Annotated in this window: 53 protein-coding genes and 1 pseudogene (2 of these 54 running past the window's edge); 28 read left to right on the top strand and 26 right to left on the bottom strand. The window is 69.3% G+C overall.

All coding sequences use genetic code 11. The features are described from left to right. A protein-coding gene (locus G7043_RS18670) for an amidase family protein (RefSeq protein ID WP_166046916.1) crosses the window boundary here: on the top strand, positions 1 to 548 show its 3' end. It extends 703 nt beyond the left edge of the window; 548 of the gene's 1251 nt are visible here — the last part of the coding sequence; its start codon lies off the left edge, out of view; it ends in the stop codon at positions 546 to 548. Here the strand turns inward: G7043_RS18670 and G7043_RS18665 are convergent. Next, positions 523 to 849: a DUF6204 family protein gene (locus tag G7043_RS18665; protein WP_166046915.1), complete on the bottom strand. Its 327-nt coding sequence runs from the start codon at positions 847 to 849 to the stop codon at positions 523 to 525. The two genes, G7043_RS18670 and G7043_RS18665, sit on opposite strands and share 26 nt — an antisense overlap. A 70-nt stretch (positions 850 to 919) precedes the next feature. Between G7043_RS18665 and G7043_RS18660 the strand changes: the two genes are divergently transcribed. Next, a complete protein-coding gene (locus G7043_RS18660) occupies positions 920 to 1561 on the top strand; it encodes a thiaminase II/PqqC family protein (protein WP_207311297.1) in 642 nt (213 codons plus the stop codon). Between the two features lie 57 nt (positions 1562 to 1618). Here the strand turns inward: G7043_RS18660 and G7043_RS18655 are convergent, their stop codons facing one another. Further along, the gene (locus G7043_RS18655; RefSeq protein WP_242642374.1) at positions 1619 to 3088 is read right to left on the bottom strand and encodes a chitinase; all 1470 of its coding nucleotides are present in this window, start codon (positions 3086 to 3088) and stop codon (positions 1619 to 1621) included. A 92-nt stretch (positions 3089 to 3180) separates the two neighbouring features. Between G7043_RS18655 and G7043_RS18650 the strand changes: the two genes are divergently transcribed. Beyond that, positions 3181 to 3945 carry an alpha/beta fold hydrolase gene (locus G7043_RS18650; RefSeq protein WP_166046913.1) on the top strand — a complete coding sequence of 255 codons (765 nt, stop codon included), beginning with the start codon at positions 3181 to 3183 and terminating at the stop codon, positions 3943 to 3945. A gap of 19 nt (positions 3946 to 3964) precedes the next feature. Continuing rightward, positions 3965 to 4984: a hypothetical protein gene (locus G7043_RS18645; RefSeq protein WP_166046912.1), complete on the top strand. Its 1020-nt coding sequence runs from the start codon at positions 3965 to 3967 to the stop codon at positions 4982 to 4984. A gap of 3 nt (positions 4985 to 4987) precedes the next feature. On the opposite strand, the gene G7043_RS18640 is transcribed toward G7043_RS18645, so the two are convergent. The 3 genes from G7043_RS18640 to G7043_RS18630 are packed head-to-tail and all read right to left on the bottom strand — an operon-like array spanning position 4988 to position 9592. Next, entirely contained in the window at positions 4988 to 5818 is an 831-nt protein-coding gene (locus G7043_RS18640; protein WP_166046911.1) for an oxygenase MpaB family protein, read from the bottom strand. 7 nt (positions 5819 to 5825) lie between these two features. Next, positions 5826 to 6665 (bottom strand): ankyrin repeat domain-containing protein, encoded by an 840-nt coding sequence (locus tag G7043_RS18635; RefSeq protein WP_242642373.1) that lies wholly within the window; start codon positions 6663 to 6665, stop codon positions 5826 to 5828. 44 nt (positions 6666 to 6709) lie between these two features. Continuing rightward, complete coding sequence (locus tag G7043_RS18630; protein WP_166046910.1) at positions 6710 to 9592, bottom strand: alpha-L-fucosidase; 2883 nt, start codon at positions 9590 to 9592, stop codon at positions 6710 to 6712. A gap of 246 nt (positions 9593 to 9838) precedes the next feature. Between G7043_RS18630 and G7043_RS18625 the strand changes: the two genes are divergently transcribed. Both G7043_RS18625 and G7043_RS18620 read left to right on the top strand, forming a co-directional pair. Continuing rightward, complete coding sequence (locus G7043_RS18625) at positions 9839 to 10705, top strand: DUF4231 domain-containing protein (protein WP_166046909.1); 867 nt, start codon at positions 9839 to 9841, stop codon at positions 10703 to 10705. 17 nt (positions 10706 to 10722) lie between these two features. Further along, the gene (locus G7043_RS18620) at positions 10723 to 12084 is read left to right on the top strand and encodes a tetratricopeptide repeat-containing protein (protein ID WP_166046908.1); all 1362 of its coding nucleotides are present in this window, start codon (positions 10723 to 10725) and stop codon (positions 12082 to 12084) included. A gap of 8 nt (positions 12085 to 12092) precedes the next feature. On the opposite strand, the gene G7043_RS18615 is transcribed toward G7043_RS18620, so the two are convergent. The 3 genes from G7043_RS18615 to G7043_RS18605 form a co-directional block, all read right to left on the bottom strand. Next, positions 12093 to 12722: a DsbA family oxidoreductase gene (locus G7043_RS18615; protein WP_166046907.1), complete on the bottom strand. Its 630-nt coding sequence runs from the start codon at positions 12720 to 12722 to the stop codon at positions 12093 to 12095. 28 nt (positions 12723 to 12750) lie between these two features. Continuing rightward, positions 12751 to 13113: an antibiotic biosynthesis monooxygenase gene (locus G7043_RS18610; RefSeq protein WP_166046906.1), complete on the bottom strand. Its 363-nt coding sequence runs from the start codon at positions 13111 to 13113 to the stop codon at positions 12751 to 12753. 129 nt (positions 13114 to 13242) lie between these two features. Then, positions 13243 to 13629 carry a hypothetical protein gene (locus G7043_RS18605; RefSeq protein WP_166046905.1) on the bottom strand — a complete coding sequence of 129 codons (387 nt, stop codon included), beginning with the start codon at positions 13627 to 13629 and terminating at the stop codon, positions 13243 to 13245. A gap of 30 nt (positions 13630 to 13659) precedes the next feature. Here G7043_RS18605 and G7043_RS18600 point away from each other — a divergent pair, with 30 nt between their 5' ends. The 11 genes and pseudogenes from G7043_RS18600 (at position 13660) to G7043_RS18550 (ending at position 23892) form a co-directional block, all read left to right on the top strand. After that, entirely contained in the window at positions 13660 to 14205 is a 546-nt protein-coding gene (locus tag G7043_RS18600) for a helix-turn-helix domain-containing protein (protein WP_166046904.1), read from the top strand. Between the two features lie 27 nt (positions 14206 to 14232). Continuing rightward, positions 14233 to 15312, top strand: a complete 1080-nt coding sequence (locus G7043_RS18595; protein ID WP_166046903.1) for an NAD(P)/FAD-dependent oxidoreductase — start codon at positions 14233 to 14235, stop codon at positions 15310 to 15312. Then, the gene (locus G7043_RS18590; protein WP_166046902.1) at positions 15309 to 15491 is read left to right on the top strand and encodes a 2Fe-2S iron-sulfur cluster-binding protein; all 183 of its coding nucleotides are present in this window, start codon (positions 15309 to 15311) and stop codon (positions 15489 to 15491) included. Before G7043_RS18595 ends, G7043_RS18590 begins: the two co-directional genes overlap by 4 nt. Further along, positions 15488 to 16693 carry an FAD/NAD(P)-binding oxidoreductase gene (locus tag G7043_RS18585; RefSeq protein WP_313887952.1) on the top strand — a complete coding sequence of 402 codons (1206 nt, stop codon included), beginning with the start codon at positions 15488 to 15490 and terminating at the stop codon, positions 16691 to 16693. Before G7043_RS18590 ends, G7043_RS18585 begins: the two co-directional genes overlap by 4 nt. Further along, positions 16690 to 17583 (top strand): dihydrodipicolinate synthase family protein, encoded by an 894-nt coding sequence (locus G7043_RS18580; protein WP_166046901.1) that lies wholly within the window; start codon positions 16690 to 16692, stop codon positions 17581 to 17583. The genes G7043_RS18585 and G7043_RS18580 overlap by 4 nt, the downstream gene beginning before the upstream one ends. Then, positions 17580 to 18572: a proline racemase family protein gene (locus tag G7043_RS18575; protein WP_166046900.1), complete on the top strand. Its 993-nt coding sequence runs from the start codon at positions 17580 to 17582 to the stop codon at positions 18570 to 18572. Before G7043_RS18580 ends, G7043_RS18575 begins: the two co-directional genes overlap by 4 nt. Positions 18573 to 18589: 17 nt before the next feature. Continuing rightward, the gene (locus tag G7043_RS18570; protein WP_166046899.1) at positions 18590 to 19453 is read left to right on the top strand and encodes a hypothetical protein; all 864 of its coding nucleotides are present in this window, start codon (positions 18590 to 18592) and stop codon (positions 19451 to 19453) included. A gap of 9 nt (positions 19454 to 19462) precedes the next feature. Further along, positions 19463 to 20215 carry a VOC family protein gene (locus G7043_RS18565; protein WP_166046898.1) on the top strand — a complete coding sequence of 251 codons (753 nt, stop codon included), beginning with the start codon at positions 19463 to 19465 and terminating at the stop codon, positions 20213 to 20215. Between the two features lie 40 nt (positions 20216 to 20255). After that, positions 20256 to 22700 (top strand): ABC transporter permease, encoded by a 2445-nt coding sequence (locus G7043_RS18560; RefSeq protein ID WP_166046897.1) that lies wholly within the window; start codon positions 20256 to 20258, stop codon positions 22698 to 22700. Between the two features lie 56 nt (positions 22701 to 22756). After that, positions 22757 to 23296: pseudogene (locus tag G7043_RS18555) on the top strand (ATP-binding cassette domain-containing protein); the annotation flags it as partial. Next, positions 23293 to 23892, top strand: a complete 600-nt coding sequence (locus tag G7043_RS18550) for an ABC transporter ATP-binding protein (RefSeq protein ID WP_166046896.1) — start codon at positions 23293 to 23295, stop codon at positions 23890 to 23892. The pseudogene G7043_RS18555 and the gene G7043_RS18550, both read left to right, overlap by 4 nt. A gap of 314 nt (positions 23893 to 24206) precedes the next feature. On the opposite strand, the gene G7043_RS18545 is transcribed toward G7043_RS18550, so the two are convergent. Together G7043_RS18545 and G7043_RS18540 are read right to left on the bottom strand one after the other, a co-directional pair. Further along, positions 24207 to 24653 carry an Lrp/AsnC family transcriptional regulator gene (locus G7043_RS18545; protein ID WP_045313945.1) on the bottom strand — a complete coding sequence of 149 codons (447 nt, stop codon included), beginning with the start codon at positions 24651 to 24653 and terminating at the stop codon, positions 24207 to 24209. Further along, entirely contained in the window at positions 24650 to 25771 is a 1122-nt protein-coding gene (locus G7043_RS18540; RefSeq protein ID WP_166046895.1) for a M24 family metallopeptidase, read from the bottom strand. Before G7043_RS18540 ends, G7043_RS18545 begins: the two co-directional genes overlap by 4 nt. A gap of 28 nt (positions 25772 to 25799) precedes the next feature. On the opposite strand from G7043_RS18540, the gene G7043_RS18535 reads away from it, so the two are divergent. After that, complete coding sequence (locus G7043_RS18535; RefSeq protein ID WP_166046894.1) at positions 25800 to 26744, top strand: 5'-3' exonuclease; 945 nt, start codon at positions 25800 to 25802, stop codon at positions 26742 to 26744. Between the two features lie 69 nt (positions 26745 to 26813). On the opposite strand, the gene G7043_RS18530 is transcribed toward G7043_RS18535, so the two are convergent. The 12 genes from G7043_RS18530 to G7043_RS18475 form a co-directional block, all read right to left on the bottom strand. After that, entirely contained in the window at positions 26814 to 27983 is a 1170-nt protein-coding gene (locus G7043_RS18530; protein ID WP_166046893.1) for a GNAT family N-acetyltransferase, read from the bottom strand. Positions 27984 to 28042: 59 nt separating this feature from the next. Further along, positions 28043 to 28729: a DUF4333 domain-containing protein gene (locus G7043_RS18525; RefSeq protein ID WP_166046892.1), complete on the bottom strand. Its 687-nt coding sequence runs from the start codon at positions 28727 to 28729 to the stop codon at positions 28043 to 28045. 96 nt (positions 28730 to 28825) lie between these two features. Continuing rightward, on the bottom strand, positions 28826 to 31564 hold the full coding sequence (locus tag G7043_RS18520; protein ID WP_166046891.1) for a DEAD/DEAH box helicase: 2739 nt from the start codon (positions 31562 to 31564) through the stop codon (positions 28826 to 28828). A 115-nt stretch (positions 31565 to 31679) separates the two neighbouring features. Beyond that, positions 31680 to 33521 carry a molecular chaperone HtpG gene (htpG, locus tag G7043_RS18515; RefSeq protein WP_166046890.1) on the bottom strand — a complete coding sequence of 614 codons (1842 nt, stop codon included), beginning with the start codon at positions 33519 to 33521 and terminating at the stop codon, positions 31680 to 31682. Between the two features lie 44 nt (positions 33522 to 33565). Beyond that, on the bottom strand, positions 33566 to 34426 hold the full coding sequence (locus tag G7043_RS18510) for a diacylglycerol/lipid kinase family protein (RefSeq protein WP_166046889.1): 861 nt from the start codon (positions 34424 to 34426) through the stop codon (positions 33566 to 33568). Further along, a complete protein-coding gene (gene tatC, locus G7043_RS18505; RefSeq protein ID WP_166047104.1) occupies positions 34423 to 35331 on the bottom strand; it encodes a twin-arginine translocase subunit TatC in 909 nt (302 codons plus the stop codon). The genes G7043_RS18510 and tatC overlap by 4 nt, the downstream gene beginning before the upstream one ends. A 112-nt stretch (positions 35332 to 35443) precedes the next feature. Continuing rightward, positions 35444 to 35731 carry a Sec-independent protein translocase subunit TatA gene (tatA, locus tag G7043_RS18500; RefSeq protein WP_166046888.1) on the bottom strand — a complete coding sequence of 96 codons (288 nt, stop codon included), beginning with the start codon at positions 35729 to 35731 and terminating at the stop codon, positions 35444 to 35446. After that, entirely contained in the window at positions 35724 to 35996 is a 273-nt protein-coding gene (locus tag G7043_RS18495) for a bacteriophage holin (RefSeq protein WP_313887950.1), read from the bottom strand. The genes tatA and G7043_RS18495 overlap by 8 nt, the downstream gene beginning before the upstream one ends. A 9-nt stretch (positions 35997 to 36005) precedes the next feature. Further along, the gene (locus tag G7043_RS18490; protein WP_166046887.1) at positions 36006 to 36986 is read right to left on the bottom strand and encodes a helix-turn-helix transcriptional regulator; all 981 of its coding nucleotides are present in this window, start codon (positions 36984 to 36986) and stop codon (positions 36006 to 36008) included. After that, the gene (locus tag G7043_RS18485) at positions 36983 to 37948 is read right to left on the bottom strand and encodes a helix-turn-helix transcriptional regulator (RefSeq protein ID WP_166046886.1); all 966 of its coding nucleotides are present in this window, start codon (positions 37946 to 37948) and stop codon (positions 36983 to 36985) included. The genes G7043_RS18490 and G7043_RS18485 overlap by 4 nt, the downstream gene beginning before the upstream one ends. Before the next feature lie 60 nt (positions 37949 to 38008). Beyond that, positions 38009 to 38836 carry an alpha/beta fold hydrolase gene (locus G7043_RS18480; RefSeq protein WP_207311294.1) on the bottom strand — a complete coding sequence of 276 codons (828 nt, stop codon included), beginning with the start codon at positions 38834 to 38836 and terminating at the stop codon, positions 38009 to 38011. Between the two features lie 36 nt (positions 38837 to 38872). After that, positions 38873 to 39880: an oxidoreductase gene (locus G7043_RS18475; RefSeq protein WP_166046884.1), complete on the bottom strand. Its 1008-nt coding sequence runs from the start codon at positions 39878 to 39880 to the stop codon at positions 38873 to 38875. 86 nt (positions 39881 to 39966) lie between these two features. Between G7043_RS18475 and G7043_RS18470 the strand changes: the two genes are divergently transcribed. Beyond that, complete coding sequence (locus G7043_RS18470; protein ID WP_166046883.1) at positions 39967 to 44199, top strand: wHTH domain-containing protein; 4233 nt, start codon at positions 39967 to 39969, stop codon at positions 44197 to 44199. Here G7043_RS18470 and pafA read toward each other — a convergent pair. Beyond that, positions 44196 to 45554, bottom strand: coding sequence for a Pup--protein ligase (gene pafA, locus G7043_RS18465; RefSeq protein WP_166046882.1), 1359 nt, complete (start codon positions 45552 to 45554; stop codon positions 44196 to 44198). The two genes, G7043_RS18470 and pafA, sit on opposite strands and share 4 nt — an antisense overlap. Before the next feature lie 116 nt (positions 45555 to 45670). On the opposite strand from pafA, the gene G7043_RS18460 reads away from it, so the two are divergent. The 5 genes from G7043_RS18460 (at position 45671) to G7043_RS18440 (ending at position 51356) form a co-directional block, all read left to right on the top strand. Beyond that, entirely contained in the window at positions 45671 to 47035 is a 1365-nt protein-coding gene (locus G7043_RS18460; RefSeq protein WP_166047102.1) for a bifunctional phosphatase PAP2/diacylglycerol kinase family protein, read from the top strand. 103 nt (positions 47036 to 47138) lie between these two features. Further along, entirely contained in the window at positions 47139 to 47894 is a 756-nt protein-coding gene (locus tag G7043_RS49900) for an IclR family transcriptional regulator (RefSeq protein WP_166046881.1), read from the top strand. Positions 47895 to 47914: 20 nt separating this feature from the next. Further along, positions 47915 to 49414 (top strand): glycerol kinase GlpK, encoded by a 1500-nt coding sequence (gene glpK, locus G7043_RS18450; protein WP_166046880.1) that lies wholly within the window; start codon positions 47915 to 47917, stop codon positions 49412 to 49414. Next, on the top strand, positions 49407 to 50939 hold the full coding sequence (locus G7043_RS18445; protein ID WP_166046879.1) for a glycerol-3-phosphate dehydrogenase/oxidase: 1533 nt from the start codon (positions 49407 to 49409) through the stop codon (positions 50937 to 50939). The genes glpK and G7043_RS18445 overlap by 8 nt, the downstream gene beginning before the upstream one ends. 45 nt (positions 50940 to 50984) lie before the next feature. Continuing rightward, positions 50985 to 51356: a VOC family protein gene (locus G7043_RS18440; protein ID WP_166046878.1), complete on the top strand. Its 372-nt coding sequence runs from the start codon at positions 50985 to 50987 to the stop codon at positions 51354 to 51356. Here G7043_RS18440 and G7043_RS18435 read toward each other — a convergent pair. Next, complete coding sequence (locus G7043_RS18435) at positions 51353 to 52171, bottom strand: hypothetical protein (RefSeq protein ID WP_207311293.1); 819 nt, start codon at positions 52169 to 52171, stop codon at positions 51353 to 51355. The genes G7043_RS18440 and G7043_RS18435 overlap by 4 nt on opposite strands. Positions 52172 to 52182: 11 nt before the next feature. Next, positions 52183 to 52602 (bottom strand): MarR family winged helix-turn-helix transcriptional regulator, encoded by a 420-nt coding sequence (locus G7043_RS18430; protein WP_166046877.1) that lies wholly within the window; start codon positions 52600 to 52602, stop codon positions 52183 to 52185. 79 nt (positions 52603 to 52681) lie between these two features. On the opposite strand from G7043_RS18430, the gene G7043_RS18425 reads away from it, so the two are divergent. Then, the gene (locus G7043_RS18425) at positions 52682 to 53293 is read left to right on the top strand and encodes a maleylpyruvate isomerase family mycothiol-dependent enzyme (RefSeq protein WP_166046876.1); all 612 of its coding nucleotides are present in this window, start codon (positions 52682 to 52684) and stop codon (positions 53291 to 53293) included. Here G7043_RS18425 and G7043_RS18420 read toward each other — a convergent pair. After that, the gene (locus G7043_RS18420; protein ID WP_207311292.1) at positions 53290 to 53901 is read right to left on the bottom strand and encodes a GNAT family N-acetyltransferase; all 612 of its coding nucleotides are present in this window, start codon (positions 53899 to 53901) and stop codon (positions 53290 to 53292) included. The two genes, G7043_RS18425 and G7043_RS18420, sit on opposite strands and share 4 nt — an antisense overlap. Before the next feature lie 164 nt (positions 53902 to 54065). Here G7043_RS18420 and G7043_RS18415 point away from each other — a divergent pair, with 164 nt between their 5' ends. The 3 genes in view from G7043_RS18415 to G7043_RS18405 are tightly spaced (each overlapping or abutting the next) and all read left to right on the top strand, a layout consistent with a single transcriptional unit that may run on beyond the window. Next, a complete protein-coding gene (locus tag G7043_RS18415) occupies positions 54066 to 54611 on the top strand; it encodes a PadR family transcriptional regulator (RefSeq protein ID WP_166046874.1) in 546 nt (181 codons plus the stop codon). After that, positions 54608 to 55312 (top strand): ABC transporter ATP-binding protein, encoded by a 705-nt coding sequence (locus tag G7043_RS18410; protein ID WP_166046873.1) that lies wholly within the window; start codon positions 54608 to 54610, stop codon positions 55310 to 55312. Before G7043_RS18415 ends, G7043_RS18410 begins: the two co-directional genes overlap by 4 nt. Next, on the top strand, positions 55309 to 57671 hold the 5' portion of the coding sequence (locus G7043_RS18405) for an ABC transporter permease (protein WP_166046872.1). Its footprint extends 274 nt past the window's final position; 2363 of the gene's 2637 nt are visible here — the first part of the coding sequence; the start codon lies at positions 55309 to 55311; the stop codon falls past the right edge of the window. Before G7043_RS18410 ends, G7043_RS18405 begins: the two co-directional genes overlap by 4 nt.

Below are 57671 nucleotides of genomic sequence, written 5' to 3'. Positions count from 1 at the left end.
AGGAGGCGGCGAAACGGCTGGTGGACGCGGGTTACGAGGTCGAACCGGTCACTGCGCCGCGCGTGGAGGAGGCGTCGGAACTGGCCATGCGGATGATCTCCACACCGATCGCGCTCCAGTTCGACGAGTACGTCGCGTTCGCCGGCGAGGATCTCGCCGGGTACGCCCGCAACCTGCTGGAAGTGCGGCCGGGCCTGGACATCGGCGAGTTCCTGACGCTGACCGGCACCCGCCTGGCGATCCAGCGCGAGTGGGCACGGCTGCTCGACCGGTACCCGGTGCTGATCGGGCCTGTGTCGACGATCCCGTCGTTCGAACCGGACCAGGACCGTCGCGGTCCCGAGGCCCTGGCCGAGTACTTCGAGGCGATGAAGCTGTGCGAGGCGACGTCGTTCGCCGGACTGCCCTCGGTCGCGGTGCCGACCGGGTTGCGGGACGGGCTGCCGACCGGCGTCCAGGTGATCTCGCGGAGGTACCGCGAAGACCTGGCCCTGGACGCGGCGGCCGTGCTGGAAACCCCGCTCAGCCCAGCCGTTTCGGCCGGTTGATCTTCATCTCGTCCATGTCGGTGACGGTGGCGCGCAACCCCTTGAAGTCGACGCCCAGCGCGTCGAGAGCGGTGGTCGCGCGCCGCAGTCCCGCGTCGTCCGGTTTCTCGGCCGCGGTCAGGATCACGCGGTAGCTGAAGAAGTCGAGCTTCTCGTCGAACGTGAGCGCGCCTTCCTCGCTGAACCCGCCGCTGCGCAGGAAGTCGAAGCCCTTCAGCCGCTCCCGCAGCGTTGAGCGCTGGTCCTCGGTCAGGTCGGCGAAGCGGCCGCGGACGGTTACTCGGTAGGTGTGTTCAGCCACGAGCGAAGATGCTCCCCGAACGCCCGGCGGTCTGGCGAACGATTTCTCAGGTGCGGAAGAATCTTGCTCCATGAACGCAAAAGAGCTGGTCACGCGCATTCGGACGGAGCTGCACCCCGGTGAGCACGACAACTTCGTGGTCAAGCTGATCGAAACGGGCGAAGCGCCGCGGGCCGTGATCGCGACGTTCGCCGCGGAAGAGAACCACATCGTGTCGTCGGACTGGCGAACATTCCTCGCGCTGGCGGCGAAGGCGGAGGAGCCGAACGCGCGGGCGTTCTTCACGTTGCTCGCGGGCGGCGAGGAACTGGTGCTGCCGATGCTGGAGCCGTTGGCGAACGCGGCCGGCATGTCCTCCAAGGACTTCCACGGCTACGAGCCGTTCCCCGGCTGCCAGGCCTACCCGGCCTACCAGGCCTGGATGGCGCTGAACGGCGAGCCGACCGACGTGATCCTCGCGATCCTGGCGAACTTCACCGCGTGGGGCGGTTACTGCGCCCGCATGGCGAAGGGGCTGCGCGAGCACTACGGGTTCAACGACGACGCGTGCGCGTTCGTCGACTTCTTCGCCACGCCCGCGCCGCAGCTCGAAGAACGCGCGATCGCCGCCATCCAGGCCGCCCTGGACGCGGGCTGGCAGCCGAAGCACGCGTGGCGCTACGGCCGCCTCCTGCAGGCCTACGAACTGCAGTTCTGGTCCACCCTCGCCTGAGGTGCCATGGGGGGCACATTCATGGACCTCACGTCCATGAATGTGCCCCCCATGGTTTCAGCGGGGGAGGTAGGCGCGGTGGGACTTGGAGAACTCGTAGTTGTTGAACTTGTCCCAGTTGATCGACCACGTCATGAGGCCGCGCAGGTTCGGATAGACGCCCTTAGGCTGGTAACTGCCGCAACGCGTGCCCTTGGTGAGGCAGTCCAGCGCGGTGTGGACGTCCGCGACGGACGTGAACCCGTTGCCCGCAGGGACGGCGGCGGGCAGGCCGATCGCGACCTGTTCCTGCCGCAGCCCGGCGAACACCTTGGACGCGTCACCGCGCACCGGGAACCCGGCGAGCACCATGTCGGTCATCGCGACGTGGAAGTCCGCGCCGCCCATGAAGTGCCACTGGTTGTCCAGGCCCATCACCGGCCCGGAGTTGTAGTCCTGCACGTGCAACAACGTCAGGTCGTTGCGCATCGCCTCGATCACCGGCAGGTACGCGCCGGTGCGCGCGTCACCACCGCCCGCGCCACCGTAGAACTGGTAACCGACCTGCACGAAGAACGTCTCCGGCGCCATCGTGAGCACGAAGTTGGCTCCGTAGCGGGACTTCAGCGACCTCAGCGCGGAGATCAGGTTCACGATCACCGGCGTCGTCGGGTTCCGGAAGTCGACGTCACCGGGGTTCAGCGACAGCGAGTGGCCCTCGAAGTCCACGTCGAGACCGTTCAGGCCGTACTTGTCGATGATCGCCCCGACCGACCGCACGAACGCGTCGCGCGCGGCCGTGGTCTCCAGCCGCACCTGACCGTTCTGGCCGCCGATGGAGATCAGCACCTTCTTGCCCTTCTGCTGCTGGGCGCGGATGCCGGCGATGAACTCGGCCTCGGACTCGACGTTCGGGCACTCGGCGACCGGGCACTGCGCGAACCGCAGGTCACCGCTGGCCGGGCTGGTCGGCTCGGCGAACGAGAGGTTGATGACGTCCCACTCGTCCGGCACGTCCTTCATCCGGACGTACCCGGAACCGTTGGCGAAGCTGGCGTGCAGGTAACCGACGAGCACCTTGCGCGGCAGGCTGCCCGTGGGCGGCGGGCCAGTCGTGGTGGTGGTGGTGGTGGTGGTCGTGGTGGTGGTAGTCGGCGGGGTGCCACCCGTGCACGCCGCGCCGTTGATCGTGCAGTTCGCCGGGTCGTCGGTGCCGGCCGCGTTGAAGCCGAACGTCACGCTGGCGCCGGGCGCGACGGAGCCGTTGTACTCGCGGTTGACGAACGTGTGGTGGTTGCCGCTCTTGGTGAGCAACGAGTCCCAGTAGGCACCGACGGTGGTGGAGGCCGGGTAGTCGAACTCGACCTTCCAGGAGCCGATGGCCGCGCTGGTCTCGTTCTTGATCGTCACCGTCGCGGTGTACCCGGTGGCCCAGGACTGCTTGGCGAACGTCGCCGTGACGCCGGCGGCGCTGGCAGGGGCGAAACTCACGATCACGGTGCCGAGCACCAGTGCGGCCACCGCGGATATTCGGGCGAACAACAGCATGGTTGCTCCGTTCCTGACGTGGCGGCCGGCAGGGGTCATCCGAATTGGACTAGACCATCAACCCGTGCGTCAAGGTTCTAGACTGACCAGTCGTGCCTCTCGCTCGTGCCGCCGACGGAACCAAGCTCTTCTACTCGGTCGAGGGCTCCGGGCCTCCCCTGCTGCTGATCGCGGGCCAGTCCAACTCGTCCCGCTGGTGGTCACAGGTGCGTGCGGGCTTCTCCGCGGCGTTCACGACGATCGTCACGGACCACCGCGGCACCGGTTCCAGCGACAAGCCCGACGCCCCGTACAGCACCCGGCTCTTCGCGTCGGACTGCGTCGCGATCCTCGACGACGCCGGCATCGACCGAGCCCACGTCTACGGCACCTCGATGGGCGGCCGGATCGCGCAGTGGATCGCGGCCTCGCACGGCGCACGGGTCGACCGGCTCGTGCTCGGCTGCACCTCCCCCGGCGGGCCGCACGCGATCGAGCGCAGCGCCGAGGTGCGCAGGTCGCTGGCGCAGGTCGACCCGATGAAGGCGCGCCGGGCGTTGGAAGAGCTGATGTACACGCCGGCCTACCGCGGGCCGTTCAACACGCTCGGCGACCCGGCCATGCCGCCCTACGCGCGCAAGCGGCACCTGTTCGCGAGCGCCGAGCACGACGCGTGGGACGTCCTGCCGTCGATCACCGCGCCGACGCTCGTGGTGCACGGCACCGAGGACGTCTTCAACCCCGCGGCCAACGCTCCCCTGATCACGGAGCGTATCCCCGGCGCGCGGATGCACCTGATCGAGGGAGCGCGACACGGCTATTTCGAGGAGTTCGCTGGCGAGGCGACGCCGCTCGTGGTCGACTTCCTGCAGGGGTAGCGCTACCACTGGGGGATCCATGCGCAAGACGCCTGTCGTTCTGCTCGTCCTGTCGCTGTTCACCCTCCTGCCCACCCCGGCCCACGCCGTCGACCTGCCGGGCGGCAAGGCGAACTTCGTCGTCTCGCGCGGCTCGTTCAAGGCGGGCAAGACCAACTGGGTCCGCCTCAGCGACTACACCTTCTCGACCGACGGCAAGGTGCGCGCGAGGACCTACCTGTGGCAGCAGAGCACACCTGCCGCTCGTGCCGGAACCGGGGTGAAACCCGACCCGTCCTGCTCCACCTCGGTGGTGAGTCCCGGCGCCACCGAGGTGCGCGACTGCGAAGTGCGGACGGCAGGCGGTTTCGCCGGTGCTCCCAACGAGGAGCCGAGGACCGGCAACTACCGGGTCACCGACGGCGTTCTGCACATCACCTGGCCCGTCCCGGGGTGGAACGAGGAGTGGGCGATCGTCGTGAGCCCGGACACCAAGCTCGTCCGGCTCGACTTCCGGTCCAACGCCCTGGCCACGGCCGGGTACGGCTACGGCAGCAACACCCCGCTGACCACCCGCCGCCAGATGTCGAGCGTGGAGGCGTTCCCCGGCACCCTGCGGCTGACCTACAAGGGCTGGGACCACGGCAAACTGACCGACGACAGCGGTGGGTTCGACATCGCGAAGTACGGCGCCTGCACGACCACGACCTGGTGCCTCACCTACCTCCAGCCCGAGTCGGGGACCTCCTGCAAGGGCGGCTGCAACCCCGGGACCACCGACACCTCGATCCAGAACTACATCGTGCGCGTCTCGAACAACGACCGCCGCGACACGCACTGGCAGTGGTGCAGCTGCCTGACCATCAGCAAGCAGGGCGTGCAGAGCAAGTGCTACCAGGGCAACTCGCACGTGAAGCCGATGCTGCAGATCCTCGACGACGACGGCCAGTTCCACGGCTGGGTGGGCGTGGAAGCCTCGTTCAACAACGTCAAACCGGAGGTTGGCGATCTCCGCGACGGCGACATGCTCTCCGCCTTCCGGGTCAGCGACTTCCGCTGACCCTCAGCCGGTGACCCAGCGCAGGCCGCGCATCAACACGTGGCCCGCGAACCGCACGCCGGTCGCCTCGGCGATCGGCAGGTAGGGCAGCCGCAACGGAATCCGCGCCCACACCGGCAGACTGGCGACGGCCGTGGCCGCCAGGATCGCGTACGGGCCCCGCGCCAGCAGCGGCAACGGAGCCTTGAACAGCAGGAACCGAGCGGCCTCGCGGGCGTCGTGGGTGCTCTTCAGCTCGGCCCGGTAGGAGTTCAGCCGCATTTCGAGCTCGGCGGTCGTGCGCGGCGGGTCCACCACGCCCAGCGCCTCACCGATGACGGCCATGTCCGCGACGTACCCGTCGTAGTCGTCGAGGGGCTTCTCGCCGTACTTCTGGTGGCAGCGCAGGAAACTGTCGACCTCGGCCACGTGCACCCAGGCCAGCAGGTGCGGGTCGTCGGCACGGTACTGGCGGCCGTCCGGCGCGGTGCCGTGGATGTGCTCGTGCACGCGGCCGAGCCGGTCGATCGCCTTGTGCGCGTGCTCGACCGTGCCGTAGGTGGTGACGCCGATGAACAGGCTCGTGCGCTGCAACCGTCCCCACGGATCGGTGCGGTAGTCGGAGTGCTGGGCGACGGCGGCCATCGCCAGCGGGTGCAACGACTGCAGCAGCAACGCCCGCAGCCCGCCGATGAACATGGCGTGGTCGGCGTGGACGTGCCGGATCGGCCGGTCGTCCGCGAACATGCGCGGGCCGGGCGTCTCGTGGATCCGCCGCGCGTGCTTCTCGCGCTCCGGACCCGCGACCCGCTCGAACAACGACTCGCTCAGCTGACGCCGCAGTGCCTCCAGCATCCACCCATCATGCGCGCCAGTAGTCCCGATCGGGAAGGAGCAGCCACTGGTCCGGCTCGGTGAACGCCTTGGTGTTCTCGGGACGCAGGCCCACGTAGGCGCAGCAGTACGCGACCGCCTTGCCGGCGTAGAGGTGCGCGAGCAACACCTCCAGCGTGGTGTCGTCCGCGTTGGCCGAACCACCGGGGTGCGGGTCCCAGGCGACGACCTGGCCGTCGCGGGCGATCCTGCCCTGGTTGCCGCTCTTGGGGTTCGCGTACATGGCGTACACCACCGTGCCGGCGGACAACAGGTTCGCCACCACCGGCGTGGCGGCGTTGTAGTACCACGGCTGCATCAGCACACATCCGCCCGGAACGTCGGTGACGCCGACGGCGAGCTCGGAGTCGTCGCCGAACGGCTCGTCGTCCCAAGTCCAGTTCGTGACGTCCGGACGCTCGTCGTCCGGCACGACATAGGCCTTCAGCCTGCGCGCCGCCTCGTGCGCGTCGATGCCCGCGACGCAGGCGATGCTGAACCCGTCCCCCGCCGGAAATCTCCCGACCGCCGCGACGAGCCTGTCCCGTTCCTCGACGGCCGCCAGTTCCCGCGGCGTGAGAACCTCGTCGGTGGCGAGCGGTCGCTCCGTGGCCAGGCTGAGGCGGGCGGGTGACCAGCCGGACATCATGGGCAGCGCCGGATCCGCGCCCGCGGCCAGCAACACCTCGACGCTGTCGAAGTTCCTCACGTACACCGCGCGCCACAACGCGGTGCTGCCGTCGTACAGCGCGTCGACGTCCTCGCCCTGTGCGACGAGCGCCGCGACCTCTTGCGCGGAGCCGAAAGCCGCCGCCATGTTCAGCCTCATGGGAACGGCACCCTACCGAGGCGGGGTGCCGTTCCGCCGAGACCTCAGGCGATCGCGATCTGGTCCAGATCAGGAGCACCGGCGTTGTCGTTGCCGAACTTGATGGTGTTCGCGCCCGCGTTGAGCGTCACCGGAAGCTCTGCCACGTAAGGGGTGTTGTTGCCGACCCCGTTGAGCTTGACCTCGACCGGCGCACCGCCGTTGACGGAAACGAAGTACGAGCGCGGCCCGTTCACCGTGAACTGGATGAACATCTTGTACGCGCCCGCGACCGGCACGGTGACGTTCGGGAACGTCACCGAGGCGTCCGGGCTGCCGCCGATGTTGCGCACCTTCTCCCCACCCGAACACGACCCGCAGCTGGTCAGACCCGTGCTGCCGAAAGAGTTCGCCGAGTCCTCCGCCTCGCGCACGAACACGCGGTCCGCGGGCCTGGTGCGCACCGGCACCGTCCCGGACACCTTGCGGCCGGAGCTCAGCAGCTGGAACGACGCGGTCACCGGGATGCTGACCGAACCCACGTCCTGCCCGGCGGGCGAAGTCGCGGTCCAGGTGCCTTCCAGCAGTCCGGCGAGGCGCATCGACGCGCGCGTGGCCGGTGCACCGGTCAGCGTCCAGCCTGCCGGCAACACGGGTGCCAGCGACACGTTGTCGATCTGGTCGTCGGCGTCGAGCCGCAGCCGTGCGGTGATCTTCACGGCCTGCTGGCCCGGCGCGACCCATTGCACGCCATGGGGTGTGACGGTCAGCGTCGTCTTGGGCGTGTAGTTCGCCGGCGGCAGGCCGCCGACCGAGATCCGGTCCAGGCCGAGCGGTTTGCCCGTGCCGAAGAGCTTCACCGTGTTGCGGCCCGCGTTCAACGGCACCGCGACCGACGTCGGGTCCGGCACGTCGGCGCGATCAGCAGGCACCGCAACGGAAACCGGCGCACCACCGTTCACCGACACGGACACCGAGGAAGCCGCGGCGGACGTCAAATCCAGCTGCAGACTGTAAGTACCCGCCGTGGCAACGGAAACATCGTGATAGGTCACGGCGTTGCGCTCACCGCCGCCGAGCCCGGTCACCTGCCGTGTGCCGGAACAGGCCGCGCAGAACTCGCTGCGCGCCGAACCCGACCGCGACGCGTCCTCCGCCTCCAGCGCGTTGCCCTGGGTCCCTCGCGGAGAGCTGTGCCCGACCCGGATCTCGTCGATCTTCAGTTCCTTGAAGTAGACCGGCGCCTGCGGGCCGCCCCACGTGTTGAGCACGGTGAGCTTCAGGAATCGGGCCTGCTGCGACCCGATGTCGATGAACTGCGTGCCGCGCGCGGACGGCAGTGCCCCGGTCCGCACGTGCCACCAGTCGCGGCCGTCGTCGGACGCGGTCAGCTGGTAGTCCTTGATGCGGCTCGAATCCTCCGGCCGGCCGAACGACACGCGGGCGTGCGTCGGCGACGACTCGCGCTGGTTGATCGCGAGGAACGCGGCTTGCTTGCGCCGGCCGAGGTCCAGCGAGATCGAGACGGGCTGGGCGGCGTTGGCGTCCCAGTACGTCTCGTAGCTGCCGTCGGTCAGGTTCGAGGCGGGGAAACCGTCCTCGGAGGACGTCGCCGAGGCCTTGACGCCGGTGTAGAAGCCTTGCTGCCCAGCGGTTTCCACCGCGAACACGGTGTCGTACTCGTCCCACTTCGTGATGCCCTGGATCGTCAGGTGGCCCGCGGACTGCGAGAACCGCATCCGTTCGCCGGTCCGCAGGTCCTTCACCCCGGTGACCCGATATCCGTTGTCCCGCAACCGTACGAAGTCAGCGCGAGGCTTGGTCACGACGTGCACGTACTGCTTGCCGGTCGACGGGTTGATGGTGATCACGCCGTGCGCGCCGTCGTTCCAGAACCCGGGCTGCATGCCGCCGTACAGGTACCCGGCGCCCTCGACGCCCTGGATCGACTCCTGGATCGGCGGCACCCAGGTGGACATGAAGTTGTTGTAGGCCTCTTGCTGCGCGGGCATTTTGCCGTTGACCATCGGCGTCTCGGCCATCAGCGACTTGATCGAGGAACCCGCGTTGGTGATGTACCGGCCGGTGTTCAGCCGCGTGTCGACGGCGTGGTTCCCGCCGTCGTACCACCAGTCGCCGGTGTTCGGGAGCTTGTAGCAGGCCTCGGACAGGCGCGGCATCGGCGTGAACGTGGCCGCCGGGTAGTCGTAGGACGGGAACATGCCGGTCTTCTGCTCGTTCGAGACCGTGTCCATGATCGGCGTGTCCTCGTTGTTGTTGCTCAACAACCAGGTGGGCTGCAGCTGGCGGATCTGTTCGTAGAGCTTGTTGCGCTCCCAGTACTCGTTGTCGTTGTCGATCCAGAACCCGGCGAGGTCGTGGTAGTTCTTCATGACCTCGAAGAAGAGGTCGTAGCTGTACTTGCCGAAGCCCTCGCGCGTGGTGAGGTCGACCTGTTCGCCCTTGTAGGCCGAGTAGGCGGCCGAGTCGAGCATCTGCACGCCCTGCTCGCTGTGCCACTGCGGGTCGTCGGTCATGTAGAGGATGACCTTGACGCCCTTGGCCTTGCCCGCCTTGGTCAGCTCGCCGAGCAGGTCGCGCTGTGTCGCGCAGCTGCCGGGGATCTTCGACGGCCACGGCCGCGCGTAGCCCAGCCGCGAGTGGAACGTCGCCAGCACGACGTAAGAGGCGCCGAGCTTGCGCGCCTCGTCGATCCAGTAGTCGGGGGTCCACCCTCCGCCGGTGACGTCGCGTTCCCACTCGGCGCAGTCCAGGTGCTTCGGGGCGGTGAACATGCCCCAGTGCAGGAAGAGGCCCGCGGTGGACTTGCGCAGCCACTCCTGTCTCGGGTGCTGCACCTCGGCCTGCACCGGTGCCGACGCGGCCACGGTGATGAGGCCGGCGAGCAACGCGGCCACGACGGCCGCGCACAATCGTCGTAGAGCCATGATCCACGCATTCTCGTCGGGGCGGCGGCGAGAGATCCGATGATTACAACCGAAACAACGGGGGTCAAGCCCTTGTTACGCGTGAGTTGATCAGACTCATCCGATCTGTCAAGCCCGCGCCTTCTGGGCCGTACGGGTGAACGCCACTACATCGCCGCTGAAGGGGTCACCACTGGGGCCGTGGCGTGGTAACACACGTTTGGTCGCTCACGATCAGCGTTGTCGGAAGAGGAGAGAAGGAACCGGATGAACGACGAGCACCTACCCGGCTTCTACCACGACGCGGAGGCGGCCTCCCGCAACGGCCAGCGCAGCACGCTGCTGCTCAGCCGCATCCGCCTCCTCGGCGCGGTGGCCGCCGCGGTGGGTGGTGCGTTCAAGTGGCAGATCGGTGGTGGCGTCGACTTCTGGGCCTGGGTGGCCCTGTTCGGCTTCCTCGTCGCGCTGTTCGCCGAGTTCCTGCTGTGGGTGATGCATCCCGAGCTCAAGTGGAACGCGGGCCGCGCCGTGGCCGAACGCGTGAAGTCGCTGGCGTGGCGCTACGCCGTCGCGGGCGACCCGTTCCCCGACACCGCCCAGAACGCCCGCAAGGACCTCGAGGCGAGCATCTCCGAAGCCGCCGCCGAGCACCGCAGGACGTTGCTGCTCACCAGCGTCAACCCCACCGGCGACCAGGTCATGACCGAGCTGCGCGCCAAGCCGTTCGCCGAACGCCTGGCCGTCTACCGCGACGACCGGGTGCTCGGCCAGCTGAAGTGGTACCGCGACAAGGCCGCCGGCAACGAAAGGCGCGCGAACATCGCCCGCGTCCTGCTGTTCGCCGGCGAGTTCGTCGCGATCCTGTTCGCGATCCTGCGCATCAACGGCGCGTGGGACGTCGACCTGTCCGGCGTGATGGCCGCGGCGGTGGCGGGCGGCGCGGCCTGGATCGGGCTCAGGCAGTTCGAGAACCTCAAGGTCTCCTACACCGCGGCCGCCGGCGAGCTCGCCGACATCTACCAGCGCCTCCCCTCCACGGCTGAGAGCGACTGGCCGACCGTGGTCGCCGACGCCGAAGCCGTGATCAGCAAGGAACACACCGCGTGGCTCGCGTCGCGCCCCAGCACCGCGTGATCTTGGAGGACCGAACCGTGGCCACCGACGAGCCGATGACGATCTTCGTCGCGATGCCGGGCACGACGCTCGGCGCCAACGCGAAGTGGACCGACATCGAGGAGATCAAGAGAGACCTGTACCAGCCGATCGCCGACGCGGTCGGGGCCAAGCTGGGCACCAAGGTCGTGGTGCAGATCGAGAAGGACCGCGAGGCGGCCGGTCCCATCCACCACACGATGTTCAAGGAGGCCATCGAGGCCCCGATCTACATCGCGGACCTCACCGGCGCCAACCCCAACGTCTACCTCGAACTCGGTGTCCGCTGGGCGGTGCGCGACAACGTCACGGTGCTGGTCAGCCAGGACGTCGAGCACGACGTGCGGTTCAACGTCGCCGCCAACCGCGTGGTGCAGTACAGCAATCTGTACGGCCAGCTCAACGCGGCCCGGCAGACGATCGTGAACATGATCATGCACGGCCTCACCGCGAAGAACACGGACAGCCCGGTGCGACAGGGCAGCGACCTCGTCACCCGGCCCAAGGCCGAGGTCGACGCCCTGCACGGCGAGATCGCCGCGCTGAAGACCGAGATCACCCAGCTCATGCACGCCCGAGGCGACGACCTCTTCAAGGAGGCGATGGCCGCCCCGCACGACGAACGCGTCCGGAAACTGCGTCGCGTGCTGGAGGTGAACGACACGAGGGCGGACGTGCACGCCGCGCTCGGCCGGGCGCTGCGCGACGCGGGCGACCTCTCCGGTGCCGCCCACCACCTCGGTCTCGCGACGAGGATGGAGTCCGGCGACGCCCTCGCGGACTACTGGCGCGAGCTCGGCATCACCCAGAGCCGCAAGGAAGACCTGCAGGACGCGGTCCACTCCCTGGGCCAGGCGGTGAAGCTGAACCCCAAGGACGGCGAGGCGTACTCCGGACTGGGCGGCGCTCACCGGCGCATCGCGAGGTCCACCGGCGACCGCACCGAACTGCGCAAGGCGCGGGACGCTTACCGCGAGGCGAGCGAGATCGGCCAGGACGACCTCTACGCCCGGGCCAACGCCGCCCGCCTGGACGTCCAGCTGGCCGAGAACGACGACGAACGCGACGCGGCCGTGAACACCTTCCGCGACCTCAACCCGCTCGCCGGCTGGAAGACCAAGAACCCCAAGGCCGACTGGGCGTGGCTGGACCTGGCGGAGACGTTCGCCTTCTCCGGCCACACCGCGGACGCGCTCGACGCGCTGCGCGAGGGCATGCGGCGGTTCCAGCCCGAACACCGCGCCACCACCGCGCAGACCGCGATGCAGCCGGTGCACGACATGCTGACCGCGGGCACGTTGCCGGCCGAGATCGCCGACGCACTGCGCAGGATGCTCGACGAGTACCAGACCTACCTCTGACCCCGACATCAGCTCCGGGCGGTCAGGGCGCGCTCGATCAGACGGTGCAGTTCCGCGGGTGGCTGGACCCCCGTGACCGGCGGCCTGCCGTCGATCACCACCGAGGGGACGCTGCTGACGCCCACCTCGGCGGCGCGACGCTCGTCGGCCCGCACGCTGTCGGCATGGTCATCGCCGACCAGGAGCGCGCGCACCTCGGTGAGGTCCAGCCCCGCCTCGACGCCCAGCCGTGCCAGGACCTCCTGGTCGGCCACGTTGAGCCCCTCTGTGTGGTAGCCGCGCAGCAGACGCTCCACCATCGCGTCGGCCAGCCCGCGCTCAGCAGCCAGGTGGATCAGCCGGTGGGCGTCGAAGGTGCTCACCGGCCGAGCGGCGTGCAGATCGAGTTCCAGTCCGTCCGCGGAGCCCACGGCCTGGATGTGGGCGACCCTGGCCGGTGCCCGTTCTCCCCACCACTGCGCCATCGCCTCGGCCGCCGTCGGGCCGGGAACCCGTCCCTGCTCCGGAGCCAGTTCCCAGCTGCGCCACACCACCTCCACCTGGTCCCGGTCGGCGACCTGTGCCAGGGCGGCGGCGAGGCGTCGCTTGCCGATGAAGCACCACGGACACAGCACGTCCGCGAAGATTTCGACTCTCATGGACGTCTCCCGCACGAACGACCGGCTGTCAGGACTCGCTCGGCCGCGGCCCTGGACCGATCTCGCGGACGACCGTGTACGTCGGGTTCGCGCTGACACGGGCCTCGACCTTGCCGGGGAGACCGGCCATCGCCGACTGGATGGCGGCCATCCGGCCGTCGGTGTCGGAGTTGGCCACGAAGTTCCGGTAATCAGCCTCGCCGGCCCAGTGCACGATGTTGTAGACCCTCGTCCCGTCGGTGCTCACGTGGAACCTCGCCGACACGTAGCCGGGGTAGAACCGGACCCACCGCTCCTGGATCTCCGCGAACGCGTCCACCAACGCACGCTGCACATCGGGACCGTCGACAGCGTGCTCGATGATCGAGTAGAAACCGGTGTCCGCGCTCAATTCTCGCTCCTTGGGCAGCAGCACGAGATGTGGTTCATCGTCGTCTGATGCCGAGCCTCCAACCTCCAGCTTGATCGAGGTCAACGGACCGTGCCCCAGCTCACAGGCGGACGGGGCCTGGCCTGCCGTTCAGGCGAGCGCCTCCACGACCCTCGTCACCATCTCCCTCTCGGTCGCGGCCACCTCGCCGTCCGCACCGGCCACCGAGCGGCACATCTCCGTCACGGCGGCGCGGAAGATCGCCACGTCGTGCGGTTCGTGGGCGTTGATGATCTCGACGGCCGAGCGCAGGGCGGCCAGGACGCCTGCCTCCACATCGGACGCCGACCCCTGGGGCAGCGCGGGCGGTGCGGCGGCGACGACGGCGCGCAGGTCGTCCGAGAGCAGGGACATCGCGCGGATGCCGGCGTAGCTCTCCTCGTCCACCGAGCCCGGGTCCGCCGTGGACACCAGCACCATCGCACCGAAAACGGCCGTGCGGAGGGTCTGCCCCTCCGCCTCCGTGTACGCAGTCATGGGCGCAAGCCTATGCAACGATCAGTGGCTATGAGTGCGGGTCAGGTGCTTGGCGCCAACATCAGGGCGTTCCGGGAGCAACGCGGGCTGTCCCTTTCGGAGCTCGCGCGGCGGTCGTCCATCGCCAAGGGCACGCTGTCCCAGCTGGAGAGCGGGTCAGGCAACCCCACGATCGAGACAGTGTTCAGTTTGTCGAACGCTCTGGACGTGCCGGTGTCCGAGCTGGTGACCGAGCGGACGGCGCCGGACGTGGTGCTGGTCCGGGCCCGCGACGTCGAGGTGCTCAGCAGCAACGCCGTCGACCTGCGGCTGATGCGCCGGATGGACATCGGGGACACCGTCATCGAGATCTACGACCAGCGCGTGCGGCCGGGAGCCACCCAGACCAGCGAAGGTCATCCCGGCAGGGAGCACGTGCTGGTCACCAGCGGTCAGCTCAAGGTCGGGCCGGCCGAGCAGCCCTACGAGCTCGGGCCGGGCGACTACGTGTGCTTCCCCGGCTCCGTCCCACACCTGTACGAGACCCTCGAAGGTGAGGTCAGCTCGGTACTGGTGCTGGAGTATCCGAAGCACTAACGTTCATTCTATTGAACGGAGGTGGCGATGCACCCGGACGTCGTGGTCATGGGCGCGGGCATCATCGGGGCCGCGTGCGCCCAGGCGCTGAAGGCACGCGGGCTCGACGTTCTCGTCGTCGACCGCCACGGACCGGCGTCGGGCACCAGCGCGGCCGGTGAGGGCAACGTCCTGGTCAGCGACAAGGAACCGGGCCCGGAGCTGGAGCTCGCCGTGGTCAGCAGGACCCTCTGGCCGGAGCTGGCCGAAGACGCCGAATGGGAGGAGAAGGGCGGGCTGGTCGTCGCCACGACACCGGACGCGGCCGAGCCCCTCAACGCCTTCGCCGCGAAGCAACGAGCGGCGGGCGTCGACGCCTGCGAGCTGACCGCCGCGGAGGCCCTCCAGCAGGAACCGCACCTCAACCCGGAGATCACCGCCGCCGTCCACTACCTGCAGGACGCGCAGCTCAACCCGGTCAAAGCCACCAGAACCCTGCTGCGCGGCATCAGGATCACCCGGGCCGAGGTGTCCACAACGGACGGCCGTTCAGTCACCACGAAGGACGGCGTGATCAGCTGCGGCGCGGTCGTCAACGCCACCGGACCGTGGGCCAGGAGCTTCGGTGTCAACGTCCTGCCGAGGCGCGGCGTGGTCCTGGTGACGACGCCGATCCCCGGCACGATCCGGCACAAGGTCTACGACGCGGACTACGTCGGCGCGGTCGCGAGCGGTGACGCGGACCTGCAGACGTCCGGCGTCGTCGAGTCGACCCAGGCCGGCACCGTGCTGATCGGGTCGAGCCGCCAGCGCAAGGGCTTCGACGACACGATCGAGAGCAAGGTGCTGAAAGCCTTGGCACGCAAAGCGATCACACTGTTCCCGATGCTCAGCGGCGTCCCGGTCATGCGCGCGTACGGCGGCTTCCGCCCGTACGCCCCGGATCACCTGCCGATCATCGGCGAGGACCCCCGCACACCCGGTCTGTGGCACGCCACCGGTCACGAGGGCGCGGGCGTCGGTCTCGCCCCGGCCACCGGAGCACTGCTCGCCGACCTGCTCACCGGCGCGGCTCCGCTGCTCGATCCCCACCCGTTCCGCGTCGACCGCCCGGAGGTGTTGGTGTGAAGGTGACCTTCAACGGCCTGCAGCGCGAGGTCGCCCACGCGGCGGAACTGTTGCCCGGCAGGTTCTTCTGCGGCATCGGCGTGTGCTTCGGCTGCGTCGCCGAGATCAACGGCGTGCCCGAGGTCCGCGCGTGCCGCCACCAGCTGCGCGACGGCGACGTGATCAGGACCAAGCCGTGAAGAACGGTGCCGGAAAGATCGTGGTCGTGGGCGCGGGACCGGCCGGGATGGCCGCCGCCAGAACCGCCGCCGACGCGGGCGCCGAGGTCACGATGGTCGACTCGGAACCGGAGGCGGGCGGCCAGTACCTGCGCGGCCGAGCCAGGTTCGACCACCCCGGTGTCACCCACCTCAAGAACACCGAGGCGTGGCTCGTCGAGGACAACACACTGCACCTGCGTGGTCCGGCACAACTGCGCTTCGACGCGCTGATCATCGCCACCGGCGCCTACGACCGGCCGCTGCCGTTCCCCGGCTGGGACGGCCCCGGCGTGATCACCGCGGGCGCCGCCCAGGCGCTCGCCAAGCAGGGCGTCACCCTCGCCGAACGCGTGATCGTCACGGGCACCGGCCCGTTCCTGCTGCCCGTCGCCACCGCACTGCGGGACCTCGGCGCCACGCTCGTCGGCGTCTACGAGGCGTCCTCCCCCACCAGGTGGCTGCGCGAGGCCAAGGCGATCACCGCCAACCGGCACAAGATCGCCGAGCTTGCGAGCTACCGCAAGGTGCTGCCACACCTGGAAACCCGCACCGCGGTGATCGCCAAGCACGGCGACCGCATCACCGTCGCCAAGCTCGACCGCCACTGGCGCCCGGTCAGCCACCGCACCGAGCACGCCGACCTGGTGTGCGTCGGCTACGGCTTCCTCCCCCGCACCGATCTGGTGCCGGACGCCCAGCGCACCAACGACTTCCTCGACGTCGACGAGCACCAGCGGACGTCGGTCGAGAACGTCTACGCGGCCGGCGAGGTGACCGGCATCGGCGGCGCGGACCTGGCCGAGGCCGAGGGCGTCATCGCCGGAGCAGCCGCGGCACACCAGGAACCGCCCCGCGAAGCCGTCGAGGCCGTGCGCAGGGGCCGCCTGTTCGCCGGAGCGCTGGCCAGGGCGCACGAGGTCCAGCCCGGCTGGCAGACGTGGCTCAACCAGGACACCACGGTGTGCCGCTGCGAGAAGGTCACCCTCGGGAACCTCACCGGGGCGACGAGCATGCGCGAGCTGAAACTCACCAGCCGGGTCGCGATGGGCCGCTGTCAGGGCCGCATCTGCGCCCGCAACGCCGCTGAGCTCACCGGCGTCCCGTTCGACGGCCAGCGCCGCGTGATCGCGGTCCCGATCCCCCTTGGCGAACTCGCCGCACTCCCGGAGGAAAAGTCATGACCGAACGCCTCGACGGCGTCATCGTCGCCACCGCACTCCCCTACGCCGAGGACGCCAGCGCGCCCGCGGGCCTGCGGCCGGACCTGGAGAAGTTCGCGGAGCACTGCCAGTGGGTCGTCGAGAACGGCTGCCGCGGCGTGGGCCCCAACGGTTCGCTGGGCGAGTACTCGTCGCTGACCGACGCGGAACGCCGCCAGGTCGCCCAGACCGCCATCGCCGCCGTGAAGAACAAGGGCATCGCGGTCATCGGCGCGCACGGCGTCGGCGCGCACCAGGCCCGGCACTGGGCCGAGCTCGCGGCCGAGGACGGCGCGGACGGCGTGCTGTGCCTGCCGCCCACCATGTACCGGGCCAACCGGACCGAGGTCGTGCACCACTTCCGCGAGGTCGCGAAGGCCGGGCTGCCGATCATGGTCTACAACAACCCGATCGACACCAAGGTCGACCTCACGCCGGACCTGATCGCCGAGCTGGGCCAGATCGAGCACGTGGTGGCCGTGAAGGAGTTCTCCGGCGACGTCCGGCGCGTCCTGGAGATCAAGGCCGCCGCCCCGCACCTCACCGTCGTGGCGGGTGCGGACGACGTCGTGCTGGAGAGCCTGCTGATGGGCGCGACGGGCTGGTTCGCGGGCTACCCCAACGTGTTCCCCGCCGAGTGCACCGAGCTGTTCAACCTGGCACTGGCGGGCAAGCTGGAGGAGGCGCGGTCGTTGTACGAACGGCTCGTGCCCGCCTTCCGCTGGGACTCGCGCACCGAGTTCGTGCAGGCGATCAAGCTCTCGATGGACTTCGTCGGCCGCTACGGCGGTCCGTGCCGTCCCCCACGCGGCCCCTTGTCGCAGGCCCAGATCGACCAGGTCAACGCCGACATGAAGCTGGCCACCTCATGAGGTTCGCCAAGTACTTCAGCGCCGTCGACTCGCACACCGAGGGCATGCCGACCCGCGTGATCACCGGCGGTGTCGGCGTGATCCCCGGCGAGACCATGGCCGAGAAGCGCCTCAACTTCATCAAGAACCACGACCACGTCCGCAGGTTCCTGGTCAACGAACCACGCGGGCACGCGGCGATGAGCGGCGCGATCCTGCAGCCGCCGACCCGCCAGGACGCCGACTGGGGCGTGCTCTACATCGAGGTCTCCGGCTGCCTGCCGATGTGCGGGCACGGCACCATCGGCGTCGCGACGGTGCTGGTGGAGACCGGCATGGTCGAGGTGACCGAACCCGTCACGACCGTGCGCCTCGACACCCCCGCCGGCCTGGTGCTCGCCGACTACGACACCCGCACGAAGCTCGTGACGATCCGCAACGTCCCGTCCTACGCCCACGAGCTGGACGCCGTCGTGGACGTGCCGGGCCTCGGCGAGGTGCGCTACGACATGGCGTACGGCGGCAACTTCTACGCGATCCTGCCGCTCGCGGACCTGGGCATCCCGTTCGACCGGGCGGAGAAGGACCGGATCCTGGCCGCCGGTCTGTCCATCATGGACCGGATCAACGCGACGAACCGCCCGGTGCACCCCGTGGACCCCGCGATCGGCGGCTGCAAGCACGTCCAGTTCACCGCGCCCGGCGAGGACGGCGCTCATTCGCGCAACGCGATGGCGATCCACCCCGGCTGGTTCGACCGTTCCCCGTGCGGCACCGGCACTTCCGCCCGGATGGCCCAGCTGCACGCCCGCGGCGAGCTCGGCATCGGTGCGGACTTCGTCAACGAGTCGTTCATCGGCACCAGGTTCGTCGGCCGGTTGCTGGAGGAGGTCCCGCTCGGCGACCGGACCGCCGTCGTGCCCACAGTGGCCGGTCGCGCGTGGATCACCGGGATGGGCCAGTACCTCCTCGACCCCACCGATCCGTTCCCGGAGGGGTTCTCGCTGTAGTCGCTACGCTCCATCGCGTGACTACGCCCAGCCTGGAAGCGTTGCTGCAAGTCGGACCGTTCCACTCGGCTCTGCGCGCGGCCATCCGCCGCCGCGGGCTGACGCTGGAACGGCTCCGGCTACGCCTCGCGCAGCAGGACGTGGCGGTGGCGCTGTCGACGTTGAGCGACTGGCAGCAGGGCCGGGTGCGGCCGGTCTCCCCGAAGTCGCTCAAGGCCGTCGCGGTGCTGGAGGAGCTCCTCGAGGTGCCGTCCCGCTCGCTGCTCAGCCTGCTGGAGCACACGGGCCCGAGCGGCTGGCCGGACGTCGTCCCCGGCATGATGCCCGGCTTCAACACCTACGACCTGGAGATCGTCTCCCGGCACGACAGGGTGTTCGTGGACGCCGAACGGCACGCGTCGCGCGTCCACGTGCGCATGGTCGTGCGCGCTCGCCAGGACGGCGTCGACCGCTTCTACGCGCACTACTTCTGCGACGACTCGGAGGAGACGTCGCAGGTGTGGCACGAACCCGTCCGCAACTGCCGTGTCGGCCGGTCCACACGTGACGAGGCCGAACGCCTGACGGTCGACGAGCTGCTGTTCGACAAACCGTTGGTGTCGGGTGAGACGTGGGTGTTCGAGTTCGTCGTCCACGACCCGAGCCGGGTGGACAGCATCGAATACGCGCACGGCGTGCGGTGCTTCATCGCGCAGAGCCTGATCGAGGTGCACTTCGACCCGGCGGCGCTGCCCGCCGACCCGCACGTCTACCTGCAGGACTGGCAGGAACCGGAGCCGCACCGCACGATCGACCTGACGCTCGACCACACGAACTCGGTGCACCACTTCGAGGCGAACGTGTCCGTGAACTGGGTCGGCATCCGCTGGAAATGGTCCTGAGGAGGCGTCTTGCTCACCACCGACTTCGTGCCAGGAGCTCCGAACTGGATCGATCTGGGCAGCCCGGACGTCGTTGCCACCGCGGACTTCTACGGCCGTGTGCTCGGCTGGACCCACGTTCCGCTCGGCCCGGAGGCCGGCGGGTACGGCTTCTTCAGCCACGAGGGACGCACGGTCGCCGCCGTCGGGCCGCTGTCCGAACCCGGTGCGGCGTCGGCGTGGACGATCTACTTCGCCACGCCGGACGCCGACGCCGCGACCCGCGCGGTGGCCGCGGCCGGTGGCGTGGTGCGGCTGGCACCGTTCGACGTCTTCACGAGCGGGCGGATGGCCCAGCTGACCGATCCCAGCGGCGCGGAGTTCGCCGTGTGGCAGGCCGGTGATCTGCTCGGAGTCGACGCGGTGTCGTCCGTGGGAGCGCTGACGTGGACCGAGCTGCACTCCCCCGACGCCGAGGTGTCGTCGTTCTACCGCACGGTGTTCTCGTGGGACGTCGTCACGATCGAGGGCGCTCCCGGCGCGTTCTACCGGCCGGCGGGCACCGGTGAAGGACGGCTGTGCGGCGCGGTGGTACCGGACTCGGCAACCTTGGATTCGGCTGCCTACTGGTTGCCGTACTTCGAGGTGGCCGATCCGGATCAAGCCGCTGCGGCAGCCGACGTGGTGGTGGAGCCCTACGAGCTGGAGGGAATCGGCCGGATCGCCGTGCTCGCTGATCCGTTCGGAGCCAGGTTCGGCGTCATGCGTTCTGTTACCTCCTGAAGGCTCCCCAAATCGGGGTACCTCCAGCTAGCGTGCGCTGGTGCAGTTGCCGTGGAGAGCCGCGCCCAGGGCAGCGCTGTCGAGTCCGCTCACGTTGCTGGTGAGCGTCGTGACGACGTTGCTGCTGGGCTTCGTGGTGGCCGCGGCCGTGCTGCACTCGTCCTCCGCGGGCAGCGCCGCTCTCGCCTATCAGCAGAGCCGGATCTGCCCGGACTCCGTGCACCCCTCGCTCTACGGCGACGGACTGCCGCTGGCCACCGCCGCCACGATGTCCGCGCGCAGCCCGGTGGGCACGGTCTACACGCGGATCGGTCGCCCCGATTTCAACGGTCTCGCGACCTACGGCCGGTTCGGGTACCGACCGGATGCCCTGTCGCACCTCACCGTGGTCGAGGGCGGCGGCACCGGGCTGTGGGTGCCGCAGACGATCGCCACGGCCGCACGGGTGCGCGTCGGCGATCGGCTGACCGGGTCGCCGTTGACGGTCACCGCGATCTACGCCGATCTCGCGTATCCCGTGTCCGGCTTCTGGTGTTCCGAGGCGAAGACGGTGGTGCCGAACCCGCTGGGCGGTGACGGCGCCAGCACGTCGGTGATCTGGGTGCCGCAGGTCTCCGACCTCTCGTCGCTGCCGCCGGAGTTCTCGTCCGGTGCCTCGGTCTCGCTGCGATACCCGACGTCGCCGCTGTCGACCCTCGACGAAGCGGAGGCGTTGCGGGACAAGGGGAACGCCTTCATCTCGGCACTCGGGCTGCCGCTGACCCGGACGGACGTGCTGTCGTCCGCGATCACCGCCGCCCGCACGTCCGAACGCAACGTGTCGTCCGCGCTGCTGCCGTTGGTGATCATCAGCGTGCTGGTCGGGCTCGCCGGGGTCGGCACGGTGACCGTGCAATGGGCTCAGCGCCGGCATTCCGAGCTGCGGCTGCTGTGGGTGCGCGGCGCGGGCCCGCTCGCGCTGGGGTTCCGCGGTGTTCTCGAACTGGGGCTGCCGCTGGTGCTGGGCGGCCTGCTGGGGTTGGTGGCCGCCCGGTTGCTGTTGCCGCTGTACGCGCCGGGGGTTTCCTTGGCCCCTGGGACGCTCTGGGTCGCGTTGGGCTTCGTGCTGGCCGTGGTGCTCGCGTCGTTGGCCGTGACCGTCCTGGTGGCATCGTGGCGGACGCACCGGACGTTCCAGCGGCGCGCACGTTCGTGGCGGCTCTCTCTCGTGCCGTGGGAACTGGGCGTCGCGCTGCTCGCGGTGCTGGCGTGGGTTCGCCTGTCCCGCAACGGGTTGGGCACCGTCGTGAAGTCCAGCGAACTGCCGAAGATCGACGTCGCCGCGCTGACCTTCCCACTGCTCGTGGTGCTCGCCACGGCGTTGTTCGCGACCCGGCTGCTGCGGTGGTCTCTCGGCTGGTCGCACCGGGTGCAGTGGTGGCAGGTGCCCGCCGCCCAACTGGCGCTGCGCCGGTTGGCGGCCGCGGTCGGGCCTGCGACCGGCGTGCTGCTGGTGGGGGTGCTGGCGGTCGGCACCATCGCGGTGGGCAGTGCGGTGGCGGGCGCCCAACGGTCGGCACTGGACTCGAAGTCGGGCGTGTTCGTCGGTGCCAACAGCACGGTGCAGGTGTCGCAGGACATCGCGCTGGGCCGGGTGGCGCTGCCTTCGTCGTTGCAGGGCAACACAACTCTCGTCGGGGTGAGCACCGGCGCGCTGGTGGTGGATCCGGCGACGTTCACCGACGCGGCCGTGGTGGACGACGTCGCTTCGGTCCGCACACTGCTTTCTTCGCTTCACCGGACCGGTGAGATCGCGCCCGCGGTGCGCATCGGACGGTCGGCGAACCAGGAGATCCAGATCACCGGACTGCCGCTGCTGAAGCCGGTGGCCCAGCTGCCGGCGTTCCCGAAGCTGGGCACGCGCGGTTACGTGGTGGCGCGGGAGTCCGTGCCGGCCGTCGAGCAGGTGGGATCGTGGCACCTCTGGTCGTCGTTGCCGTTGTCCACCTTGACTTCGTCCCTGCAGGCCGCAGGCATCCACTACACGAACGTCGCCGACCGCGGCCGGGTGCTCGACGGCCTGCCGTTCCTGACCGTGGAGTGGACCTTCGCCTTCGTGACCGCGATCGGCGTCGTGCTCGCCGTGGTCGCCGCGGTCGCCCTGTTGCTGGCCGTCGAGGTGCGACGCCGCCAGAACGCCGTCTCCGGCGCGCTGTCGACCCGGATGGGCCTGCGGCCGTCCGTGCTCTGGTCCAGTCACCTGCTGGAGGTCGGCGCGCTGGCGTTGCCGGCGCTCGCGATCGGTGCGCTGGCGTCGTTCGTGAGCGCCGGTTTCGCCGTGTCGCGCCTGGATCCCGCGCCGTGGCTGAACCCGGCCCCGATGCTGCCGGACCTCACGGGCCTGCTGGGTTCGATGGTGCTGGGCGGCCTGGTGGTGGTCGTCGTGGCGGCGTGGCTTGCGTTGCGCGGTGTCCGCACCGCGCGGATGGGAGAGCTGCTCAGGTGATCCGCGCTTGTGGCGTCGGGGTGTCCTACGGTTCCGTGCACGCCGTCTCGGACATGTCGCTGACCCTCGCCCCCGGCCTCACCGTGCTGTCCGGGCCCTCCGGCGCGGGCAAGTCGACGCTGCTGCGGGTGCTGTCGCTGGTCGAACGCCCCTCCGTAGGTGAGGTGTTCGTGCGGGAGGTGGCGACGTCGTCGTTGTCCTGGGCGGCCCTGCGATCGTTGCGGCGCAAGGAGATCGCGGTGGTGTTCCAGAACCCTCCGGACAACCTGATCTCGCACCTGACCGTGGGCGAGAACCTGCGCGCGGCCGGGGCCCGCGACCTTTCGTTGCTGGACCGGCTCGGCCTGGCCGGATCCGGCACCTGGAGGATCGGCGCGTTGTCCGGCGGCCAGCAGCAGCGGCTGGCGTTCGGGTGCGCGTTGGCGCGCGGGGCTTCCGTCGTGGTGGCCGACGAGCCGACGTCACAACTGGACGCCCGCTCGGCCGATCTGGTGCTGGAAACCCTGTCGTCCCTGCCCGTGCCGGCACTGGTCGCATCGCACGACCCGCGGCTGGTGGCGTTGGCGGACCTGTGCATCCCGATGGCCGCGTCATGATCCAGGCTTGCGGTGTGCACCGGGCCTTCGGCGGGGTGTCGGTGTTGCGGGGCGTGGACCTGGCGGTGGCCGCCGGGGAGCTCGTGACGCTGAGCGGGCCTTCTGGATCGGGGAAGACCGCGTTGCTGTCGTTGTTGTGCGGCTTCGACTTCCCGGACAGCGGGTCGGTGCGGCCCGGACTGGCTTCGTGGTCGGCCTGTGCGGTGTTGCCGCAGTCTCTTGGGCTGGCCTCGGAGTTGACGTTGGAGGAGAACGTCGCGTTGCCGCTGCGGTTGGCTGGGCGCGAGGTTTCCGGCGTTGGTGCGTTGCTGGCCGAGTTGGGGATCGGGGAGCTGGGGTCGCGTTATCCGGCGCAGGTGTCGTTCGGGCAGCAGCAACGGGCAGCGCTGGCCCGGGCCGTGGTGACTCGGCCCGCCGTGTTGCTCGCCGACGAGCCCACGGCGCACTTGGACGCCGCCAGCGCGGTCGCGGCCGTGGGAGTGCTGCGGCGGGTCGCGGACGAGGGCGCCGCAGTGCTGATCGCCACGCACCACGACGCCGTGCACGCCGTTGCCGACCGCGTGCTCGTGCTGTCCGACGGCCAGGTTCGCGGCTGACCGACCGGCTGGTCACGTTCCAAGCGAGTGATCACCTTGCGTGGGTGGTCCCCAGGGCCCCGGCAAAGTCGTTTCTGCTGGTGGCGTGTGCAAGTACTACCAACTCTTGATCAAATCGCCGCTAACTGCACCCAACATGTTCGACAGTTGCCGAATGCGGCTGGGCCGGGCGCGGGATCGACAAGGCCAGTTGGTAGTAGCAAAGTGCTTGTTGATGTTGGGTTGGTGGTACTTGCACACGCCATCGGCAGCCGGCCGGATGGCCTGACGGGACTTTGCCGGGGCACCGAGGGTGGTCCCACGGGCATTGGCGCTCAGACCGACGGCGGACGGTCCTCGTAAGGCGTGGAGAGGACCACGGTCGTCCGCGTCGACACGTTCGCGGACTCCCGGATCTTCTGCAGCAGCTCCTCCAGCGCCGTCGGCGAGGCCACCCGCACGCGCAGGACGTAGGAGGCGTCGCCCGCCACCGAGTAGCAGGCCTCGATCTCGGAGAGGTGTTCGAGGCGCTTCGGGTAGTCGTCGGGCTCGGCGGGGTTGATCGGGAAGAGCGAGATGAAGGCCGACATGGGCAGGCCGATCTCGGCGCCGTCCAGGCGCGCGGCGTAGCCCTTCACGATGCCGCGCTGCTCCAGCCGTTTCACGCGCTGGTGGACCGCGGAAACGGAGAGGCCCACGCGCTCGGCCAGGTCGGTGAAGCTGCACCGGCCGTCGGAGGCCAGTTCCTTCAGGATCGCTCTGTCGATCTGCTCGAGGGTCAAAGCACCACCAGCTCGTGAGGTCGGTTGTTGAAGGACTCGACGCCGGTCTCGGTGGCGACCACGATGTCCTCGATGCGTGCGCCCCAGCGGCCGGGCAGGTAGATGCCGGGCTCGACGCTGAACGCCATGCCGGGTTCGAGCGGCAGTGCGTTGCCGCTGACGATGTAGGGCTCCTCGTGCACGTCCAGGCCGATGCCGTGGCCAGTGCGGTGGACGAAGTACTCGCCGAAACCGGCGTCCGCGATGACGGACCGGGCTGCCTCGTCGACCTGTTCGCACGTGACGCCGGGCCGCACCGCGTCGACAGCGGCCTGCTGCGCGGCCTGCAGGACGGCGTAGGTGTCCCACACGTCGTCGTAGGTGGGCTCGCCCATCACGTAGGTGCGGGTCGAGTCGGAGTTGTAGCCCTCGGCGACCGGGCCGCCGATGTCGATGACGACGACCTCGCCGGCCTCGATCACGCGGTCCGAGTCGCGGTGGTGCGGGGAGGCGCCGTTCGGGCCGGAGCCGACGATCACGAAGTCGGCGACGGTGTGGCCTTCCTCGACGATCGCGGCGGCGATGTCGCGGGCCACCTCACGTTCGGTGCGGCCCACCCGGAGGAACTCGCCCATGCGCGCGTGCACCCGGTCGATCGCGGCGCCGGCCTTGCGCAGGGCGGCGATCTCCGCAGCGTCCTTGCGCATGCGCAGCTCGCGGATGATCGGTCCGGCCAGCGACTGCGGGCCGCCGAGGGCGTTGCCGAGCTTGATGGTGTGCAGGGCGGGCATCATGTCCGCCACGGCCGTCCTGGTGCCCTTGACCGCCGCCTTGACCAGCGCGTACGGGTCCTCGCCGTCGACCCACGTGACGACCTGGACCCCCAGCTCGTCGGTGGGGATGGCCGCGTAACCGGGCTGCTCCAGCTTCGGCACGACCAGCGTCGGCGTGCCGCCCACGGGCAGCGCGAGGCAGGTGAGGCGCTCGAACGAGTCGCCACCGGCACCGATCAGGTACCGCAGGTCCGAGCCGGGCGAGATGAGCAGCGCGTCGACGCCTGCCTGCTCGGCGGCAGTGGTCGCGCGGTCGAGCCGCGCACGCAGCGCGGACACGTCGATGGGCCCGGTGATCGTTGCCATGAGCGAAAGCCTAGTAGCTTGTCCACTCGTGAGCTCTCCCCTGGTGCTGCTCGACTCCGCGAGCCTCTACTTCCGGTCGTACTACGCGCTGCCGGACTCGATGACCGCGCCCGACGGCACGCCGGTGAACGCCGTGCGCGGGTTCGTCGACACGATCGCCCGCGTCATCACCGACCGCGGCGCGGGCCGGCTGGTCGCCTGCCTCGACGCCGACTGGCGGCCCGAGTTCCGGGTGAAGGCACTGCCGTCCTACAAGGCGCACCGGGTCGCGGAGGACGCGACCGACGGTGCCGAAGAGGTGCCCGACACCCTCACGCCGCAGATCCCGATCATCCTCGACGTGCTCGACGCGGCCGGCATCTGCACCGGCGAGGCGGCGGGCTACGAGGCGGACGACGTCATCGGCGCCCTCGCCCACCACGAGACCCGCTCCCCCGTCGAGGTGGTGACCGGCGACCGCGACATGTTCCAGGTCGTGCGCTTCGAACCCACGCCCGTGCACGTGCTGTACGTGGGCCGCGGCTGGAACAAGGTCGAGATCCTCGGCCCCGAGGAGCTGGCCGCGAAGTACTCGCTGCCGGTCGAGAACGCCGGTTCCGCCTACGCCGACATGGCCGTGCTGCGCGGCGACCCCTCGGACGGCCTGCCGGGCGTCGCGGGCATCGGCGAGAAGACCGCGGCCAAGCTCATCACCGAGTTCGGCTCGCTGGACGCCGTGCTGAAGGCCGTCACCGACCCGATGGACCGCAAGCTCACCACCAAGGCCCGCAACTCGCTCATCGCGGCCGAGGACTACCTGAAGGCCGCGCCCACCGTCGTCCGCACGGCGCTGGACGCCCCGGTGATCCTCGACCGCGACGACGAGGTGCCGCGCGTGCCCGCCGACCCCGAGCGGCTGCGCGAACTCACGCAGCGCTGGGGCCTGGGCAGTTCGGTGCCGCGCCTGGTGAACGCAATGGAACGGCGTCCCTGAACAGGCTTCCAGAGTTTGTGTCCGTTACCCGACCGGACCAGCGCCTGCCCCTCTCATTTTTCCGGGCTTCTAGAAGAATGTGCCGCAGAAGGGCTTCTGCGGCACGGCGAACAACGCGTCCGCGTCGGCCAGGCGGGTCCCCTCGATCCATTTGGTCGCCGCGAGCTGCGAGAACGTCGTGTCGCCGAAGTACACCGCACCGAGCAGGGCGACCGGGATCGTGATGTCAGCCTCGGCCTCGACCCGTTCGACACCGTCCGGCGACACCCGGTAGCGGCCGTCGTTGGCGGGCAACAACTTGTCCCGCACCTCGATCACGACGGGATCGGCGGTGCCGTACGTGCGGGCTTGAAGCATGCGCGGCACGTCGACCAGCCGCAGCCAGATCTCGTCGAACACCTCGGTGGTGTTCACGACGCGCGGGTCCTCGAACAGCCAGCTCACCGGCTCGTCGAGGGCCAGTTCGATCTCGACCTTGTCGATCAGGTCGAGCCTCGTCACGTAGATCCACAGGTCGCGCCACGCGTCGTCGTTCGCCCACACGAAGTCCTCAATGGACAGCTTGTGGACGAACTCCCGGTTCTCGGACACCTTGTAGGTCAGAAAACCGTCGTCGCCGCCTGGTCCACTGTGGACGACGGTGACCGAGTTCTCGGCGTCGGACTTGCGGTCGCGGGCCCTGGCCCACCACCCCGCCCAGCGGCCGATCTGGCCCGGCTTCGTGAGCCCGACGGCCTCGTGCAGCTCCGGCAGCAGCTTGTCGGCGGTGTCCTGGTCGAGCATCCGCACCCGGCCGGTCAGGTCGCCGGGGATCACGGCTCGCTTGGCGTCGATCACGACGGTCCGCCACCGCCCGGCCATGCCGTAGCCGAAACGGCCGTAGATGCGCCCCTCGGAGGCGCGCAGGGTGGCGACAGGATCGGGAAGCGTGGAGAGTTGCTCGCGCATCAGGGCGGTCAGCACGCCACGGCGCGTGTAGTCGGCACGGACGCCCACACGTGAGATGGCGGAGTGCGGCACAACGGCGCCACCGGGTACGACGAGCGAGGAGGCGTACGACTGGGTCGTGCCGATCATCTCGTCGCCCTCGAACGCGGCGAGAGCACGGCCGGGCTCGTAGGAGGGCAGGACGACCTGCCACTGCTCGTCCGTGGGCGGGCCCCAGTGCATCGCGCGGCGGAACACCGTGGCGTGCGCGCGGAACTGTGCTTCGTCGTTGAGTACGCGGATGTCGGTCACGCCCGCGATCGTGTCTCAGCACGACCGCGGGCGCACCTCAGTTTCCGCGGAGGAACGGATCAGCCGGTGGGCTGGCCGACCTCGTACTCGCCGTCCTCGGTCTTGACGACGATCTTGACCTTCTTGTCCTTGCCGCCGACCTGGACCTTGCACTCGAACGAGGTGTTGGGCTTGACCTCGTTCTCCCCGGTGCAGGTCGCGCTGCCGACGTCGGAGATCTTGTACTCGTCCTTGAGGATCTGGACGATGCCGGTCTGCACGGCCGTGTTGTCGAAGATCTTCTTCTTGAAGAACGCCGGCGCCACGAACCCGGCGAACAGCACGCCACCGACGAGCACGACGACGACCACCGCGGCGACCCAGATGGCCGCGCTGGACTTCTTCTTCGGCGGCACCGGCGGGCCGTAGCCCGGCTGCTGGCCGTACGGGTTGGGCTGCTGCTGGCCCGGCATGCCGTACTGCTGCGTCTGCTGGCCGTACGGGTCCTGCGCGGGCGTGCCGTACGGGTTCGACTGCGGCTGCTGGGGCACGCCGTACTGCTGCGTCTGCTGCTGCGACGGATCGAAACCGGGGTACGGCTGCTGGCCCGGCTGGGGCTGCGGCTGGCCGTAGGGGTTCTGAGCCGGGAAGCCGCCGGACGGTGTGCCGGGAGGGAACCCGCCACCGTAGGGCTGCTGCGGCTGTTGCGGCTGGCCCCAGGGCTGCTGCGGATCGTTCCCTCCGGACGGTCCGTACGGGCTGCTCATCTGTCGACCTCCGTGTGTACGACGTTGCGGCGCGATCCAATCACACCGTTGACGTCAGTCTTTACTCCGACTCGCAAAACCTTCGTCAGTCTCACGTCACATCATCGCCACAACTCCGCGACGCAGCGCGTCGACCGCCTTGGCCGCAGCCGAACCGACGGAGTCCTGTCGGCCAACCACCTCACGGATCTGGTCCAAAAGGTCGATCACCTGCCGGCACCAGCGCACGAAGTCGCCCGCGCCGAGCTCGTTGCCACCCGCCTCGGCGGCACTGAGCACCTTCTCCAGCGACTCTCCGCGCGCCCAGCGGAACACCGGCCACGCGAAGCCCGGATCCGGCTGGCGGGTGATGCGTTCCAGCTTGAGGCGGCGCTCGTCGTCCTCGATCTCCGCCCACAGCCGCACGGTCTTGAGCATCGCGTCCGACACCGGCCCCTGCGGCAGCCGCGCCTCGACCGGACCGTCCCGGCGCGCCTCGTAGACCAGCGACGACACGACGGCCGCGAGCTCCTCCGGCTTGAGGCCCTTCCACACGCCGTGGCGCAGGCACTCGGCGGCGAGCAGGTCCGACTCGCTGTAGAGCCTGGTCAGGCGCTGTCCGTCCGGCGTGACCTCCTCGGCCTCGCTGAGGTAGCCCCGTTCGCGCAGCAACGCCCGGATGCGGTCGAACTGACGCGCCAGCGAGTGCGTGGTGGCCGCGACCTTGCGCTCCAGCTGCTCGGTCTCGGCCAGCAGCCGGTGGTACCGCTCGCCCCACCGGGCGTGGTCCTCGCGCTGGTCGCAGCCGTGGCACGGGTGCACGCGCAGGGCCCGGCGCAGCGTCGCGAGCTCGGGGTCGTCGTCCGCGGTGGTCTGCTTGCGACCACGCGACGGCACGGCGATGCCGGTGTTGCGGATGGTCGCCGCGAGGTCGCGCCGCGATTTGGGCGAGCGCACGTCGACCTGCTTGGGCAACCGGATGTGGCCCAGCACCACTACTGGCGACGGGAAGTCGGCCGACGTCAGCCGCCCCGACCAGCGGTCCTCGGTGACGACCAGCGGCCGCGCCTCGCCCAGCGGTTCGAGGCCAGGGTCGACGACGACGGCGAGCCCGGAGCGGCGACCGGACGGCACCGCGATCACGTCACCCTTGCGCAGCCGCTCCAGCGACTTGGCCGTCTCGATGCGGCGCGCGTTGGTGTTCTGCTTGGCGAGCTGCTTCTCGCGGTCCGCGACCCGCCGGCGCAGCGACGCGTACTCGGTGAAGTCGCCGAGGTGGCACGTCATCGCCTCGGTGTAGCCCGCCAGCGCCTCCTTGTTGCGCTCGATCCGGCGCGCGAGGCCGACCACCGACCGGTCCGCCTGGAACTGCGCGAACGACTGCTCCAGGATCTCGCGGGCGGCCGACGCGCCCAGCTGGTGCACCAGGTTGACGGCCATGTTGTAGCCGGGCCGGAAGCTCGACCGCAGCGGGTACGTGCGCGTGGACGCGAGCCCACCGACCGCCTTCGGGTCGATCCCGGGCTGCCAGACGACGACCGCGTGCCCCTCCACGTCGATGCCACGCCGCCCTGCCCGGCCGGTGAGCTGGGTGTACTCACCCGGCGTGAGGTCGACGTGCGCCTCGCCGTTGTACTTCACGAGCTTCTCGAGCACGACCGTCCGCGCGGGCATGTTGATGCCCAGCGCGAGCGTCTCGGTCGCGAACACGACCTTGCACAGTCCGCGGACGAACAGCTCCTCGACGGTCTCCTTGAACGCCGGCAGCAACCCGGCGTGGTGCGAGGCGATGCCGCGCTCCAGCGCCTCCCGCCACTCCCAGAAGCCGAGGACGGTGAGGTCGGCCTCGGGCAGGTCGCGCGTCTTCTCGTCGATGATCCGGCGGACCTGGTCGGTCTCCTCCGGCGTGTTGAGCCGCAGCCCCGCCCGCGCGGTCTGCGCGACCGCCGCGTCGCACCCGGCCCGGCTGAACACGAACACGATCGCGGGCAGCAGGCTGGCCGCGTCGAGCCGTTGGATCATGTCGATCCGCGACGGCGGCTTGTACCCGGTGTTGCGCGGCGCCCGCACCCCGCTGTTGCGGTTGCGCCCGCGGCTGAACGGCACGTGGTACCGCGTCAGCTCCTCGGTCTTGCGCAACACCTGCGAGTTGATCCGCGCGTGCGTCTCGTCGCCCTCGAACAGGTCGAGCATCTGGTTGCCCACCAGCATGTGCTGCCACAGCGGCACGGGCCGGTGCTCGTCGACCACGACCGACGTGTCGCCGCGCACCTCGACCAGCCACTCGCCGAACTCCTCGGCGTTGCTGACCGTCGCGGACAGACCGACCACCTGCACGTGCTCGGGCAGGTGCAGGATGACCTCTTCCCACACGGGACCGCGGAACCTGTCCGCGAGGTAGTGCACCTCGTCCATCACGACGTACGCGAGTCCGTCCAGAGTGGACGAACCCGAGTACAGCATGTTCCGCAGCACCTCGGTGGTCATGACGACCACGGGCGCGCCACCGTTGACGCTCGTGTCACCGGTGAGCAGGCCGATGCTCTCCGCCCCGTACCGCGCGGTGAGATCGGCGAACTTCTGGTTGGACAGCGCCTTGATCGGCGTCGTGTAGAAGCACTTGCGGCCCTCGGTGAGGGCGAGGTGGACGGCGAACTCGCCGACGACGGTCTTGCCGGCCCCCGTCGGGGCGCACACGAGCACGCCATGACCGTCCTCCAGGGCCTCGCAGGCCTGGCGCTGGAACGGGTCCAGCTCGAACGAGATGACGGAGAGGAAGTCGGTCAGCTTGGGCCGCTCAGCGCGACGCCGAGAGTCGGCGTAGGCCTCGGCCGGGGACCGCGAAGCACTTGACACCCCTTCAGGCTTTCACATCGCACCGACAATCGCCGCTGAGATAGATTAACTTCAACCCACACTGAAACGACAGAGGGCGATGCCGTCACGACATCGCCCTCCACCTGCGGTTTTGTCAGAACGTGCGCTGCACCCGGTCAGCGACCAGCTTCACGAACCGCGACGGGTCGGCGAGCTCGCCGCCCTCGGCCAGCAGCGCCAGCCCGTAGATCAGCTCGGCGGTGTCCGCGAGCGACTCCCGTTCACCGTCCGCGAACGCCTTGTGCAGACCCTCGACCAGCGGGTGCGACGGGTTGAGCTCCAGGATCCGCTTGATCTTCGGCAGCTCCTGCCCCATCGCCTTGTACATCTTCTCCAGCGTCGGAGTGATGTCGTGCGCGTCGCCGACCACACACGCCGGTGAGGTCGTGAGGCGCGTGGACAGCCGCACCTCCTTGACGTTCTCCTCGAGAGAGGACGCCATCCACGAGAGCAGGTCGGCGAACTCCGTGGCCTTCTCGGCCGCCGCGGACTTCTCCTCTTCCGTCTCCAGGTCCACCTGTCCCTTGGCGACGGACTGGAGCGGCTTGCCCTGGAACGCGGGCACCGAGTCGACCCACATCTCGTCGATCGGGTCGGTCAGGATCAGCACCTCGAAGTCCTTGGCGCGCAACGCTTCCAGGTGCGGCGAGTTCTCCACGGCCAGCCGCGAGTCACCCGTCATGAAGTAGATGTGCTCCTGGCCGTCCTTCATCCGCGACACGTACTCGGCCAACGTCGTCAGCGAGTCCGCGGAGTGCGTCGAGGCGAACGAGCAGACCTCGAGGATCGCGTCGCGGTTGTCGGCGTCGGAGAGCAGGCCCTCCTTCAGCGCCGCGCCGACCTCGGCCCACAGCTTGGCGTAGTCCTCGGCCCGCGACGACTGCAGCGACTTGATCGACGACAGGACCTTCTTCACCAACCGGCGGCGCATCAGCTGGATCTGGCGGTCCTGCTGCAGGATCTCGCGCGAGACGTTCAGCGACAGGTCGGCGGCGTCGACCACGCCCTTCACGAAGCGCAGGTACTCCGGCATCAGCTCGGCGCAGTCGTCCATGATGAAGACGCGCTTCACGTAGAGCTGCACACCGCGCTTGCCGTCCCGCATGAACAGGTCCAGCGGCGCCTGCGACGGCAGGAACAGCAGCGCCTGGTACTCGAACGTGCCCTCCGCCTGCATGCGGATGGTCTCCAGCGGAGCGTTCCAGTCGTGGCTGATGTGCCGGTAGAACTCCGCGTACTCCTCCTCCGTCACCTCGGAGGCCGGACGCGCCCACAACGCCTTGCGGGAGTTGATGTCCTCGCCGCCGAGCCGCACGGGCCAGGTGATGAAGTCCGAGTAGCGCTTGACGATCTCGCGGATCTTCGCCGGCTCGGTGTAGTCCGGCAGCTTGTCCTCGTCGTCGGACGGCTTGAGGTGCAGCGTGACCGAGGTGCCCTGCGGCGCGTCGTCGACGTCCTCGATCGTGTACGTGCTTTCGCCCGTCGACTCCCAGCGGACACCCTTCTCCGCGTGCGGGTACTTCGTCACGAGGGTGACCTTGTCGGCCACCATGAACGACGAGTAGAAGCCGATGCCGAACTGGCCGATCAGGTCCGAGGTCGACGACTGCTGTTCCTTGAGCTGCTTCAGGAACTCCGCGGTACCGGACTTGGCGATCGTGCCGATGAGCCGCACGACGTCCTCGTGCGTCATGCCGATGCCGTTGTCGCGCACGGTCAGCGTGCGCTCCGCCGGATCGGACTCGATCACGATGTGCAGGTCGTCGACGTCGACCTGCATGTCCTTGTCGCGGAACGACTCCAGCCGCAGCTTGTCCAGCGCGTCCGAGGCGTTCGACACCAGCTCGCGCAGGAACGTGTCCTTGTTCGAGTAGATCGAGTGGATCATCAGCTGCAGCAGCTGGCGTGCCTCGGACTGGAACTCGAGCGTTTCCATGCATCCCCACCGAAAAGATCAGATGAACGAACAGCCCGACAACTTTAGCGACCCACGACGGTGAGAGCGTCTGGGACCGTGCGAACCGAGACGGGCAACGCCTCCTGGCGTTCGCCGTCGGCGTAAGCGATCCAACCGTTGCCACCGGACAACGACACCTCACGCGCGCGGAACGTCCGCACGGCCGGGTGTTGGGTGTGCTTGCCCGTGCGCAACGTCGGCAACATCCGCATCAGCATCGACCGGCTCGCGTGCTCCACCACCGTGACGTCGAACAGACCGTCCGACGCGCTGGCGCCGGGGCACACCGGGATGCCGCCGCCGTAGTTCGGCGTGTTCCCGATCGCCACCAGCGTCGCGTCCAGCGAGAACGTGTCGGTCTCGGTCGTGATCAGCAGCGGAGCCGACTTCAACGACGCCAGCTCGGCCAGGATCGCGAGGTCGTAGCGGCGCGGACCGGCGGGCCAGCGCATCGCGTTCGCCCGCTCGTTCACGGCGGAGTCGAACCCGGCGCACAGCACCGTCGCGAACCACTGCCCCGTCGACAGCTGCCCGAGGTCCAGCTTCTTGCGAGTGCCGTGCACGACGTCCTCGACCGACGCGGACCCGATCGCGGCCGCCAGGTCGTTGCCGGTGCCCGCCGGGACGACGCCGAGCGCCGTCGAGGTGCCCGCGCACGCCTGAATGCCCAGGTGAGCGGCACCGTCACCGCCGAGCACGACCAGCAGGTCGATCCCGTCGGCGACCGCCTCGCGGGCCATCGCCAACGTCCCGGCGGCGTCGTGCGCCACGAACTGCGTCAGCGACGACACGTGCGGACGCAACGCGGCGGCGGTCGACCCGGCCATCCGGGCCGCCCGCCCCTTGCCCGACGCCGGGCAGACCAGCAGGGCTGCCCGCGTCACGTGGCGTCGTCGTAGTTCACGCGCTTCGAGGTGTCCGAAGCGGCCGGCTTCTCACCGGGGTCGTTGCCCTCGGCGTCGGACGGCACGTAGTCGAACGGCGCCGCCTCGTCGTCGTCGAGCGCGTCCCAGCCCTCGGCGGCGCGCAGCTTGGCCTTGCGCTTGTCGTGCACGCGGGCGATCTGGATCGCCATCTCGAACAGCAGGCCCAGCGCGAGCGCGAGCACGACCATCGAGATCGGGTCGGTGCCCGGCGTCGCGATCGCGGCGAACACGAACAGACCCATCAGCAGGCCACGACGCCACTTGTGCAGCTTCTCGTAGGTGATGACGCCGGCCCGGTTGAGCATGACCACGATCAGCGGCAGCTCGAAGCTCACGCCGAAGATGAACAGCATGGTGATGATGAACGAGACGTACTTGCCACCGGTCAGAGCGGTGATGAAGTCGTCACCACCGAAGCTGATCAGGACCTGCAGGCCCTCTGGCACCACCAGGTAGGCCAGCACCGCGCCGGCCGCGAACAGGATCGCGGCGAAGAACACGAAGGTGCGCGCGAACGTGCGTTCCTTCGTGTACAGGCCGGGCGTGATGAACGCCCAGAACTGGTACAGCCAGAACGGGCTGAGCAGCACCGCGCCCGCCGCCGTACCGACCTGCAACCGGATCATGAAGCTCTCGAACGGCTCGGTCTGCAGCAGCCGGCAGCCGATCTCACCGTCGAACTTGACCCGGTACGGCTCCAGGTCCGGCTGACAGTACGGAGCCGTCATGATGTCGCCCAGCGACGGGATCGGGCCGAGCTTCACCCCGAACCAGATCCAGCCGAAGATGGCACCGATGGCGATGATCAGCATCGCCATGCCGAGCCGATGCCGCAGCTCGTAGAGGTGCTCCTTGAGCGACATGGTGCCGTCGGCGTTGCCCCGACGGCGCTTGCCGCGTTCCCGGCGCTCGGCGAACCACCGGAACGGACTTGCCACCGCGCTAACCGTCCTCACAAGTCAGGAGACCGCAAGGTCAGTTGTTGGCCTTGTTCTGGGTGGTCTGCTCGATGGGAGGAGCGACCTGGGGCTGCTGCTGAACCTGCGGCTGGGCCGGCGGCAGCTGCTGGACCGGCTGCTGCACGGGCTGCTGCTGGACCGGCGCGTCGTCCGCGTCCTGGTCGCGCAGGCCCTTCGTCTCGGCCTTGAAGATCTTCGCCGACTTGCCGAGCGAACGGGCCATATCGGGAAGCTTCTTCGCACCGAACAGCAGAATGATCACCACAGCGATGATGATCAGCTCGGTGGGTCCGAGGTTACCCATGGGTGATCCTCCTGTCTCCCCCGCCACGACGATCGTACGCGGGGTTTGCCCTGGTGCGGGCCTGTACCGGACGCCGCCGCTGCGCGACGGCCACCTTCAGCGCGGCGGTCCGCGCCTTCAGCAGTCCGACGCGATCGCCGACCCTGTCCCCCACCAGAGTGCGGGTGCGGGCGAATCGACGCAAGGATCGGATGACTCGGACCGTGATCGCGACCAGCACGATCAGGCCGATCGCGATCAGCGCGAGGGTCGGTGTTGACGGCACGAGCACACGTTATACGTCCTGGGTGGACAGCAGGTCATCTGCCCGCCGCAACGCCGCCCTGGCCTGCCGCACGACCTCGTCCGCGAGCTCGGCCGGCTGCTCTACGTGCACGTCCCCACCCAGTCCGAGGAGCAGGCGGACCATCCAGGAGGGGTCGTCGTAGCGCATGAGGACACGCGTGCGGCCGTCCGACAGCTCCGCCGCGTGGTCGACCGGGTAGTACTCCGCGACCCAGTGCGCGTCCGGTTCGAGGAGCAGGACCGCGATCTTCTGATCGTCCCGCGGTTGGAACAACCCCTCCGATGTATCGGTCAATCGGGCGTGCGGCGGAGGCGACGACGGCTCGTCGAGAACCTCCACGTCGTCGATGCGGTCGAGCCGGAACAACCGCACGCCGAGCGCCGAGCGGCACCACGCTTCGAGGTACCCGCGGCCCTCCACGAGCAGCAGGCGCATCGGGTCGACCACACGGTCGCTCATCGCGTCGTGCGACTGCGAGTAGTAGCGGATGCGCACGGCCCGTTCGCGCTTCACGGCGTCCTGCACGGCGGCCCGGATCTCCGCGGTCTCGCCGCGCTCGAACGCGCCGAGCCCGACCACCATGCCGGCGGGCTGCGCCTTGCCGACCGCTGCCTCGATCTTGGCCAGGGCCCGCTGCACCGCGGCCGTGTCGACCACACCGGGCGTGTCCGCCAACGCTCTGAGGGCCACCAACAGCGACGCCGCCTCGGCCGCGGTGAGCCGCAACGGCCGGTTCATGCCCGCGTCGAACGACACGGTGATCGTCTCGCCCTCGAACGACAGGTCGATCAGGTCGCCGGGCCCGTAGCCGGGCAGGCCGCACATCCACAGCAGCTCGAGGTCCTTGCGCAGCTGCTTGGGCGTGATGCCGAAGTCGGCGGCGGCCTCCTTGACCGTGATCGCGGGCCGGTTGAGCAGGTACGGCACGAGTGCGAGCAGACGCGGCAGCCGTTCGTTCGACGCGGTCACCGCGCTCCTTCCAGTGCGCCCTGCAGGCGGTCGCGGACCGATTTGGCCAGCACCTCGGGTTCGAGCACCACGACGTCGGGCCCGAACCCGGCCAGCCACTTGGCCGCCGAGTCGGGGAACTTCAGGTCGATCTCCACGACGTCGCCGCCGTCGCGTTCCTCGACGATCTTGGCGTGCCGGCGCACGCCCTGCGCCCGGTCCTTCGCCACCCAGATCTTGGCGGGTGCCGTGTGGTGCGGATCCACCTCGGTGCGCGCGATGAGGCTCAGCAGGTCGGTGCCCTCGGGCACCTTGAACGCGCCGGGCTTGCCGACGGGCCGGACGGTACCCACGACCCGCGACAGCCGGAAGCAACGCGTGTCGTCGCGCTCGCGGTCCCAGCCGACGAGGTACCACTTGCCGCGCCAGGCGACGACACCCCACGGTTCGACGGTGCGTTCCTTCTGCCCGCCCGGCGGCGGCTTGCGGTAGTCGAACGAGACGACCTGCCCGGCCTGCACGGCCTGCAGCAACGGCGGGAACGCCGGTTCGTTCGCCCGCACCTTGGGCTCGACGGCGGCCGGCGCGTCCTGGTCGACGTCCACCCCGGCGGCCCGCAGCTTGATCAACGCCCCGTGCACGGCGCCGGTGAGCTGCGGCGAGTCCCAGAGCCGGGCCGCCAGCGCCACCGCGGCCGCCTCGTCGGGTTCGAGGTCGATGTCACCGAGCTCGTAGTCGCGCCGCGCGATCCGGTACCCGTCCTCCGCGCCCTCCACGTTGGACTGCCGGCCCGTCTCCAGCGGCACGCCGAGATCGCGCAGTTCGGACTTGTCCCTTTCGAACATCCGGAAGAACGCCTCGTCCGTCGGCGCTTCGTGATAGCCGGGGACGATGGCGCGGATGCGCTCCGCTGTCAGGTATTGACGGGTCGACAGCAGGCACAACACCAGGTTGACAAGGCGTTCGGCGCGTGCGATGGCCACGGACAAACCCTAACCCCGTGCGGTTTGAAACCTTGACATCACCTGTTGTGAACGGTCCGTTCAGAGCAACGTGCGCAACTCTCTCACCAGCTCGTGCGGTGCTTCCTCGGCCATGTGGTGTCCACAGTCGATGGCACGTACCTGCACGTCATCGGCCCATTCGGCCCACACGTCCGCGAGATTTTCATACAACTCGCCGAGGTCGTCCTTGGCCGACCACAACGCCAGCACGGGACACGAGATCTTGCGCCCGTTCGCCCGGTCCTCGTCGTCGTGCTGCCGGTCGACCTCCAGCCCGGCCTGGTAGTCGCCGCACATCGCGACCACCGTCGCGGGGTCGTGGATGGCCCGCTGGAAGTCGGCCCAGTTCTCCACGCCCATCGCGAGCGGCGTGTCGTGGTACCGCCCGCCGTAGAAGAGATCCGGGTTCTCGTTGATCATCGCGGCCGCGAGCTCCTGCTGCGCCAGGAAGAACCAGTGGTACCAGGCCCGCGCGAACCGGGCGTCGCACCGCTGCAGGTGAGCCCCGATCGGCAGCCCGTCCAGCACCGCCAGCCGCGTGACCCGCTCCGGATGATCGAGCGCCAGCCGAATCGCCGCGGCCGCGCCCCGGTCGTGCCCGACGACCGCGAACCGTTCGTGCCCCAGTTCGCTCATGAGGTTCACGAAGTCCCGCGCCATAGCCCGTTTCGAGTAGTCACCGGGCTTGCTGGACTCGCCGTAACCGCGCAGATCCGGACACACAACCGTGTGGTCCGTGGCCAGCAACGGCGCGACGCGATGCCACGTCGTGTGCGTCCGAGGGTGGCCGTGCAGGAGGAGGACCGGCGGCCCTGCACCACCGGTCCTCACTCGCAGCACGGCCTCGCCAACGTCCCTGCGACGCAACGAGAAACCCTCGAACACCTGCTTCGGCTACCCAACTCAGGAGCGGCCGACACGTCCCTTTTCGCCAGACGCCCAGCAGGTGTTACCAACGCAGTCCACGGTGTCGAAGCTCCCGGTGTCCGCGACCTTCCAACTCCTGCCGTCCTTGCTGGTGTCCGTGCCCGACGGCCCCACCGCGACCAGTCCGTTGCCCCGGTAGGCGATCCCGGACCGATACCCGACCGGCGCCTGCTTCCCGGCCTTCCACCCGTGCCCGTCGTAGGTCGCGAACGCCGGCGTCGGATCGGTCGGCTTCTTGTAGTCGCCACCGATCGCCACACCCCGCCACGGCGTCTTGAACGCCACCGCGAACACCCCGGCAGCGTCGCCAGACGGCAACGGGGTGTCCGACGCCTTCCACGACCGACCACCGTCCCGCGACTCCAACACCCGTGCCTTCGCCCCGCCGCCGGTAGCGATCCACGCGTGGTTACCGCTCGTCGTGACACACTGCCCGCTTGCTGCGAACGCGAACTCACCCGGCAACGCGTCCGGCATGCCCTTCGTGTCGTTGAGGTGCCACGACCGACCACCGTCCCACGTCCTGAGCACCCGGAACTTGCCGTTGACGGGGTCACTCAACGCCAGCCCGCGGAACCGGTCGAAGAACGCCACGCAGTCGTAGAAGACGGCCGGATCGGGGTCGGTGTTGCGGAACGACTCCTGCCAGGTCTTCCCACCGTCGGACGTGCGGTAGATCCGCGACGACTCGCCGCTGCCGATCGACAGGGCCACCGCGTTGCGCGCGTCGAACGCCTCGATGTCGCGGAAGTCCAGCGCCTCGGTGCCGGGCGGCGCGACGGACTCCCACGACCGGCCACCGTTGACCGTGCGCAGGACGGTGCCTTTGGAGCCGCTGACCCACGCGACCTGACCGGAGACGGCGGACAGGCCGCGCAGCTGGGCGTCCGTGCCGGTCGGTTTGAGCTCCCAGTAGGTGTCGGAGGCCGATGCGACCCCCGGTAGAACCAGAAAAGCAGCGAGTGCCGCCGCAATGATCCTCATTCCGCCACTCTTCACCGAGCCGGTGATCGCTTCCTAGCCCCGATCGGCGGTCGGCTCAGTCCGCGGTCAGGGACGAGGATCTCCCCATGCCCGAGAGCGACCAGGACCCGCCCATCAGCGCCAGTCAGCCGGACAGGTCGTTCACGGAGCTGACGAACCCGCACCCGTGGTCGCGAGGTGCGCTTGAGCACGAGGGATGGGACCGTCTCAAGCCCGGCCGGCAGACGGAGGAGATGCGGAGTGCCACCGCCGCGGTCGTGCGGGAGCTGGCAGCACAGTGGGAGGAGGCCCGCCCCGCACTCGCGGACGACCCGTGGTTCGACGACGCGTTCGCCGAGCGGTTCACGGAACGAACCAGGTGGGTGATCGATCTGGTGTTGCAGGACGAGGAGCTGACCGCGGCCGAGGTGGCGCTGCTGGTCGCGTTCCCCTACCTGCACCAGGCGTTCTGGGCGCAACGAGCGGCGGAGGTGCTGCGGTCCGCGCCGGACCCGGCGGTCGGAGCGTTCAGCCGTGGTGGCGCGAAGGGTGATCTCAGCTCGTTCGCCGCCGAGCATGGCAGCGTGTACCGCCGAGGTGCACAGGCCGCGGAGAACGGCGACGAGGCCGCGAGCGGTATCGGCTGGTGGTTGTTCCACCGGTGGCTCGTGCAGCGGCCTGAGTGCTACCACGCGGACAACGTCGCCGCGCTGCTTCCCACCGCGTTGCCTTCGCCGTTGAACTCGGCACTCGGCGCCGCACGGCTCATGGAACTGATGCGGGTCGTGCAGATCGACCCGGCGTTCCTGCGCCGCGCCGACCGCACCACGAAGCTGAAGCCCGTGGTGCGCATCGCCGGCGGAAGCGTGCGCCAGCAGAACGTCCGCGAACAGTTCATCGGCTATCTGCTCGTCTTCGCACACCGCACAGCGATCGATCCGATGGTGTTGCCTCGCGTGGTGGTCAACCACGTCGGCGTCCGGGACGGACTGGTTCCGGCGGACGTGCTCGCATCCATCAGGGCCGTTGAGTGGGACGGAAACCGGACCCTCACCCTGTGCACGGGGTGCGGTCATCCCGCCACCGTGCTGGCACTGCGCGGTCAGGCCGCGATGGTGGACTCGGTGCTCACCGAGATCGTCCACGTCGTGGAGGAGGAATCGGTCTGGCTTGCGCCGCTCAAGGCGATGCCGGTGCACGCCGCCGCTGACGGCGTGGTGCTGGCGGCGGGCGACGACACCGGCCACCCGTCCACGTCGCTGGGGCACCGCTTCAGGCTGGCTGACGACCGGATCCAGGAGCTGCTCATGGGCGAGCAGCTCTACGGGACGCCGGAACTCGCGATCCGCGAGCTTTACCAGAACGCGCTCGACGCTTGCCGCTACCGGGATGCCAGGACGACCTACCTCACGAAGACACGGGCCACCTCGTTGCCGTGGAAAGGCCGCATCAGCTTCCGGCAGGGCGTGGACGAACACGGACGGAAGTTCCTCGAATGCGCCGACAACGGCATCGGAATGGGCGATCGTGAGCTGGTCGACGTGTTCTCCCGCGCCGGGGTGAGATTCGCCGACATGCCCGAGTACGTCGAGGAACAGGCCGACTGGGCAGGGGAAGGCATCGAATCGTTCCCCAACAGCCGCTTCGGCATCGGTGTGTTGAGCTACTTCATGCTGGCCGACGAGATCACCGTGACGACCTGCCGTCTCGACCGCGAGGGCAGCCCTGGGCGACGGCTCGAAGTGCACATCGCCGGTCCTGGTGCGCTGTTCCGCGTGCGCGATCTCGGTCAAGGCACCGACGCGGGAACCGTGGTGAGGCTCTGGCTGCGCCACGCGGACACACCACTGCACTGCACCGAACTGCTGCGGCGCATCCTCTGGCTCAGCGACTACGAGGTCACGTCCGACGACATGAGCGGCCGGCAGACCTGGGAACCCCATCGGCTCTCCACGATGGCGCCGATCGGTTCGGACGCACTGGGCGAGGACCCTCGCAGAACGGCCGGCCGAGTCGTTCCCACGCAGGACGGCAACATCTGGTGGTGCAACACGAAGGGAGCCGTGCTCGCGGACGGGATCTGGGCGGGTACGAGCCTCTTCGGCGCGGTCGTCAACCTCACGCGGCACGACATGCCCCGGCTCACCATCGACCGCAAGTCGATCATCAATCTCGACCGGACGCTGATCGAGGGCCTGTTGCGTGCCTCCATCCCCGCACTGCTGGAGTCACCTCGCTCACCACTGTCGCATCGATGGCTGTCCACCCTCGCCGAAGACATGCCACGACTCGCAGACGAGATCTGCGAACAGGCGATCGACGCCAGGTATCGGCCTTGGCTGATCGCCGGCAGCGAGGTGCCGATCGAGATCGTCGGCTGCTTTCCTTTCGACGAATACGTGCTTTCGGCCGCCGGGGTGCTACCTCCGACGTGGAGCAACCGCATCGGGGTCTGGAGACTGGAGGCTTGGCTCCAGGCGAACTCGCGGACTGGATCGTCTACGGCGGCGCGCCCTGTCGTCCCGGCGCGTCCATCCGACGAGATTCTCCTGACAGCCGACTCCAGCACCGTCTCGGAGTTTTATCGTGACTGGTTGCCCGCCACCTCCCCGGTGGAGACCGGACACGTGATCTCCGCGGCACTTCGTTCGCAACGCTCGCCGTCTGAGGTCGCCGCACGTCTCGCTGTGCTCGGCTACTCGACCCGCACGCCGGGGAAACTGCCCTCGACCGCCCGAGCAACTGACCTTCAACTGCTCGGGATGTTCCGGCCCGGCAAGCCGCCATGGCTGAGTCCGCTCACGCCGGTCCCGCACTACAACGTGCTCCTGGCAGCGATCAACACCGGTATCGCCCCTCAAGGCGTCGCAACGCGACTGCTCGAGCTCGGATACGACGTGCCGGCCACGGCGCATCTGCCCTCTGCGGTGTACCCGGCCGATCGAGTGCTGATCCAGACAGATGAGCGGGCGCGCGTGCTGCGGGTCGAGAAACCCGTCGAGGTCGCGCACGTTCTGATCGCCGCCGCTCGCACCAACCGGACACCCGCCGAGGTGATACACCGCCTCGCTGAGCTCGGGTACGAAGTCCCGGCCTTGGCAGAACTTCCGAACGAGAACGACGGTGACGACGAGTTCATCCTCACCGTGCACACGACGCAGCCGACCCACAAGTACGTGACAAGCCCAGTACCACTGCTGCAGATCACACTCGCCGCGATTAAATCAGACCGATCCCCCGCGGATGTCGCCGCGCGCCTTGCCGAACTGGGGCTCGAGGTGCCGTCCAGCGACAGGACGCCCGAGTTCATCGCGCAGTCCGACCTCGTCTTGACCAAGGAGCAGTCCCCCAACGGAGCACGCTCCAAAGAGCTGCACGTTCACAGCGTTGTCACGATGGGTCACGTGCTGTCGGCGGCCCTCAGGACCGGGCAGCCACCAGGCCAAGTCGCGCGGCGGCTCGCCGCGCTCGGCTACACCCCGCCGTCGTTCGACCTGATGCCTGAGGAGGTGGAGGAGGACGACCTCGTGCTGACGAGCACCGCGATCGGATCCGACACAGGACATGGCTACAGCGGCCGGCTGGACACCTGGCTGCCGACAGGTGCCCAGGTGTCGTTTCAACACATCATGATCGCGGCGGCCAGAACTCGCAGATCTCCGCTCGACGTGGCACGGAGACTCGGCCGGCTCGGATTCGCCACTCCCCCGCCGAGCGTCCTCGACCTCAGCGTGGGACCTGACGACCTGGTCCTGCTGAGCAGCTCCCTCGACGGCAGACCGCCCTGGTTGACAGACGCCCATCCGGCGTCGATGCGATCCGGGGTCGTGCTGCCGCTCGGTCATGTGCTCGCCGCCGCGAGCGTGCTCGGCCGGCCGCCTGCAGAGGTGGCCGCGCGGCTGAAGGCCTTGGGGCTGCGCATCGAGACAACGGATTTTCCCTCGACCGCCGACCTGGACAGCCGGCTACTCGGCCGGGCGGTCGATCCCGCCCATTGGCAGATCTCCCGCCCCGCCGAGTTCCTATGGCTCGGGAAATTCATTCCGGCTGACCGGCTTCACCTGCTGATCTGCGCGGAGCGAACCGGACTGGCACCGGTCGAAGTCGCTCGTCGCCTGATCGCACTCGGCATTCCGGTCGAGGACACCGGCGATCTGCCGATCTCCGTCGACCGGATCGACCTCGCCTTGCTGAGCAAGTCGTTCACCGGGAAGGAACCGTTCAGGAGTCTCGACGCGGCGTTTCCCCGCGGCCAGGTGATGTCCGCGGCGTTCAAGACGCGAACATCACCCGGCGAAGCGCTCGACCGAGTGCGGAGACTCGGCCTCACGCTCGACTAGAGCGACGAAATGAGCCTTTCCACGCGCTCGTCCACCGCCCGGAACGGGTCCTTGCACAGCACCGTGCGCTGCGCCTGGTCGTTCAGCTTCAGGTGCACCCAGTCGACGGTGAAGTCGCGACCGGCGGCCTGGGCGGCGGCGATGAAGTCACCGCGTAGCTTGGCCCGCGTGGTCTGCGGCGGGGTGTCCTTGGCGGCCTCGATCTCGCCGTCGTCGGTGACGCGCTCGACCTGGCCCTTGCGTTGCAGCAGGTCGAACACGCCGCGGCCGCGCCGGATGTCGTGGTAGGCGAGGTCGAGCTGGGCGATGCGCGGGTTGGACAGGTCCATGTTGTGCTTGGCCATGTACCGCTCCATCAGGCGGTTCTTGATGGCCCAGTCGATCTCGCGGTCGATCTTGGTGAGGTCCTGCGACTCGACGGCGTCGAGGGTGCGGCCCCACAGTTCGAGGACGCGCTGCGCCATCGGGTCGGGAGAGCGCTTGGCCACGTGCTCGACGGCCTTCTCGTAGTACTCGCGCTGGATGTCCAGCGCGGAGGCTTCCTTGCCGCCGGCCAGCCGGACGGTGCGGCGGCCGGTGAGGTCGTGGGAGATCTCGCGGATGGCGCGGATCGGGTTGTCCAGGGAGAAGTCGCGGAACTGGACGCCCTGCTCGATCATCTCCAGCACCAGGTTGGCGCTGCCCACCTTGAGCAGCGTCGTCACCTCGGACATGTTCGAGTCGCCGACGATGACGTGCAGGCGCCGATAGCGCTCGGCGTCGGCGTGCGGCTCGTCGCGGGTGTTGATGATCGGGCGGGAACGCGTGGTCGCGGACGACACGCCCTCCCAGATGTGCTCCGCGCGCTGGGAGAGGCAGTACACGGCGCCGCGCGGGGTCTGCAGCACCTTGCCGGCGCCGCAGATCAGCTGGCGGGTGACCAGGAACGGCAGCAGCACGTCCGCGATGCGGGAGAACTCGCCGGCCCGTGCGACCAGGTAGTTCTCGTGGCAGCCGTAGGAGTTGCCCGCCGAGTCGGTGTTGTTCTTGAACAGGAAGATGTCCCCGCCGATGCCCTCGTCGGCGAGCCTGCGCTCGGCGTCGACCAGGAGGTCCTCGAGGATCCGCTCGCCCGCCTTGTCGTGCGTGACCAGCTGGGCCAGGTCGTCGCACTCGGCCGTGGCGTACTCCGGGTGCGAGCCGACGTCCAGGTAGAGCCGGGAACCGTTGCGCAGGAACACGTTGGACGAACGTCCCCAGGAGACGACCCGGCGGAACAAGTACCGCGCGACCTCGTCCGGGGACAGACGACGCTGCCCGTGGAAGGTGCAGGTCACCCCGAATTCTGTCTCAATGCCGAAGATCCGCCGCTGCATCCCTCAACAGTAGGCGACTCCCACGCCGAGCAGGGTGATCCGTTCGGGCGGCACGCCGGTTGCGGTTTAGTGTCGGAGGGGTGTGGAAACGGGTCAGCGCTCTCGACAAGAAGCTCATGAGCTCCTCTGCCGGGCTGCCTCCGAGCAGGCTCGACAGGGGTTTCAAGCGACTTTCCAAGGCCGCGAACCACAGCTTGTTGTGGTTCGCGATCGCGGCAATCCTGGCAACGGGGAAAGGCCCGTTCCGGCGTGGCGCGATGAGGGGGCTCGCGGCCATTGCCGGGGCGTCTGCCAGCGCGAACCTGGTCGGGAAGTCACTTTTCCCGCGGCGCCGGCCCGCCGCTGATCTGCTCGCGGTCGAGCGCCGTCTGTCCAAGCGGCCGACCTCGTCGTCGTTTCCGTCCGGTCACTCCGCGTCAGCCGCCGCTTTCGCCACGGCGGTGGCGATGGAATCACCCAAAGCAGGCGCGGTGGTCGCACCGATCGCAGCGGCCGTGGCGTATTCACGCGTTCACACCGGCGTGCATTGGCCAACGGACGTTGCGGCCGGCGCGGCGGTGGGTGTCGGTGCCGCGCTGCTGACTCGCCGTTGGTGGCCGTTGGGGATGAACGACCCCGCGTCGGCCTACGAACACGCCGATCTGACGTCGCTGCAGGAGGGCGATGGGCTGGTCGTGGTGGTGAACCCGCGCTCGGGGATCGGCCCGGACCCGACGCCGCAGATCACCGAGGAGTGGCCGAAGGCCCAGGTCGTCTCGATCGAGGAGCTCCCCGACCTGCCGGACGCGAAGGCGCTGGGGGTGGCTGGTGGCGACGGGACCGTGGCCGCCGTGGCGTCCATCGCTGCTGAGCGCGACCTACCGCTCGTGCTCATCCCCTCCGGCACGTTGAACCACTTCGCGCGTGACGTCGGCATCACCGGTTTGCACGACACGGCACAAGCGGTCGCGGACGGCGTGGGTGTGCGCGTGGACCTCGCGCAGGTCAACGGGCAGTGGTTCGTGAACACCGCGTCGTTGGGCGGCTACCCGGACATGGTGCGGATCCGCGAGAAGCTGCAGAAGCGCTGGGGCAAGTGGCCGGCGGCGGCGATCGCGCTGTTCCGCGTGCTGCAGCGGGCCAAGCCGCTGGAGATGACCATCGACGGGGACAAGCACCTGGTGTGGCTGCTGTTCGTGGGCAACGGCCCGTACCGGCCGAAGGGGTTCGCGCCGACCATGCGGCCGCGGCTGGACGACGGGCTGCTCGACGTTCGGTACGTGCGGGCGGACCGGCAGTTCTCACGAACCCGGTTCTTCCTCGGCGCGCTCCTCGGGGCGTTGGAGCACTCGCGCACCTACAAGCACCTCGAAGTGGCCTCGTTGAACGTAGAGGTGCACGGCGCGCCGATCTCCATCGCGACGGACGGCGAAGTCCGCGAAAGGGCCACCCACTTCAAGTTCCGCTCCCGCGCCGCCGCCCTGGGCATCTACCGCCCCTGACTGACGACACGCGGGGCCCCCGCGTCCTCTCCTGTAGTACGTAGGGTCCCCGCGTGCAATTTGGTGTTCGACATTGTCGAATGCGTGCAGGTAGGGTCGTGATGTGCCTGGGCCCATTCAGTCCATTCAGCGCGCGGCGGAGGTGCTCAAGCTGCTCGCGCACGGCGGCGCGCACCAGTTGGGCGTCGGCGAGATTTCGCGTGCGCTGGACCTGGCGAAACCGACGGTGCACGGCATTCTGCGGACGTTGCAGGAGGTCGGCTTCGTCGAGCAGGAGGTCGAGGGCGGCAAGTACCGCCTCGGTGCCGCGTTGTTCCAGATCGGCACGAGCTATCTCGACGGCAACGAGCTGCGCGCCAAGGCGTTGAACTGGTCGGACACGTTGGCCATGCGTGCGCGCGAGGCGGTGCGGATCGGCGTGATGCACGGCAAGCACGTGCTCGTCGTGCATCACGTGTTCCGGCCGGACAACAGCCGGCAGACGCTCGACACCGGCGCGCTGCTCCCGTGGCACGCGACCGCCCTCGGCAAGGCGCTGGTCGCCTTCGGCGAGTGGCCCGACGGCGACCTCCAGCGGTTCACCAGGCGCACGCTCAACCCCGACGAGCTGCACACCGCGATGAACGAGGTGCGCGACCGCGACTGGGCCTACGACCTGCACGAACTCGTCGAGGGCGAAGCCTCGGTCGCCGCCCCGATCCGCGACCGGCGCGGCGTCGTCGTGGGTGCGGTCGGCATCTCCGGACCGGTCGAGCGGCTGTGCGAGTCACCCGATCAGCCGCCTCGCCTCGAACTCGTGTCCTACGTACGTGAGGCAGCTCGCAGCGTTTCGAGGGAGCTCGGAGGCCTCTCCTGGTAGTAACCTGACACCGTTCGACAATGTCGAATGGCACAGAGAGGTGCTACAGGGTGAGCTACATCGCGGCGATTGACCAGGGCACGACGTCGTCCCGGTGCATCGTGTTCGACCAGGCCGGCGGGATCGTGTCGGTCGCTCAGCGCGAGCACCGCCAGATCTTCCCCAAGCCGGGCTGGGTGGAGCACGACGCGACTGAGATCTGGACGAACGTGCAGGCCGTCGTGCGCGATGCCCTCGCACAGGCGTCTCTCACCCACGACGACATCGCCGCGTTCGGCATCACGAACCAGCGCGAGACAACGGTCGTGTGGGACAAACAGACCGGCGTGCCCGTGCACAACGCGATCGTCTGGCAGGACACACGCACCGACGCGCTGATCAAGCAGCTGGGCGACCAGGACCGGTTCCGCGAGCGCTCCGGACTGCCGCTCGCCACCTACTTCTCCGGCCCGAAGCTGCGGTGGCTGCTCGACAACGTCGAAGGGCTGCGAGAGAAGGCCGAACGCGGCGAGGTCCTGTTCGGCACGATGGACACCTGGCTCATCTGGAACCTAACCGGCCGCCACGTCACCGACGTGACGAACGCGTCGCGCACCATGCTGATGAACCTCGACACCCTCGACTGGGACCCCGAGCTCCTGTCCGCGATGGACGTTCCCCGAACGGTCCTGCCCGAGATCCGGTCCTCCTCGGAGGTCTACGGCACGCATCAGGGCGTACCGGTCGCGTCGGCGCTGGGCGACCAGCAGGCCGCGTTGTTCGGACAGACCTGCTTCGACCCCGGCGAAGGCAAGTGCACCTACGGCACGGGCGCGTTCCTGCTGATCAACACCGGCGCCAAGCCGGTGCACTCGCAGAACGGCCTGCTGACCACCGTGGGCTACCAGATCGGTGACCAGCCCGCCGCCTACGCGCTGGAAGGCGCGGTCGCGGTCACGGGCGCACTGGTGCAGTGGTTCCGCGACAAGGTCGGCCTGATCTCGTCGGCTGCGGAGATCGAGACGCTCGCACGGACCGTGGACGACAACGGCGGTGCGTACTTCGTGCCCGCGTTCTCCGGACTGTTCGCACCGCACTGGCGCAGTGACGCGCGTGGCGTGATCGCCGGACTGACGGGCTACATCTCGCGCGGACACCTCGCACGGGCCGTGCTGGAGGCATCGGCGTGGCAGACCAAAGAGGTCGTCGACGCAATGAACGCCGATTCCGGTGTGGACCTCACGACGTTGCGGGTCGACGGCGGCATGACGGCGAACAACCTGCTCATGCAGTTCCTCTCGGACGTGCTGGACGTACCGGTGGTGCGCCCGATCGTCGCCGAGACGACGTGCCTCGGCGCGGCGTACGCGGCCGGTCTGGCGGTGGGCTACTGGCCCGACACCGCCGCACTGAAAGCGAACTGGCACAAGGCGGCCGAATGGGAGCCGTCGATGGAACCGGCCGCCCGCGACAAGGGCTACCGGAAGTGGAAGAAGGCGGTCGAGCGGACCGTCGGGTGGATGGACGAGGACGATGACTGACCTTTCTCTTGGCCTGACTCAACGGGCACGCGCCCGCGAAGAGCTCCAGCACGGCGACTTCGACGTCGTCGTGATCGGCGGCGGCATCCTGGGCATCGCCACCACGTGGGCCGCGGCCCGCTCCGGCCTGCGGGTCGCGCTGGTGGAGAGCGGTGACTTCGCGGGCGCCACGTCGTCCGCGTCGTCGAAGCTGGTCCACGGCGGCCTGCGCTACCTCGCGATGGGCCCGTCGGCCGTGCCGATGGTGCACGAGAACCACAAGGAACGCCGCGCGCTGGGCGACCACCTGGCCCCGCACCTGGTGCGCCCGCTGCCGTTCCTCGTCCCCGTCTACAAGGGAGGCCCGCACAGCCGTTTCGTACTGGGTGCGGGCGTGACGCTGTACTCCGCGCTGTCGGGCTTCGGCGACGGCATGGGGAAGGTGCTGTCGGCGCGCAGGGCTGTGGAGTGGGTGCCTGACCTGCGCGCCGACGGTCTGCGCGGGGCCGCGATGTACTACGACCACCAGATGAACGACAGCCGCGTGGCGATCACCGCCGCGCGCGCCGCCGCCGAGGCCGGTGCCGTGCTGCTCAACCACATCTCGGTCGTGGGCCTGCGCAAGACCGGTGCGAAGGTGACGGGCGTGGACCTGAAGGACTCACACGGTGAGTTCGGCGTCAACGCCCGTGTCGTCGTCAACGCGACCGGCCCGTGGCTGGACGTGTTGCGGCGCATGGAGGATCCTGCCGCCGACCCGTCGATCCGCCTGTCGAAGGGTTCGCACCTGGTGATGCGGACGTCGACGGAGTGGAAGGCCGCGCTGACGATCCCGGTCGACGACGTGCGCGTGTCGTTCGCGATCCCGTGGGAGGGCCACCTCCTCCTCGGCACCACTGACGAGGCGTACGAGGGCGACCCGGCCGCCGTGTCGTGCACCGAGGCCGACGTCGACCAGATCATGTCCGAGGCGGGCGTCGCCGTCACCGGGCTCGACAAGAAGAACCTCGCGTACACCTTCGCGGGTCTGCGGGTGCTGCCCGGCGGCCCCGGCGACACCTCGCACGCCAAGCGCGAGACGGTGATCACCGCGGGCTCCGGCGGCATGATCAGCGTGGCCGGCGGCAAGTGGACGACGTTCCGCAAGATCGGCGCCACCGTGCTGGCGCGGGTGAACTCGGAGCTCGGCCGCACGTTCGACGGCCCGCTGGACGGTGTCGCGCTGCCCGGCTCGGCCCAGCCCGACACCGTGGGTTCGGTGCTCGGTCACGCCTGGAACGCGCTGCCCGACGACGTGGTCCGCCACCTCGCGACGCACTACGGCACGACATCGCACGAGGTCGTCGCGCTCGGCCTGGAGAACCCGGCCCTGCTGGAGCGCGTGCACCCGGACGGCCCGGACATCTGGGCGCAGGTCGAGCACGCCCGCCGCACCGAGTGGGCGTCCGAGGTGGACGACGTGCTGCGCCGCCGCACCACCGTGATGGTCCGCGGGCTCGACTCGCCCGAGGTCCGCACGCGCGTGTCGGAACTGCTCGCGTCCTGACGCAACTCGGTGGCGTCCGCAGCGGCGGTCAGGAATTCTGCACCCATGGTTTCCGTGGTGCAGAACGTGGCGATCGACTGTGCGAATGCCTATGAGCTGGCCCGCTTCTGGAGCGAGGTGACGGGCCGTCCGCTGCACCCGGACGACAAACCGGGTGATCGGGAGACCGAGGTCCAGCTGGCGGACGGCCCGGTGCTGTACTTCAACCAGGTGCCGGAACCCAAGACGAGCAAGAACCGGATCCACCTGTGCCTGCGCCCGGACACCTCGCGTGACCAGGAGGTGGAGCGGTTGCTGGGCCTCGGCGCCACGTTCGTCGCCGATCGCCGCGAGCCCGACGGCACCGGCTGGGCGGTCCTCGCCGACCCCGAGGGCAACGAGTTCTGCGTGCTGCGCAGCACTTCCGAACGGGCCTAACAGGCCAGCCCGAGCTCGATCAGGTACTCGGCGAGCTCGGGTTCGGAGTGGAACGCGCTGCGCAGCGCCAGCGACCCGTCACACCCCAGCGCGACCTCTTCTCGTGACACCGCGCGGTGTTCCAGCCGGAGTCCGTCCAGGTAGGCGTCGATGATCGCCTCCCGGATCGGCGGGAGATCCGCGACCGCCATCCGTCCCGCCTGCGCCAGGCCCACGAGCAGTTGGCCGAGGTCCGCGCCGACCGGGTTCGGGCACTGCCAGGTCACGTCGATCACCACGAACGACTCCGGGTCGTCGGCGGGCACCAGCAGGTTCTGCGGACACGCGTCGTTGTGCCCGGTGGCCTGCGGCAGGGCCTCCAGCCGTGCCAGCAGTTCCGGCACCCGTCCGGCGAACCGCGAGCAGTCCGGCCGCAGGAACGCCTCCCGCACCAGCCTTCCCTCGTACAGCACCCGCAGCGCCCGGCCCGGCGGGCCGCCGAACCTGCGTCCCGCCCACCGGCCGAGCCCCAGCGCGGCCCGCCGGAAGCGCGGCAGGTCCCACTCCACGTCAGCGCAGCGCACGTCCTCCAGCCACAGCCCGATCCGGTCGCCGAGGTCGTCCACCCGCACCACGCGCGGCCGTCGGAAACCGGGCGGCAACGCGAAGTCCGACAGCAGGAACTCGGCCTCGTCGCGCCACGGGAACTCCCCGACCACGTCCACCAGGTCCGCGGGAATCCGAGGCCGGCACAGGACTTTGACGAACACCGACTCCTCCTCGGTCACGACCCGGTAGAGCGCCGCCGTCGTCACCGCGACCGGCCGGAACGCCACCGGCACGACCCTCACCGGTACGGGTCGGTGATCTCGCCGAGCTTCTCCAGCGCCTCGCGCAGCTGGCCCATCCGGCGCTTGCCGATGTGTTGTTCCCATTCCGCCTCGATCCTCGCGATCTCCGCCTCCGCGACGGGCGTGGCGCCCCTCGCCTTCTCGGTGACCCGCACCAGCCGCGCGCGGCCGTCGGTCGGGTCGGGCACGCGTTCCACGTACCCGAGCTTCTCCAGCTGGTCGACCAGGAACCCGGCGGTCTGCTTGGTCACCTGGGCGGCCTCGGCAAGCTCGGTCAGGCGGGTGCCGTCCGGGCTGATCCGTTGCAGCACACGGGCCTGGGCCAGGGTCACGTCGTAGCCGGCGCCGGTAACCGCGGCCATGATCCGGTTCTCCAGGTCCCGGTACGGGATGTAGAGCAGCAGCCCGATGTTCACCCGCGACTCCCCTTGTTTTTAGTCAGAGACTCTGATTAAAGTAGTCAGTCTATCGAACTAAATCAAGAGGAGGACCGTCATGGACGACACCCAGATGTGGCAGACGATCGACTCCGAACGCGCGCTGACGGCGGACCTGCTCGCCGGGCTCACGGACGTGGAGTGGACCTACCCGTCGCTGTGCGCGGGCTGGACGGTGCGCGAGGTCGCGGCCCACCTGACGCTCGGGCACCGCATCGGCCTCGGCGGCGTGATCCGCGAGTACGCCAAAGCCCGCGGCAGCTTCAACCGCGTGGTCGACCAGACCGCCCGCGCCGAGGCGGCGCGGAGATCCACCGGGGAGCTCGTCGCGGAGCTGCGCGGCGCCGTCGGGGTCCGCAAGCTCGCGCTCGGACAGAGCCTCAAGAACGCCATGATGGACGTCATGGTGCACACGCAGGACATCGCACTGCCGCTCGGCATCGAACGCCACATGCCGATCGAGGCCGCCGTGGTGTCCGCGGACGACCTGTGGCACATCGGCTTCCCGTTCCACGCGCGCAAACGGCTGGCCGGCCATCGACTCGTCGCCACCGACGCCGACTGGTCGGCCGGCGAGGGCACCGAGGTGAGCGGGCCGATCGAGGCGCTGCTGATGCTGCTCGCCGGGCGCACCGCCACCATCCCGCGACTCACCGGCATCAGCACCTAGCCGATCATCCGCACCATCCGCCGGCACACGTGCACGCGCTCGAACCGTTGCCGCAACTCGGCTTCCCGTTCGATCCTGGCGTGCAGGAACGCTCCGACCGGCGTCAGCCCGTACTTGGCGTTCAGCACCGTGCCCACCTCGTCCGCCGAGGCGTAGACGTGCAGATAGCGTGACGTCTCCAGGAACCCGTTGCGCGCGAACCAGCCCAACGCCGGTTCGTCCTCACGGGTCGAGGCGTCGAGTACGCGCACACCACACCGTTCCAACCGGCGCAGCGCTTCGCCCAGCAACGCCGTTGCGATCCCACGGCCCTGATAATCCGGGTGCACGACCACGGTCTGGATGGTCGCTTCCGCACCGGGCACCGACACGTCCAGTGCAGCGACCACGACGCCGTCGTGGAGCGCGACGAGTTCGAGATCGGCGCGGCGCTTGGCCTGCCAGACGTCGTCGTAGCTGCTCGTCGTGACGAATCCGAGCACCCGGCACCGCAGCCAGGACACCTCGTCCGCGGTCTCGTAGTCCCGGATCTCGTAGTCCCGGACCCCTGAGGGCGGCACCACCGCTCGCGGCACATCGGACCGGCCCGATGCCCCCAGCAGACTCACTGCCCCAGTTCGACCCCGTGCGGCGTCGACCACGTCATCCCCCAAGGTCACTTCAGCCGGACGTCTCCGGCACCGTCCAGGGTTCCTGATGTCAGCCCAGCTCGCACGCATGTTTCGCCGTCACCGTTTGCCAGGAACATACTCAGTATGCATACTCAGTACGCATGTCGGTCAAACACGGTCTGCTCGCGCTGCTGGAGCGCGGGCCCATGTACGGCTACCAACTGCGGGCGGCGTTCGACTCGGCCACCGGCGGTACGTGGCCGTTGAACATCGGGCAGGTCTACACGACGTTGTCGCGCCTGGAGCGTGACGATTTGGTGGCCGCGCTGCCCGAGAACGAGGGCCAGCGCCCCTACGAGATCACCGCGCAGGGCCGCACCGAGCTCAAGAGGTGGTTCGCCTCGCCGGTGCAGCGGAGCGACCGCCCGCGCGACGAGGTGGCGATCAAGCTCGCCCTCGCGATCACCACACCGGGCGTCGACGTCGCCAAGGTCGTGATGACCCAGCGCACGGCCACGATGCGCACGTTGCAGGAGTACACGAGACTCAAGACCCAGCCCGGCGACCTGCCGTGGCTGCTCGTGCTCGACGCGATGATCTTCCAGGCCGAGGCCGAACTGCGCTGGCTCGACCACTGCGAGGCGAGCCTGCTGCGCTACGAACCGCGGGCCGTCCCCGAGACGACGGACGTCGAGGTGCCGAGATGACCGTCCTCGAACTGCGCGGCGTGCACCGCGTCCACGGCACCGGCGACACGGCGGTCACGGCCCTCGACGACGTCTCCCTCGCCGTCGAACCCGGCGAGCTCGTCGCGGTCATGGGCCCGTCCGGCTCCGGCAAGTCGACCCTGCTCAACCTCGCCGGCGGCCTCGACAGCCCGACCAGCGGCCAGGTCCTCGTCGACGGCACCAGCCTGCAGTCCCTGTCCCGCAAGAAGCTCGCCGCCTGGCGCCGCCGCCGGATCGGCTACGTCTTCCAGGACCTCAACCTCATCGCGAGCCTCACCGCCGCCGAGAACGTCGCGCTCCCCCTCGACCTCGACGGCGTGCGCAAGTCCCGCCGGCAGGCCGAGCAGGCACTGTCCGAAGTGGACCTGGACGGCTACGCGGACCGCTTCCCCGACGAGATGTCCGGCGGCCAGCAGCAACGCGTCGCCATCGCCCGCGCCCTGATCGGCGAACGCCGCCTGGTCCTGGCCGACGAACCGACAGGTGCCCTCGACTCCCGCACCGGCGAAACCGTCCTGCGCCTGCTGCGCTCCAAAGTGGACGCCGGTGCCGCCGCCGTCCTCGTCACCCACGACGCCCGCCACGCCGCCTGGGCCGACCGCGTGATCTTCCTGCGCGACGGCGTCGTCGTCGACGTGTCGACCCGCGACCAGCCAGAAGAACTGCTGAGCACGCCGTGAACGGATGGCGCGCAGCACTGCGCATCGCCTGGCGCGAGGCCCGCAGATCCCGCGGCCGCTCCGCCCTCGTCATCGCCCTGATCCTGGTCCCGGTGGCGGCCCTGACCTTCGCCGCCATCGTCCACGACTCGACCACCCCGACCCCGGACGAGAACGCGTCCCTGCACATGGGCACCGCCGAGGCGGTGGTCAGCTGGCCCTACCGCGGCCCGGTGATCCAGGAACCGACCAGGGACTTCGCGATCCCGATCGGCAACGCCGAAGGCCAGGAACCCTCCGAGGACCGCCTGAAGGCCCTCCTGCCCGGCACCCAGCTGGTCCCCGTGGAACGCAGCGGCGTCAACATCCGCACCACAGCGGGCGTCGGCCGCGCCGGCGTCCGGATGCTCGACCTGAACAACCCGCTGACCAAGGGCCTGATCACCCTCCTGGAGGGCCGCGCGTCCCTCAACAACACCGAGATCACGTTGTCCCGCAAGGCCATGACCCGCACCGGCGTCGGTCTCGACGGCACGCTCACCACCGAGGACGGCCGCAAGTTCACCGTAGTCGGCGTCATCGAGGAACCCGACCGCCTGGACAACACCACCCTGGTGGCACTGCCCGGCACGTTCGACCACGCCGACCGCTCCTGGCTCGTCACCACCCGGATCGACTGGGCGAAGGTCAAGGAGCTCAACAAGGTAGGCATCGCGACCCTCTCCCGCACCGTCCTGCACAACCCGCCTGCGGCAGCCGACCTCTATCCGCAGTTCACCGACCCCAAAGAGGTCGGCGCCGACGTCCTGGTCCTCATCGCGGGCCTGGCCGTGCTGGAGATGTCCCTGCTGGCCGGTTCCGCCCTGGCCGTAGGAGCCCGCCGCCGCAAACGCGACCTGGCCCTCGTCTCCGCAGTCGGCGGCGCCCCAGCCCACGTCCGCCGCATCGTCCTGGCCGACGGCGTGGTCACCGGCACCCTGGCAGCCGTCGGTGGCGTGTTCCTGGGAGTGCTGGCAGCGGTCGCCAGCCGCCCGCTCGTCGAATGGCTCCTGGCCGAACGCTTTGCCGCCCAACGCTTCTACCCGTCCGCCCTAGCCGCTCTGGCCCTGCTCGCCATCGTCACCGGCGTCCTGGCCGCCCTCGTCCCAGCCTGGATCTCCTCCCGCCAGGACGTCGTGACCGCCCTGGCCGGCCGCCGAGGCATCACCCGCTCCCGCCGCCGCTGGCTGGTACTGGGCCTGATCCTCGTGACCACAGGCGTGGCCGTAGGCGTCTTCAGCGCGATCCAGATGCTGTTCCCCGGCATCCTCATCGCCCTGATCCTCACCGAGGTGGGCCTGGTCCTCTGCACCCCGGCCCTGCTGGGCCTACTGGCCCGAGCGGGCCGCTGGCTCCCCGTCGCCCTCCGCATAGCCCTGCGCGACGCCTCCCGCAACCGAACAGCAGCAGCCCCCGCGATCTCCGCGGTCATGGCCGCCGTCATCGGCGCGGTAGCCGTCAGCGTCATCCTGACTTCCCAAGCCCAGCAGGAAGCAGGCCAACTGGCGGGCAACCTGGGCGACGTCACCGTCTACCGCCTGGACGACCTCACCAAGGCCAACACCACGACCATCCCGCCCTCGGTGGCCACCGCCATCCGCGGCGCCATGCCGGTCTCCGAAACCCACGAGATCAAACTCCTCTCGTGCGACGGCGGCCCCTGCTTCGCGCACCTCCGCCCCCCGCCAGACCGCGAATGCCCGTACACCACGGACGTGCTCCACCGAAACCCCACCGAGCCGGAACAACAATCGGCCCTGACCGACCAACGCTGCGCCAACGTGGGCCGAACCCACCGCTACTTCGGCACCTTCACGACCCCGAACGGCTTCCTGGCCGTAGCCACCCCGGACGCCGCCCAATCCCTGCTGCACCTGCACAACGACGACGTGGCCGCCGTCCAAGCAGCCCTCCGCGACGGCAAGATCGTCACCAACGACCCAACCCACGTCGCCAACAACCAAACCCTCCTGGCCACCGGCACCAAAGCCACCACCAAACCAGCCCCGGGTTTCGTCGCCCCCCGACGACAACAGGCCCCACTGGCCGTGATGACCGAGGAAACCGCAAGGTCCCTGGGCTTCCCCGTCACCGCGTTCACCATGTACGCCACCACAACCCGCATGCCCACCGAAGACGAACAAGAAGCCCTGACAGCAGCCTTGGGCGGCGAATACGAGGTCCACGTAGCCCGCCCAACAGAATCCGACGTCCAACAGGCCTTGACCATCCTCGGCCTGGTAGCAGGCATCATCACCCTCGCAGCCGCCGCGCTGGCCACCGGCCTGGCCGCAGCCGACGGCCGCCGAGACCTGACCACCCTCGCCGCCGTAGGCGCCAC

It is taken from the genome of Lentzea alba, assembly GCF_011067745.1.
GTDB lineage: Bacteria > Actinomycetota > Actinomycetes > Mycobacteriales > Pseudonocardiaceae > Lentzea > Lentzea alba.
The sequence above is the reverse complement of the archived record's forward strand: the minus strand, read 5'-3'. Positions and strand labels throughout refer to the sequence as shown.

Bases quoted from the DNA above. Each gene is read 5' to 3' on its own strand.
- G7043_RS18660 (WP_207311297.1), top strand. From the start codon at position 920: ATGAACGCAAAAGAGCTGGTCACGCGCATTCGGACGGAGCTGCACCCC.
- G7043_RS18655 (WP_242642374.1), bottom strand. From the start codon at position 3,088: ATGCTGTTGTTCGCCCGAATATCCGCGGTGGCCGCACTGGTGCTCGGC.
- G7043_RS18645 (WP_166046912.1), top strand. From the start codon at position 3,965: ATGCGCAAGACGCCTGTCGTTCTGCTCGTCCTGTCGCTGTTCACCCTC.
- G7043_RS18640 (WP_166046911.1), bottom strand. From the start codon at position 5,818: ATGCTGGAGGCACTGCGGCGTCAGCTGAGCGAGTCGTTGTTCGAGCGG.
- G7043_RS18635 (WP_242642373.1), bottom strand. From the start codon at position 6,665: ATGAGGCTGAACATGGCGGCGGCTTTCGGCTCCGCGCAAGAGGTCGCG.
- G7043_RS18630 (WP_166046910.1), bottom strand. From the start codon at position 9,592: ATGGCTCTACGACGATTGTGCGCGGCCGTCGTGGCCGCGTTGCTCGCC.
- G7043_RS18625 (WP_166046909.1), top strand. From the start codon at position 9,839: ATGAACGACGAGCACCTACCCGGCTTCTACCACGACGCGGAGGCGGCC.
- G7043_RS18615 (WP_166046907.1), bottom strand. From the start codon at position 12,722: ATGAGAGTCGAAATCTTCGCGGACGTGCTGTGTCCGTGGTGCTTCATC.
- G7043_RS18605 (WP_166046905.1), bottom strand. From the start codon at position 13,629: ATGACTGCGTACACGGAGGCGGAGGGGCAGACCCTCCGCACGGCCGTT.
- G7043_RS18600 (WP_166046904.1), top strand. From the start codon at position 13,660: ATGAGTGCGGGTCAGGTGCTTGGCGCCAACATCAGGGCGTTCCGGGAG.
- G7043_RS18595 (WP_166046903.1), top strand. From the start codon at position 14,233: ATGCACCCGGACGTCGTGGTCATGGGCGCGGGCATCATCGGGGCCGCG.
- G7043_RS18580 (WP_166046901.1), top strand. From the start codon at position 16,690: ATGACCGAACGCCTCGACGGCGTCATCGTCGCCACCGCACTCCCCTAC.
- G7043_RS18575 (WP_166046900.1), top strand. From the start codon at position 17,580: ATGAGGTTCGCCAAGTACTTCAGCGCCGTCGACTCGCACACCGAGGGC.
- G7043_RS18550 (WP_166046896.1), top strand. From the start codon at position 23,293: ATGATCCAGGCTTGCGGTGTGCACCGGGCCTTCGGCGGGGTGTCGGTG.
- G7043_RS18540 (WP_166046895.1), bottom strand. From the start codon at position 25,771: ATGGCAACGATCACCGGGCCCATCGACGTGTCCGCGCTGCGTGCGCGG.
- G7043_RS18525 (WP_166046892.1), bottom strand. From the start codon at position 28,729: ATGAGCAGCCCGTACGGACCGTCCGGAGGGAACGATCCGCAGCAGCCC.
- htpG (WP_166046890.1), bottom strand. From the start codon at position 33,521: ATGGAAACGCTCGAGTTCCAGTCCGAGGCACGCCAGCTGCTGCAGCTG.
- tatC (WP_166047104.1), bottom strand. From the start codon at position 35,331: ATGTCGCTCAAGGAGCACCTCTACGAGCTGCGGCATCGGCTCGGCATG.
- tatA (WP_166046888.1), bottom strand. From the start codon at position 35,731: ATGGGTAACCTCGGACCCACCGAGCTGATCATCATCGCTGTGGTGATC.
- G7043_RS18475 (WP_166046884.1), bottom strand. From the start codon at position 39,880: ATGAGGATCATTGCGGCGGCACTCGCTGCTTTTCTGGTTCTACCGGGG.
- G7043_RS18470 (WP_166046883.1), top strand. From the start codon at position 39,967: ATGCCCGAGAGCGACCAGGACCCGCCCATCAGCGCCAGTCAGCCGGAC.
- pafA (WP_166046882.1), bottom strand. From the start codon at position 45,554: ATGCAGCGGCGGATCTTCGGCATTGAGACAGAATTCGGGGTGACCTGC.
- G7043_RS18460 (WP_166047102.1), top strand. From the start codon at position 45,671: ATGAGCTCCTCTGCCGGGCTGCCTCCGAGCAGGCTCGACAGGGGTTTC.
- glpK (WP_166046880.1), top strand. From the start codon at position 47,915: ATGTCGAATGGCACAGAGAGGTGCTACAGGGTGAGCTACATCGCGGCG.
- G7043_RS18445 (WP_166046879.1), top strand. From the start codon at position 49,407: ATGACTGACCTTTCTCTTGGCCTGACTCAACGGGCACGCGCCCGCGAA.
- G7043_RS18440 (WP_166046878.1), top strand. From the start codon at position 50,985: ATGGTTTCCGTGGTGCAGAACGTGGCGATCGACTGTGCGAATGCCTAT.
- G7043_RS18425 (WP_166046876.1), top strand. From the start codon at position 52,682: ATGGACGACACCCAGATGTGGCAGACGATCGACTCCGAACGCGCGCTG.
- G7043_RS18415 (WP_166046874.1), top strand. From the start codon at position 54,066: ATGTCGGTCAAACACGGTCTGCTCGCGCTGCTGGAGCGCGGGCCCATG.
- G7043_RS18410 (WP_166046873.1), top strand. From the start codon at position 54,608: ATGACCGTCCTCGAACTGCGCGGCGTGCACCGCGTCCACGGCACCGGC.